At 36.9% G+C, this 56,648-nt stretch carries 60 protein-coding genes, 1 tRNA gene and 9 pseudogenes (1 of these 70 running past the window's edge); 47 read left to right on the top strand and 23 right to left on the bottom strand.

Annotated features, from left to right (window positions below; genetic code table 11):
• Positions 1 to 763, bottom strand: a pseudogene (locus PVV63_RS05600) (RNA methyltransferase); it reaches 75 nt to the left of the window's first position.
• Between the two features lie 278 nt (positions 764 to 1,041).
• Between PVV63_RS05600 and sfsA the strand changes: the two are divergent.
• From sfsA to radC, 3 genes are read left to right on the top strand one after another with little or no spacing between them, the layout of a single operon-like run.
• Positions 1,042 to 1,758 (top strand): DNA/RNA nuclease SfsA, encoded by a 717-nt coding sequence (gene sfsA / locus PVV63_RS05595; protein ID WP_273791037.1) that lies wholly within the window; start codon positions 1,042 to 1,044, stop codon positions 1,756 to 1,758.
• Entirely contained in the window at positions 1,751 to 2,581 is an 831-nt protein-coding gene (gene map / locus PVV63_RS05590) for a type I methionyl aminopeptidase (RefSeq protein WP_273791036.1), read from the top strand. Before sfsA ends, map begins: the two co-directional genes overlap by 8 nt.
• A gap of 17 nt (positions 2,582 to 2,598) precedes the next feature.
• On the top strand, positions 2,599 to 3,393 hold the full coding sequence (gene radC, locus PVV63_RS05585) for a DNA repair protein RadC (RefSeq protein ID WP_273791035.1): 795 nt from the start codon (positions 2,599 to 2,601) through the stop codon (positions 3,391 to 3,393).
• Between the two features lie 44 nt (positions 3,394 to 3,437).
• On the opposite strand, the gene PVV63_RS05580 is transcribed toward radC, so the two are convergent.
• From PVV63_RS05580 to PVV63_RS05565, 4 genes are all read right to left on the bottom strand, one after another.
• The gene (locus PVV63_RS05580; RefSeq protein ID WP_273791034.1) at positions 3,438 to 3,650 is read right to left on the bottom strand and encodes a DUF3126 family protein; all 213 of its coding nucleotides are present in this window, start codon (positions 3,648 to 3,650) and stop codon (positions 3,438 to 3,440) included.
• Positions 3,651 to 4,267: 617 nt separating this feature from the next.
• On the bottom strand, positions 4,268 to 5,041 hold the full coding sequence (locus tag PVV63_RS05575; RefSeq protein WP_273791033.1) for an alpha/beta fold hydrolase: 774 nt from the start codon (positions 5,039 to 5,041) through the stop codon (positions 4,268 to 4,270).
• A complete protein-coding gene (locus PVV63_RS05570) occupies positions 5,038 to 5,550 on the bottom strand; it encodes a DUF192 domain-containing protein (protein WP_273791032.1) in 513 nt (170 codons plus the stop codon). The genes PVV63_RS05575 and PVV63_RS05570 overlap by 4 nt, the downstream gene beginning before the upstream one ends.
• A gap of 251 nt (positions 5,551 to 5,801) precedes the next feature.
• Positions 5,802 to 6,377, bottom strand: a complete 576-nt coding sequence (locus PVV63_RS05565; protein WP_273791031.1) for a cold-shock protein — start codon at positions 6,375 to 6,377, stop codon at positions 5,802 to 5,804.
• A gap of 323 nt (positions 6,378 to 6,700) precedes the next feature.
• On the opposite strand from PVV63_RS05565, the gene PVV63_RS05560 reads away from it, so the two are divergent.
• The 5 genes from PVV63_RS05560 (at position 6,701) to PVV63_RS05540 (ending at position 11,559) form a co-directional block, all read left to right on the top strand.
• Positions 6,701 to 7,834 carry an ABC transporter substrate-binding protein gene (locus PVV63_RS05560; RefSeq protein WP_273791030.1) on the top strand — a complete coding sequence of 378 codons (1,134 nt, stop codon included), beginning with the start codon at positions 6,701 to 6,703 and terminating at the stop codon, positions 7,832 to 7,834.
• Positions 7,835 to 7,948: 114 nt separating this feature from the next.
• Positions 7,949 to 9,025, top strand: coding sequence for a branched-chain amino acid ABC transporter permease (locus tag PVV63_RS05555; protein WP_273791029.1), 1,077 nt, complete (start codon positions 7,949 to 7,951; stop codon positions 9,023 to 9,025).
• Positions 9,025 to 10,083, top strand: a complete 1,059-nt coding sequence (locus tag PVV63_RS05550) for a branched-chain amino acid ABC transporter permease (RefSeq protein ID WP_273791028.1) — start codon at positions 9,025 to 9,027, stop codon at positions 10,081 to 10,083. Before PVV63_RS05555 ends, PVV63_RS05550 begins: the two co-directional genes overlap by 1 nt.
• A complete protein-coding gene (locus PVV63_RS05545; RefSeq protein ID WP_273791027.1) occupies positions 10,080 to 10,862 on the top strand; it encodes an ABC transporter ATP-binding protein in 783 nt (260 codons plus the stop codon). The genes PVV63_RS05550 and PVV63_RS05545 overlap by 4 nt, the downstream gene beginning before the upstream one ends.
• Entirely contained in the window at positions 10,849 to 11,559 is a 711-nt protein-coding gene (locus tag PVV63_RS05540; RefSeq protein ID WP_273791026.1) for an ABC transporter ATP-binding protein, read from the top strand. Before PVV63_RS05545 ends, PVV63_RS05540 begins: the two co-directional genes overlap by 14 nt.
• 95 nt (positions 11,560 to 11,654) lie before the next feature.
• On the opposite strand, the gene gatA is transcribed toward PVV63_RS05540, so the two are convergent.
• The gene (gatA, locus tag PVV63_RS05535) at positions 11,655 to 13,139 is read right to left on the bottom strand and encodes an Asp-tRNA(Asn)/Glu-tRNA(Gln) amidotransferase subunit GatA (RefSeq protein ID WP_273791025.1); all 1,485 of its coding nucleotides are present in this window, start codon (positions 13,137 to 13,139) and stop codon (positions 11,655 to 11,657) included.
• 31 nt (positions 13,140 to 13,170) lie between these two features.
• The gene (gene gatC, locus PVV63_RS05530; protein WP_273791024.1) at positions 13,171 to 13,458 is read right to left on the bottom strand and encodes an Asp-tRNA(Asn)/Glu-tRNA(Gln) amidotransferase subunit GatC; all 288 of its coding nucleotides are present in this window, start codon (positions 13,456 to 13,458) and stop codon (positions 13,171 to 13,173) included.
• Positions 13,459 to 13,605: 147 nt separating this feature from the next.
• On the opposite strand from gatC, the gene ruvX reads away from it, so the two are divergent.
• Positions 13,606 to 14,085: a Holliday junction resolvase RuvX gene (gene ruvX / locus PVV63_RS05525; RefSeq protein ID WP_273791023.1), complete on the top strand. Its 480-nt coding sequence runs from the start codon at positions 13,606 to 13,608 to the stop codon at positions 14,083 to 14,085.
• Here ruvX and PVV63_RS05520 read toward each other — a convergent pair.
• Positions 14,070 to 15,689, bottom strand: coding sequence for an acyl-CoA dehydrogenase family protein (locus PVV63_RS05520; protein WP_273791022.1), 1,620 nt, complete (start codon positions 15,687 to 15,689; stop codon positions 14,070 to 14,072). The genes ruvX and PVV63_RS05520 overlap by 16 nt on opposite strands.
• Positions 15,690 to 15,814: 125 nt before the next feature.
• Here PVV63_RS05520 and PVV63_RS05515 point away from each other — a divergent pair, with 125 nt between their 5' ends.
• From PVV63_RS05515 to dprA, 4 genes are read left to right on the top strand one after another with little or no spacing between them, the layout of a single operon-like run.
• A complete protein-coding gene (locus PVV63_RS05515) occupies positions 15,815 to 16,780 on the top strand; it encodes an aspartate carbamoyltransferase catalytic subunit (protein ID WP_273791021.1) in 966 nt (321 codons plus the stop codon).
• Positions 16,777 to 18,078, top strand: coding sequence for a dihydroorotase (locus PVV63_RS05510; RefSeq protein WP_273791020.1), 1,302 nt, complete (start codon positions 16,777 to 16,779; stop codon positions 18,076 to 18,078). Before PVV63_RS05515 ends, PVV63_RS05510 begins: the two co-directional genes overlap by 4 nt.
• 11 nt (positions 18,079 to 18,089) lie before the next feature.
• Positions 18,090 to 18,722 (top strand): glycerol-3-phosphate 1-O-acyltransferase PlsY, encoded by a 633-nt coding sequence (gene plsY, locus PVV63_RS05505; RefSeq protein WP_273791019.1) that lies wholly within the window; start codon positions 18,090 to 18,092, stop codon positions 18,720 to 18,722.
• Positions 18,679 to 19,911, top strand: a complete 1,233-nt coding sequence (gene dprA / locus PVV63_RS05500; RefSeq protein WP_375637615.1) for a DNA-processing protein DprA — start codon at positions 18,679 to 18,681, stop codon at positions 19,909 to 19,911. The genes plsY and dprA overlap by 44 nt, the downstream gene beginning before the upstream one ends.
• On the opposite strand, the gene PVV63_RS05495 is transcribed toward dprA, so the two are convergent.
• Entirely contained in the window at positions 19,841 to 20,047 is a 207-nt protein-coding gene (locus tag PVV63_RS05495; protein ID WP_005773510.1) for a hypothetical protein, read from the bottom strand. The two genes, dprA and PVV63_RS05495, sit on opposite strands and share 71 nt — an antisense overlap.
• A gap of 261 nt (positions 20,048 to 20,308) precedes the next feature.
• Here PVV63_RS05495 and topA point away from each other — a divergent pair, with 261 nt between their 5' ends.
• The 7 genes from topA (at position 20,309) to PVV63_RS05460 (ending at position 28,967) form a co-directional block, all read left to right on the top strand.
• The gene (topA, locus tag PVV63_RS05490; protein ID WP_273791017.1) at positions 20,309 to 22,882 is read left to right on the top strand and encodes a type I DNA topoisomerase; all 2,574 of its coding nucleotides are present in this window, start codon (positions 20,309 to 20,311) and stop codon (positions 22,880 to 22,882) included.
• Positions 22,883 to 22,885: 3 nt separating this feature from the next.
• Entirely contained in the window at positions 22,886 to 25,162 is a 2,277-nt protein-coding gene (gene rnr, locus PVV63_RS05485) for a ribonuclease R (protein WP_273791016.1), read from the top strand.
• Between the two features lie 296 nt (positions 25,163 to 25,458).
• Positions 25,459 to 26,631 carry an MFS transporter gene (locus PVV63_RS05480; protein ID WP_273791015.1) on the top strand — a complete coding sequence of 391 codons (1,173 nt, stop codon included), beginning with the start codon at positions 25,459 to 25,461 and terminating at the stop codon, positions 26,629 to 26,631.
• A 102-nt stretch (positions 26,632 to 26,733) separates the two neighbouring features.
• Positions 26,734 to 26,901, top strand: coding sequence for a 50S ribosomal protein L33 (gene rpmG / locus PVV63_RS05475; RefSeq protein ID WP_004864083.1), 168 nt, complete (start codon positions 26,734 to 26,736; stop codon positions 26,899 to 26,901).
• 331 nt (positions 26,902 to 27,232) lie between these two features.
• Positions 27,233 to 27,796, top strand: a complete 564-nt coding sequence (locus PVV63_RS05470; RefSeq protein ID WP_273791014.1) for a thermonuclease family protein — start codon at positions 27,233 to 27,235, stop codon at positions 27,794 to 27,796.
• Positions 27,797 to 27,824: 28 nt separating this feature from the next.
• Positions 27,825 to 28,454 (top strand): uracil-DNA glycosylase family protein, encoded by a 630-nt coding sequence (locus PVV63_RS05465; protein WP_273791013.1) that lies wholly within the window; start codon positions 27,825 to 27,827, stop codon positions 28,452 to 28,454.
• Positions 28,455 to 28,475: 21 nt separating this feature from the next.
• The gene (locus tag PVV63_RS05460; RefSeq protein ID WP_015856433.1) at positions 28,476 to 28,967 is read left to right on the top strand and encodes an Lrp/AsnC family transcriptional regulator; all 492 of its coding nucleotides are present in this window, start codon (positions 28,476 to 28,478) and stop codon (positions 28,965 to 28,967) included.
• A gap of 48 nt (positions 28,968 to 29,015) precedes the next feature.
• On the opposite strand, the gene cobT is transcribed toward PVV63_RS05460, so the two are convergent.
• From cobT to glpD, 3 genes are all read right to left on the bottom strand, one after another.
• The gene (gene cobT, locus PVV63_RS05455; RefSeq protein ID WP_273791012.1) at positions 29,016 to 30,002 is read right to left on the bottom strand and encodes a nicotinate-nucleotide--dimethylbenzimidazole phosphoribosyltransferase; all 987 of its coding nucleotides are present in this window, start codon (positions 30,000 to 30,002) and stop codon (positions 29,016 to 29,018) included.
• A 384-nt stretch (positions 30,003 to 30,386) separates the two neighbouring features.
• Positions 30,387 to 31,367 (bottom strand): tRNA dihydrouridine(20/20a) synthase DusA, encoded by a 981-nt coding sequence (dusA, locus tag PVV63_RS05450; RefSeq protein WP_273791011.1) that lies wholly within the window; start codon positions 31,365 to 31,367, stop codon positions 30,387 to 30,389.
• Positions 31,368 to 32,069: 702 nt separating this feature from the next.
• Positions 32,070 to 33,599: a glycerol-3-phosphate dehydrogenase gene (glpD, locus tag PVV63_RS05445; RefSeq protein WP_273791010.1), complete on the bottom strand. Its 1,530-nt coding sequence runs from the start codon at positions 33,597 to 33,599 to the stop codon at positions 32,070 to 32,072.
• 345 nt (positions 33,600 to 33,944) lie between these two features.
• On the opposite strand from glpD, the gene PVV63_RS05440 reads away from it, so the two are divergent.
• From PVV63_RS05440 to PVV63_RS05425, 4 genes are all read left to right on the top strand, one after another.
• Complete coding sequence (locus tag PVV63_RS05440; RefSeq protein ID WP_273791009.1) at positions 33,945 to 34,817, top strand: DsbA family protein; 873 nt, start codon at positions 33,945 to 33,947, stop codon at positions 34,815 to 34,817.
• Positions 34,818 to 35,059: 242 nt separating this feature from the next.
• Entirely contained in the window at positions 35,060 to 35,557 is a 498-nt protein-coding gene (gene accB / locus PVV63_RS05435) for an acetyl-CoA carboxylase biotin carboxyl carrier protein (RefSeq protein WP_273791008.1), read from the top strand.
• A 14-nt stretch (positions 35,558 to 35,571) separates the two neighbouring features.
• A complete protein-coding gene (accC, locus tag PVV63_RS05430; RefSeq protein WP_273791007.1) occupies positions 35,572 to 36,930 on the top strand; it encodes an acetyl-CoA carboxylase biotin carboxylase subunit in 1,359 nt (452 codons plus the stop codon).
• A gap of 203 nt (positions 36,931 to 37,133) precedes the next feature.
• Positions 37,134 to 37,209, top strand: a tRNA-Thr gene (locus PVV63_RS05425).
• A 99-nt stretch (positions 37,210 to 37,308) separates the two neighbouring features.
• Here the strand turns inward: PVV63_RS05425 and PVV63_RS05420 are convergent.
• The 8 genes from PVV63_RS05420 to PVV63_RS05385 all read right to left on the bottom strand — a co-directional run bounded on the left by PVV63_RS05420 (position 37,309) and on the right by PVV63_RS05385 (position 42,022).
• Positions 37,309 to 37,512 carry an AlpA family transcriptional regulator gene (locus tag PVV63_RS05420; protein WP_015856272.1) on the bottom strand — a complete coding sequence of 68 codons (204 nt, stop codon included), beginning with the start codon at positions 37,510 to 37,512 and terminating at the stop codon, positions 37,309 to 37,311.
• A 72-nt stretch (positions 37,513 to 37,584) separates the two neighbouring features.
• Positions 37,585 to 38,208, bottom strand: a complete 624-nt coding sequence (locus PVV63_RS05415) for a lambda exonuclease family protein (protein ID WP_273791006.1) — start codon at positions 38,206 to 38,208, stop codon at positions 37,585 to 37,587.
• A 1-nt stretch (position 38,209) separates the two neighbouring features.
• Positions 38,210 to 38,989 (bottom strand): ERF family protein, encoded by a 780-nt coding sequence (locus PVV63_RS05410; RefSeq protein WP_273791005.1) that lies wholly within the window; start codon positions 38,987 to 38,989, stop codon positions 38,210 to 38,212.
• 406 nt (positions 38,990 to 39,395) lie between these two features.
• Complete coding sequence (locus PVV63_RS10365; protein WP_342753371.1) at positions 39,396 to 39,518, bottom strand: hypothetical protein; 123 nt, start codon at positions 39,516 to 39,518, stop codon at positions 39,396 to 39,398.
• 12 nt (positions 39,519 to 39,530) lie between these two features.
• Positions 39,531 to 40,289: an antA/AntB antirepressor family protein gene (locus tag PVV63_RS05400; RefSeq protein WP_273791058.1), complete on the bottom strand. Its 759-nt coding sequence runs from the start codon at positions 40,287 to 40,289 to the stop codon at positions 39,531 to 39,533.
• 70 nt (positions 40,290 to 40,359) lie between these two features.
• A complete protein-coding gene (locus tag PVV63_RS05395) occupies positions 40,360 to 40,722 on the bottom strand; it encodes an antA/AntB antirepressor family protein (protein WP_273791004.1) in 363 nt (120 codons plus the stop codon).
• Between the two features lie 63 nt (positions 40,723 to 40,785).
• Complete coding sequence (locus tag PVV63_RS05390; protein WP_273791003.1) at positions 40,786 to 41,160, bottom strand: hypothetical protein; 375 nt, start codon at positions 41,158 to 41,160, stop codon at positions 40,786 to 40,788.
• 244 nt (positions 41,161 to 41,404) lie between these two features.
• On the bottom strand, positions 41,405 to 42,022 hold the full coding sequence (locus tag PVV63_RS05385) for a S24 family peptidase (protein ID WP_273791002.1): 618 nt from the start codon (positions 42,020 to 42,022) through the stop codon (positions 41,405 to 41,407).
• Between the two features lie 83 nt (positions 42,023 to 42,105).
• Here PVV63_RS05385 and PVV63_RS05380 point away from each other — a divergent pair, with 83 nt between their 5' ends.
• From PVV63_RS05380 to PVV63_RS05285, 20 genes and pseudogenes are all read left to right on the top strand, one after another.
• On the top strand, positions 42,106 to 42,480 hold the full coding sequence (locus PVV63_RS05380) for a hypothetical protein (RefSeq protein ID WP_273791001.1): 375 nt from the start codon (positions 42,106 to 42,108) through the stop codon (positions 42,478 to 42,480).
• Positions 42,481 to 42,496: 16 nt separating this feature from the next.
• Positions 42,497 to 42,934, top strand: coding sequence for a hypothetical protein (locus PVV63_RS05375; protein ID WP_273791000.1), 438 nt, complete (start codon positions 42,497 to 42,499; stop codon positions 42,932 to 42,934).
• Between the two features lie 81 nt (positions 42,935 to 43,015).
• Positions 43,016 to 43,495 (top strand): crossover junction endodeoxyribonuclease RuvC, encoded by a 480-nt coding sequence (locus tag PVV63_RS05370; RefSeq protein ID WP_273790999.1) that lies wholly within the window; start codon positions 43,016 to 43,018, stop codon positions 43,493 to 43,495.
• On the top strand, positions 43,485 to 44,654 hold the full coding sequence (locus tag PVV63_RS05365; protein WP_273790998.1) for a hypothetical protein: 1,170 nt from the start codon (positions 43,485 to 43,487) through the stop codon (positions 44,652 to 44,654). The genes PVV63_RS05370 and PVV63_RS05365 overlap by 11 nt, the downstream gene beginning before the upstream one ends.
• Positions 44,638 to 45,024, top strand: a complete 387-nt coding sequence (locus PVV63_RS05360) for a hypothetical protein (protein ID WP_273754097.1) — start codon at positions 44,638 to 44,640, stop codon at positions 45,022 to 45,024. The genes PVV63_RS05365 and PVV63_RS05360 overlap by 17 nt, the downstream gene beginning before the upstream one ends.
• Positions 45,025 to 45,205: 181 nt before the next feature.
• Positions 45,206 to 45,553, top strand: coding sequence for a hypothetical protein (locus PVV63_RS05355; protein ID WP_273790997.1), 348 nt, complete (start codon positions 45,206 to 45,208; stop codon positions 45,551 to 45,553).
• A complete protein-coding gene (locus PVV63_RS05350; protein WP_273790996.1) occupies positions 45,540 to 46,055 on the top strand; it encodes a hypothetical protein in 516 nt (171 codons plus the stop codon). Before PVV63_RS05355 ends, PVV63_RS05350 begins: the two co-directional genes overlap by 14 nt.
• A gap of 112 nt (positions 46,056 to 46,167) precedes the next feature.
• The gene (locus tag PVV63_RS05345; protein ID WP_273790995.1) at positions 46,168 to 46,521 is read left to right on the top strand and encodes a DNA adenine methylase; all 354 of its coding nucleotides are present in this window, start codon (positions 46,168 to 46,170) and stop codon (positions 46,519 to 46,521) included.
• Positions 46,449 to 46,997, top strand: coding sequence for a DNA adenine methylase (locus tag PVV63_RS05340; protein WP_273790994.1), 549 nt, complete (start codon positions 46,449 to 46,451; stop codon positions 46,995 to 46,997). Before PVV63_RS05345 ends, PVV63_RS05340 begins: the two co-directional genes overlap by 73 nt.
• A gap of 60 nt (positions 46,998 to 47,057) precedes the next feature.
• Positions 47,058 to 47,438 carry a helix-turn-helix domain-containing protein gene (locus tag PVV63_RS05335; protein WP_273790993.1) on the top strand — a complete coding sequence of 127 codons (381 nt, stop codon included), beginning with the start codon at positions 47,058 to 47,060 and terminating at the stop codon, positions 47,436 to 47,438.
• 136 nt (positions 47,439 to 47,574) lie between these two features.
• Entirely contained in the window at positions 47,575 to 48,027 is a 453-nt protein-coding gene (gene ssb / locus PVV63_RS05330; RefSeq protein WP_273790992.1) for a single-stranded DNA-binding protein, read from the top strand.
• A gap of 12 nt (positions 48,028 to 48,039) precedes the next feature.
• Entirely contained in the window at positions 48,040 to 48,576 is a 537-nt protein-coding gene (locus tag PVV63_RS05325) for a hypothetical protein (protein ID WP_273790991.1), read from the top strand.
• A gap of 67 nt (positions 48,577 to 48,643) precedes the next feature.
• A pseudogene (locus PVV63_RS05320) lies at positions 48,644 to 48,843 on the top strand (type II toxin-antitoxin system HicA family toxin).
• On the top strand, positions 48,840 to 49,235 hold the full coding sequence (locus PVV63_RS05315) for a type II toxin-antitoxin system HicB family antitoxin (RefSeq protein WP_273790990.1): 396 nt from the start codon (positions 48,840 to 48,842) through the stop codon (positions 49,233 to 49,235). Before PVV63_RS05320 ends, PVV63_RS05315 begins: the two are co-directional and overlap by 4 nt.
• 501 nt (positions 49,236 to 49,736) lie before the next feature.
• Positions 49,737 to 50,057, top strand: coding sequence for a hypothetical protein (locus PVV63_RS05310; protein WP_273790989.1), 321 nt, complete (start codon positions 49,737 to 49,739; stop codon positions 50,055 to 50,057).
• Positions 50,058 to 50,060: 3 nt separating this feature from the next.
• A pseudogene (locus PVV63_RS05305) lies at positions 50,061 to 50,642 on the top strand (hypothetical protein).
• 370 nt (positions 50,643 to 51,012) lie between these two features.
• Positions 51,013 to 51,594 (top strand): annotated as a pseudogene (locus PVV63_RS05300) (hypothetical protein).
• Positions 51,587 to 52,026, top strand: a pseudogene (locus tag PVV63_RS05295) (phage terminase large subunit family protein); the annotation flags it as partial. The pseudogenes PVV63_RS05300 and PVV63_RS05295, both read left to right, overlap by 8 nt.
• A pseudogene (locus PVV63_RS05290) lies at positions 52,006 to 52,659 on the top strand (major capsid protein); the annotation flags it as partial. The pseudogenes PVV63_RS05295 and PVV63_RS05290, both read left to right, overlap by 21 nt.
• 138 nt (positions 52,660 to 52,797) lie before the next feature.
• On the top strand, positions 52,798 to 53,154 hold the full coding sequence (locus PVV63_RS05285; RefSeq protein ID WP_273790987.1) for a hypothetical protein: 357 nt from the start codon (positions 52,798 to 52,800) through the stop codon (positions 53,152 to 53,154).
• Positions 53,155 to 53,181: 27 nt separating this feature from the next.
• Here the strand turns inward: PVV63_RS05285 and PVV63_RS05280 are convergent, their stop codons facing one another.
• Positions 53,182 to 54,267 (bottom strand): hypothetical protein, encoded by a 1,086-nt coding sequence (locus PVV63_RS05280; protein ID WP_273790986.1) that lies wholly within the window; start codon positions 54,265 to 54,267, stop codon positions 53,182 to 53,184.
• 381 nt (positions 54,268 to 54,648) lie between these two features.
• On the opposite strand from PVV63_RS05280, the pseudogene PVV63_RS05275 reads away from it, so the two are divergent.
• Positions 54,649 to 55,367: pseudogene (locus PVV63_RS05275) on the top strand (antA/AntB antirepressor family protein).
• A pseudogene (locus tag PVV63_RS05270) lies at positions 55,364 to 55,642 on the top strand (hypothetical protein). Before PVV63_RS05275 ends, PVV63_RS05270 begins: the two co-directional pseudogenes overlap by 4 nt.
• Positions 55,643 to 55,686: 44 nt before the next feature.
• Here the strand turns inward: PVV63_RS05270 and PVV63_RS05265 are convergent.
• Complete coding sequence (locus PVV63_RS05265; protein ID WP_004861504.1) at positions 55,687 to 55,983, bottom strand: HigA family addiction module antitoxin; 297 nt, start codon at positions 55,981 to 55,983, stop codon at positions 55,687 to 55,689.
• Positions 55,984 to 55,999: 16 nt separating this feature from the next.
• A complete protein-coding gene (locus PVV63_RS05260) occupies positions 56,000 to 56,314 on the bottom strand; it encodes a type II toxin-antitoxin system RelE/ParE family toxin (RefSeq protein WP_273790985.1) in 315 nt (104 codons plus the stop codon).
• Between the two features lie 52 nt (positions 56,315 to 56,366).
• Here PVV63_RS05260 and PVV63_RS05255 point away from each other — a divergent pair.
• A pseudogene (locus tag PVV63_RS05255) lies at positions 56,367 to 56,648 on the top strand (hypothetical protein); the annotation flags it as partial.

The following is a 56,648-nucleotide window of genomic DNA, read 5'->3' as shown; positions in this document are numbered from 1 at the left end:
ATTGTGGCGAAAAATGATCCAAAGAAGATATAATGCCTCGCAATAAACGAACCTCAGGTTCACTAAAGTTAGCGCGCGTAAAAACAGAGCGCAAATTTGCAATCATTACTTCTTTGCGTTCTGGGGGTCTAAAATACCCACGGATATTCAAAGCCTCTTCTAACTGAGATAAAAAACCATGAAATATTGTTTTATTTGCAGGTTCCATCTCTGCGGCACGAAATGCCGTATCGCTGACATTCTCTAAACCAGTTTTCATCCATTCGTAAGACATTAAAAGAACCGCTTGCGCAATATTAAGTGACGCAAAAGCAGGATTAACTGGAAAAGTAATAATTTCATCAACAAGGCTGATTTCATCATTTTCTAGTCCCCATCTCTCTCTTCCAAAGACAATACCTGTCTTATGTCCGATACTTTCACGCTGACGTAATACGCTTGCTGCTTCGACAGCACTTTTTACAGTTTTAAATCCACATCTTTCACGTGCTGTTGTGGCAAAAACATAGTGTAAATCTGCAATTGAATCACGCAATGTGTTAAAAATCACAGCATTGTTAATGACATGATCAGCTTTACTTGCAGCAGCTCTAGCTTTTTCATTTGGAAACATTTCTCGAGGATTGACTAATCGAAGCTTAGAAAGCCCAAAATTTGCCATTGCCCTTGCGACCATACCAATGTTTTCAGGAAGCTGCGGTTCAACTAAAATAATAATGGGACCATTTGTTAAATTTTCACGATTCTTATTCGTTCCTGCCATCAATCTTACCTAGTTTCACTTAAACTATCTCCCTCTCCACTATTTTTTACGAAACCTTTTTCACAATACTCTAATGCTGTTTAATAATAAATTATAGACAATGTTATCTTTTCATTCAAAGATAATAGTTTCTAAACCTAATAATAAATTTTAAAAGCCATTAAAGTGAACGATATCGTAGCGTTTTTTACATCAATTTTATCTACTTTTAATAGGAAACAGCCCCTGCAAATCATAATCTCAGTTGAATTATGAAATCATAAATCCTAAAAAGGGATATGCACTTTATTCCCAAACTTTTTCCTGCAAAGCTTATCCGTCGTTATAAACGTTTCCTTGCAGATGTTCAACAAGATGATCAGCATGTCCTCACCGTGTCTGTACCTAATACAGGATCAATGCTTGGATTAACAGCTTTCAACTCCAATATTTGGCTTTCTTATCATAACGACATCAAACGAAAATATGCCTATCAATTAGAAATTATTGAAGCCGATAATACTTTGGTTGGCATTAATACTTCTTTACCCAATAAGCTTGCGTTAGAGGCAATTCAAAACGGATTACTACCAGAATTAAGTGGATATAAAACAATTTTAAAAGAACAACGCTATGGGACACAATCACGAATTGACTTTCTTTTACAAGATGACATTCTTCCTGATTGTTACCTAGAAGTCAAAAATGTTCATTTTATTCGTCAGAAAGGATTAGCAGAATTTCCTGATAGCGAAACAAAACGTGGTGCACGTCACCTTGATGAGCTCATAGGAGTTGTACAACAAGGAAAACGAGCTGCTATGCTTTATATTATTCAACGAGAAGATTGCACAGCTTTTACAATTTGTCATGATCTTGATCCACTCTATGGACGTAAGTTTGATTTAGCATTAAAATCAGGGGTAGAATGTTATGCTGTAAAGTGTCATGTAAGTGTAGAAGGCATTTTTCCGATTCAGAGAGTAAAAATAGAAAATAGAAGAAACAATGACTGAGTATATCGAATATAATAAAATCCCTTTAAAATTTAATGGAAAAATCCGCATTTTCGATGATTATGCTTTTGCTAAAATGCGTGAAGTTGGTCGTATTGCTGCAGAATGCCTTGATGCGCTTACGGATATTATTAAGCCGGGCGTTACTACGCAAGAAATTGATGATTTTGTATTCGTTTTTGGAGCTAAGCGAGGAGCACTTCCTGCTGATCTAAATTATCATGGATACAGCCATTCATGCTGTACATCTATCAATCACGTTGTCTGCCATGGCATTCCCAATAAAAGACCTTTGCAAGAAGGTGATATTGTAAATGTTGATGTAACCTTTATCCTTGATGGTTGGCATGGGGATTCAAGCCGAATGTATCCTGTTGGAAAAATTAGGCGTGCAGCAGAACGCTTGCTAAAAATAACCTATGAAAGTCTTATGAAAGGAATCGCTGTCGTTAAGCCTGGAGCAACGACAGGTGATATCGGGGCAGCCATTCAACAGTATGCAGAATCCGAACGCTGTTCAATTGTGAGAGACTTTTGCGGACATGGTATCGGCCAGCTTTTTCATGATGCTCCCAATATCCTCCATTATGGAAACCCTGGAGAAGGAGTCGAATTAAAACAAGGTATGATGTTTACAATTGAGCCTATGATTAATCTTGGTAAACCACAAGTTAAGATTTTATCTGACGGTTGGACTGCTGTTACCCGTGACCGTTCTCTGACAGCACAATATGAACATACAATTGGTGTGACAAATGAAGGATATGAAATATTTACGCAATCTCCTAAAAATATTTTTTATATTCCAAATTCGCATACCTAACGCAACGTAGAGATGTTATGGCTAAAAAATTAAATCAAAAGGAAGGTACTCAAAGTAATCACTTTGCATTAACATCGAGCTCTCCACTCACCCCAGTATCAGAAAGAAAAAGTGAAGAGCCTCAGAAAAACGCACAGCTTCATAAACATTATCAAGGACATCGTGAACGTCTTCGGAAGCGCTATTTAAAGTCAAAAGGAAATGCAATTGAAGATTATGAGTATCTTGAATTATTGCTTTTTCGCACAATACCCCGTGCAAACACAAAACCCATAGCTAAAAATTTGATAGCGCGTTTTGGTTCATTAGCTGATGTGTTGGGAGCGGATATTCACCGACTTCAAGAAATTCCAGGATGTGGTCCCGCCACTGCAATTGATTTAAAAATTATTTCAGATGTTGCTGGACGTCTTGCTCGTGCGCAATTGTTTAAACGCGATATTTTTTCATCATGGGATAAAGTTTTAGCTTATTGTAAAGCTGTTATGGCTCACGAAACACGTGAACAATTTCGTATTTTGTTTCTTGATAAGAAAAACGGCTTGCTTGCTGATGAGGTGCAACAAACTGGAACCATTGATCATACCCCTGTTTATCCTCGTGAAGTTATTTCTCGAGCTTTAGAGTTATCCGCCTCAGGACTTATCTTAGTCCACAATCACCCTTCTGGCGATTCCACCCCCTCTGATGCAGATATAACAATGACATATAGATTAAAAGATGCAGCAAATGCATTAGGCATTATTATCCATGACCATCTTATTATTGCACGAAATAACCATACGAGCTTTAAAGCGTTAAAACTTATATAAATCTTATGGGATAAAAAAGACTTCATTCAACTATGAATAACGAATCAATTTTCTAAATCAATATCTAATATAGCCATTGAGAAATTATAGGAGAGCTCTTCTTCATCTTCATCTCGATAGATAATGCCTAAAAACTCATCTCCCATATAAACCTCACAAGAATCACTCTTTTTAGGCCGTGCTCTGACTTGCAATGCTGAGTTTTGGAATATATTTTTAAAATAATTATTAAGTTTTTTTATTTCATCAGCATTCACTATGCTCTCCTGTTTTTTGAAACGATTAAAATAATTGCGTGTCGCGCAAATAAGACACTCTTATGATTCTGTAAAGTCAGTAAAAAAGCATAATCTGAATATTTACTTAATGTTACATATATTTACAACGTTCTTTATAAATTTATAAAGAACGTTTACAAAAAGAGTCTATCATTATTAAATATACCCGTATAGATTAAAAAATGGCAAAAAAAACTGTATATTTTTAATAATTTTACTTTATCTCCAATTTTAGCATCTGTATTTAGAATGCATATTCGTAAGAATAAATTGATCAATAATTTATAATTTTGTTCCTTTTATAAAAAATATAAATAACAATATTTTTTTATTTAAAACTACATTTTTTAGCAAAAAATATTTATTACATCATTCAAAAATAATTCTTTTTAATAACTTTTAAAGTATAATTATCTAATCTTAGAAGAGTTACATCTCTGAAAAATATACAAAATAAGCTAATAAGAGTTTATTTTTCTTTTCATTCTTTATAAAAACTTATGTCACAAAAGAAAGATTTTTAAATAAGCTTTTTTAATTTATACGAGATAAAAATATTGGGTATTTCTGTAAATTCTAAAAGCTATGAAGAATTCTTATTTTATAGGATAACGAGAAAGAAAATCGATAACACCTTTTTTATAAACTTTATCGCCTACAGCAAGCATATGATCTCGATCAGGAATTGATATAGCTTCACCACAAGGCAACAAGGCTGCCAATGGCTCTGCAGCACCGCCAATTTCATCTAATGAACCAACAGCAACAAGTGCTGGTTGTTTGATTTTGTAAACTTCAGACGCCGTTAACTCCTGTTTTGATGTAATGATACAAGCAGCAAGAGCACGTCTATCGCTTTTCGTTTGATCTGCAAATTTACGGAACATTAAACCGCGTGCATTGGTAATGGTGGAAATATCTTCTGCTAAAAGGGCCTCAGCAACGGGCTCCCAATTTCCTGCTCCCGTCACCATACCAATACCTAAACCACCAAAAATAACACTGTGTACATATGTTGGATGCAAAAGAGCCATAAAAGCACTAATACGAGCCCCCATAGAATATCCCATAACATGAGCTTTAGATAACTCTAAATGCTGTAGTAACTTTACAGCGTCGCCAGCCATAGCTTGAGGTGTATAAAAGACAGGATCATAACTTTTAACTGAATCTCCGTGACCGCGATTATCAAGAGCAATAACACGATATCCTGCTTCAGTGAGAATACGAAACCAACCCGTTGCATACCAATTCACCCGTGCAGAAGATCCAAAACCATGGATCAACAAAATAGGCGCGCCCTGCCCTTCTTCTCGATAAGCAAATCGCAAACCATTATATTCAAAAAAACGAATATCTTCAGCGGTCATTTTTTATTGCACTTTCCACAAAGTACAGGATGAATAACACGTTGCCCTTTTTGTATCTTTTTTTCAGAAATTTCACCAGCGTTAATCTCAAGTGCAAAAGCTGCAGGAACTTCTGATGAAATGGTCTTTGTTGAAAATGGAGAAGTATTTTCAACAATCGATACAATAATTCCCTCAGAGTTTAAAAAAATCATATCTAAAGGTAAAGGGGTATTTGCCATCCACATAAAAATTTTCTGCTCATCTCCCGATTGAGAACTTTTTAGCTGCTTAAAGAGCATTGCACGATCGCGTGGAAAATCAGTTCGATACATTAAACCAGCTGCTGCTTGAGATGGCGTAAAAGCAATCTCTACCTTATAAAAAACCGGACCTTGCTTTGTATGTATTTCTAAAGGAATCGGATGCACAGGAATCTCTATGGGCTCCTTTGCTACAACAACACGCATATCTAGCATAAAAAGCATCACCAATAAAACAATATGCCCCTTTTTAAAAGGCTTTAACATTCTTGTCTCCACCACAGAAAAATTTTAAATTTTGTTTATAAAATAAAAAGTACCAGAGTTTAAAAGTCAAAAAACAAGAGAATTGCTTCCTTGTTATTTTCTAGTTTCTTTCAACGTAATATGCACAATTTCCTTCATTTGGTTTATAGATTCACGAGAGCTATATTTTCTTTAAAAATCTACTTCTATAGCAATTTATGAAACAATCACCTTTAAAAACACAGGAAACATACTGATTTCACTCGTGAAATTTAATGCGTAGCTAAAGGAATGCCTATATCCGGATAAATCTCTGCTGTCATTAAACCTTTTTCTCCTTTACCAAACCGTACAAGAACAACTTGACCGGAACGAAGCTCTGCTAAACCAAAACGGCGCAATGTTTCCATATGAATAAAAATATCTTCCGTTCCTTGCCCACGGCTAAGAAAACCGTATCCTTTGTCACGATTAAACCATTTAACAATTGCTCGTTCTAGTCCACTTTCTGGAGTAACAACAACATGGGTACGGGCTGGAACTTCTGATGGATGAATCGCTGAAGAACAATCTATGGATTTCACCTGAACGCACTTTAATCCTCGTTCAGTTTTTTCCACAGCACAAATGACTTTAGCTCCCTCCAAAGCTGTTTGAAAACCATCCCTTCGCATTACTGTAACATGCAATAATATATCGGGGAAATGAGGTAAATCAGGTACAATAAATCCATACCCCTTACTACCATCAAACCACTTAATGACACCACTGATTTCGATAATCTCCCCACAAGCACCTATACTATCCTCAGATGGGGAACAATCCTTTAATGCATCCTTACTCGTCATAATAACGTGATCCTGTAGCTTATAAATTGTACGATATTGATTCTCTAGGTTTAAGTAAACATTGCTCTTGTATCAACACGCAAGCCCCAAGATAAGATTTCCCCACATTGTCGTATCTTCTATGTTCATGTCAGAGAATATCAACATGAATATTTATAAAACTATTTGATTGTACACTTTACATACCTTACAAGAAGTGCCCTACAAAAGAGGTCATATAAAAGTTTTTTTACATAATGATATTTTGATTAATGTGTAACTTGCATGATGAAGAAGTTCAATATAAGGTGAAAAAACGACAATTCAATTAAGGAAAATGCGCAATGCAATTGAAGAAAATCCTTACGATAATCGCAGCATTTATGGCATTTACAGCAAATGTTTATGCGAGTGAACCTATTAAGATTGGTGTTTATCTTCCATTAAGTGGTCAAAATGCATTTGGAGGTCAGCTTGAAATTAGAGGTATAGAATTAGCCCATAAAAAAGTTCCAGAAATTTTAGGACGTAAAGTAGAACTTGTTATTATTGATAATAAGTCTGATAAAGTAGAAGCGGCTAATGCTGTTATGCGTTTAACAGCAAGTGAAAAAGTGAGTGGAATCATTGGTAGCTATGGTTCTTCGCTCTCGTTAGCAGGTGGTGAAATATCTGAAAAGGCAAAGACTCCAACCATTGCAACGTCCTCAACAAGTCCCCTTGTTACACAGGGTAAAAAATATTACTTTCGTGCTTGCTTTATTGATTCCTATCAAGGAGTAGGAATCGCAACTTATGTAAGCCAAACTTTACACGCAAAAAAGGCTGCTATCCTTAAAGATATTTCAAGCGATTATGCTATTGGTCTTGCAAGTTATTTTACGCGTGCTTTCAAAAAATTAGGTGGTGAAGTTATCTCAAATTTAAATTATAATTCTGGAGATCAGGACTTTTCAGCTGTTCTCACGCAAATTATCGCCCAGAAACCTGATATCTTATTCATTCCATCTTACTTTTCTGAAGGTGCTATCATCATGAAACAAGCACGAGAATTAGGGGCTAAGTTTCAAATTATGGGTGGAGATGCTATGGATAATCCAGAAACCATTACGATTGCAGGAAAAGCTGCAGAAGGTTTCTTACATACGACACTTCCCTATAGTGAGGATATGCCAAATATGTCAGTAGCTGCGCAAGAATTCACAAAAGAATGGAAAAAAGCTTACCCTGACAAAGAACCAAATATCAATTCTGTTTTGGGATACACGAGTTATATGATGTTCATGAAGGCTATTGAAAATGCTGGTAGCACTGATCGTGAAAAAATTACTATCGCACTTAGCCAATTAAAAGATTTTCCTACCCCCTTTGGGGATATGTCAATGGATGAAAATCATAATCCTAAAATTCCTATTGGTATCATTAAAATACAGGATGGAAAACGTGTTTATTTAGAAGAAGTTAAACCTGCTTTTTAATTAAAAAGTTGTACTTATTAAAATGCAAGAATTGGTTGAGGATCTTTTTCTCAACCAAAAACTTAGAAATTTCTTATTGTCCTATGTAAATTAACAAATGTGGAAGGATGAGAGATGAGCACTGAAATGTTCATCCAGTACTTTTTTAATGCACTGGCATTGGGATCTCTTTATGGGCTTATTGCTATTGGCTACACCATGGTCTACGGTATACTGAGACTCATTAATTTTGCTCACGGTGATATCTTTATGCTGGGAGCATATTTTGTTTTCTTTTCCACAATTGGCTTTATGCCTGCTTGGGCAGCTTTTCTTCTTTTGTTCCTTGCTGCTCTTGTTTATTATTCGGTCTTTATAGGCTTTAAAAGGCGTCCTCCAATTTATTGGATTGCTACTTTTTTAATTCTTGCGCTAGGATTTGTTTATTATTTTAAAATTTCCCCACAAGATTTTACACCGATTTGGGTTTTAGCTCTTTGTTTTTCCATTTTTATTACAAGTGCTGTGGGTGTTGCTGTTGATCAATTTGCTTATAAACCTCTACGCCATGCTCCGCGCATTTCGGCACTTATCGGTGCAATCGGTGTTTCTTTTTTTATTGAAAATCTTGCTACTGTACTCTTTAGTGGTGTTCCGAAAGGTGTACAACAGCCAGATTTTCTTGTAACACCATTTTTATGGCATCTAGGATCAGGAGCAGATGGTATCATCAGAATTGCTCCCATGTCTTTGATCGTTCCCTTTGTGTCATTAATTCTTATTTTATTACTATTATGGATTATCCATAAAACAAAACCGGGTCTTGCTATGCGCGCAATCTCCCATGATATTGAAACAACACGTTTGATGGGTGTGTCTGTCAATAAAGTTATTGCGTTTACATTTGGAATAGGCTCAGCTCTTGCCGCCATAGCAGGCATTATGTGGTCTTTACGTTATCCTCAAATTCAGCCTTATATGGGTGTTCTTCCTGGTCTCAAAGCATTTATCGCTGCTGTTATCGGAGGTATTGGTTCGATACCAGGTGCAATGTTGGGAGGATTGTTATTAGGGTTTATTGAAATTATGATTATCGCATTTTTTCCCGCGCTATCTGGATATCGAGATGCCTTCGCTTTCATTTTATTGATTCTGATTTTATTGATATTGCCTACAGGATTAATGGGTAAAAGAAGTCAGGAGAAAATCTAATGGCGAAGTCAGCGACAACTGTTTTATCGTGTATAAGTATTTTCGTTTTTATAGGTTTTTTATTTTATGCTGATAGCCATTTTAATGACTATACGCTTCGTATCATAAATCTGATTGCTATTAATGCGATATTGGCAATTTCGCTTAATTTGATTTACGGTTTCACAGGTATGTTTTCTCTTGGACATGCTGGATTTATGGCTATTGGTGCTTATGTTTGCGCAATTTTACTTCTTTCCCCTGAACAAAAAGAAATGATGTGGATTCTTGATCCTATTGCTGAACCATTATACCATTTACAGTTACCTTTTTTTATCGCTGTTGTTGTAAGTGGTTTGTGTGCTGCAGTTGTAGGTTTATTGATTGCTTTACCAATATTGCGTCTTGGTGGTGATTATCTTGGAATTGCAACATTAGGTTTTGCAGAAATTATTCGCATTGTCATTACGAACGCAACATCGCTCACAAATGGCTCTTTGGGAATCAAAGGAATACCTCAAAATGCAACATTATGGTGGAACTACGGTTGGCTAGCATTTACTGTTCTCTTTATTGTCCTCTTACTGCAAAGCAATACTGGTAACGTATTACGTGCTATCCGTGATGATGAAATAGCTGCGAAAACTATGGGAATTAACGCTTTTTTCTACCGTAGTTTTTCTTTTACTGTTGGAGCGTTTTTTGCAGGTATAGGTGGCGCATTAATGGCGGCTCTTATTTCAACCATTGATCCAAAAATGTTTAATTTTCTTTTGACTTTTAATATTTTGATGATTGTTGTTGCTGGTGGTCTCGGTTCAATTACAGGGAGCATTATTGGCAGCATTATTATTACAGTAATGCTTGAATGGCTTCGTATTATTGAAAGTCCATTTGACTTAGGTTTTATACATATTCCAGAAACCCCAGGACTTCGTATGGTTGTTTTTTCTCTTTTATTGCTGGTAATTATTTTGTTTTGGAGAAAAGGGTTAATGGGACAACGAGAATTCTCATGGAATGGAATTTATAGCTTTTTGACACGCAAAAAGCTTTCTAATACTGAGGGAAAGCTATGAACGACAACATCCTTTCACTCAATAATATTGTAATGCGTTTTGGCGGATTAGTTGCTGTAAATAATGTTAATATGGCAATTAAACGAGGAAGTATTACTGGGTTAATTGGTCCCAATGGTGCTGGAAAAACAACAGTTTTCAATATGATTTCTGGATTTTATGCTCCTACAAGCGGCATCATTCTTTTTGATGAGAAAAAAATTTCTGGAGCGTCTCCTTATATTATCTGTAGAAGCCATATTGCCAGAACATTTCAAAATATTCGTCTTTTTTCAGGGTTAACGGTTTTGCAGAATGTTATGGTAGGAGCGCATGTTCGACAAAAATATCCTTGGTTTTCTTCAGCTCTATTTTTTTCAAAAGCAATGAAAGAAAAGAAGGAAGTTTATAAAAATTCCTTGGAGCTCCTTGAACAGCTACAACTTGATCACCTTGCCAATCAATCGGCAACAGCTTTACCTTATGGTGTGCAACGACGTCTAGAAATTGCACGCGCGTTAGCCACAAAGCCCAAATTGCTTCTTCTTGATGAACCTGTTGCTGGCATGAACCCACAAGAAAGTGAAGATCTTAGAAAATTCATCGCAAAAGTGCAAAAAGACTTTGATCTTACAATTCTTCTTATTGAGCACGATATGAAAGTGGTTATGGGGCTTTGCCAACATATTTTGGTTATGGAATATGGCTGTTGCATTGCCAATGGTACACCAGATGAAATTCGTAATAACCCTAAAGTTATTGAAGCTTATCTTGGCGGAGATGTTTATGGATATTCTTAAAATAAAAAATCTTTACGTTCATTATGGCGCCATTAAAGCTGTCCAAAATCTTTCTATGTCCATAAAGCGGGGCAGTATTGTCACTTTAATTGGAGCCAATGGTGCAGGAAAAAGCAGTATTGTACGTTCTATTACAGGACTTAATCGCTCTGTTTATGGAGAAATTACCTATAATGGCAAATCTATTATTAAAAAATCACCAGAAGAGATTTTGCGATTAGGGATTGCTCTAAGTCCTGAAGGACGACGTATCATGCCCCATCTCACTGTTTTAGAGAATCTTCATCTAGGTGCTTATATTCGTCACGATAAGCAGGGAATTTCCCGTGATATTGAATGGATATTTGACCTTTTTCCGCGCCTACGTGAAAGAGCAAAACAGTTGGGAGGAACAATGTCAGGTGGTGAACAACAGATGGTTGCTGTGGGCCGTGCACTCATGAGCAATCCTGATATGGTCATATTAGATGAACCCTCGTTGGGGTTAGCGCCACTTCTCGTTCGAGAAATTTTTTCTATTATTCGAAAAATTAATGATATGGGAAAAACTGTTCTTCTTATTGAACAAAATGCATTTGCTGCACTTTCCATAGCTGACTATGCTTATATTTTAGAGGTAGGACATATTTTATTTCACGGTGAAGGAAAAACTATGCTCTCTGATTCGCGTGTTAAAGAAGCCTATCTTGGTGGATAAAAACTACGAATTAAGGAAATAGAGCTCATTCCCTCCACCTTTAAAAAAGCATTTCTCATTAAGGATGAGAAATGCTCCTTTGTGAATTTTGACTATTACATCCACCATTTTTCTGCACTGAATATTCCTGCTTCTTGTTCAATAATATGCGCTATCTGAAAAATGACTTCTTCAGAAAAAGGTTTACCAATCAATTGCAATCCTAGAGGTAAACCATTTGATGACAGACCAGCAGGAACAGAAATTCCTGGTAAACCAGCCATATTGACTGGTACCGTAAAAATATCATTAAGATACATTGCTACAGCATCAGTTTTTATTTTTTCATCAGCAATACCAAAAGCAGGTGTTGGTGTTGCTGGTGTCAAAATAGCATCAATGCCTGAAGCAAAACATTGATCAAAATCACGTTTTACGAGTGTTCTTACTTTTTGAGCTCTTAGATAACAGGCATCATAATAACCAGATGAAAGGACATAAGTCCCCACCAAAATACGCCGCTTAACTTCATTACCAAAACCAACAGAACGTGTATTTTCATACATCTCAATGATGTCTTTTCCAGGCATGCGCAAACCAAAACGCACACCATCATAACGCGCTAAATTAGAAGAGGCTTCTGCAGGAGCTATAATGTAATAAGAAGGTAGAGCATATTTTGTATGAGGCAAAGAAATATCCTTAATCTCAGCACCTGCTTCTTTTAACCAATTTATTCCTTTTTGCCAAAGCTCAATAATTTCTGGAGACATTCCATCCACATGATATTCTTTTGGAATACCTATTTTCATTCCTTTGATTGATTGACCAAGATAACTCTCATAATCAGGAACTGGTAAATTGACGGAAGTAGAATCTTTTTCATCAAAAGAGGCCATTGATCTGAGTAAGATAGCACAATCACGAACATCTCTGGCAACAGGTCCAGCTTGATCAAGAGATGAAGCAAACGCGACAACGCCCCATCGCGAACAACGTCCATAAGTTGGTTTTATTCCTACAGTTCCAGTAAACGCTGCTGGTTGACGTATTGAGCCACCTGTATCTGTTGCTGTTGCCCCAGCACAAATTTGTGCAGCAACAGCGGCAGCAGATCCTCCCGATGAACCACCGGGTACGAGTTTTTCATTCGAGCCTTTTTTTCTCCATGGACTAATAACGGGGCCATAATATGATGTTTCGTTGGATGAGCCCATAGCAAACTCATCCATATTAAGTTTTCCTAACATCACAGCACCGTCTTGCCATAAATTAGCTGTGACAGTTGATTCATAGTGCGGTTTAAAACCATCAAGGATATATGAACAGGCTTGAGTATGAACACCATAGGTTGCAAAAAGATCTTTAATCCCCAAGGGGATTCCTTCTAAAAGCCCTCCCTGCCCTTTCGCTAAGCGACTGTCTGATTCAGCAGCCATTTTCATTGCCTGTTCTGCTGTTATTGTTACATAAGCATTCAAAATTGGATTAGCTAATTCTATTGCTTGTAAATAAGCTTCCGTTAATTCTGTTGCTTTGAGATTCTTCTTTGTTAAAACATCACGAGCTTGCGCAATTGTGAGGGTTGTTAAATCAGTCATATTGGTTCTCAAATTTCAAAAATATAAAAAATTACTCAACAATTTTTGAGACAAGAAAAAAATTTTCTTCTGTAACAGGAGCATTGGCTACAATATCTGCTGCTTTATCACCATCTGTAACACTATCTTCACGCATTCGTAGAGTCATTGGCATCACAGATGTTAATGGCTCAATTCCACTGACATCAACTTCATTCAATTGTTCTACAAAACCTAAAATAGCATTGAATTTTTTTGTCACAGGTTCTATCTCATCATCGTGGAGGGCAATCCTTGCTAAATGTGCTATCCGCTTGACTGTCTCTTGATCAACAGACATACTCTTTACGCCTTTCTGCTTTTTTGTTTATTTATTGATCTTTATTCTGGCTATACAAGGCTGCACTTGTAAGTGCAAGAATATTAGATAACATGAATAAAGAATATAACTATAGATCTGAAACATTAAAAAACGTATTATCCCCTTATGACTGTTATTAATATAGATGAAGTTATAACACATCTTTTGCCTAGACAAACAATAGCAGGCTTAGATTTAGGGACAAAAACTATCGGAATTGCCATTTCTGATATGGGGCTGACTGTCTCAAATCCGCGTCCTGTACTACAGCGAAAAAAATTTACAGAAGATGCTTACACACTTATTAAAATTTTTGACCGTGAAAATGTAGGCGTTATTATCATTGGCTTACCTCTTAACATGAATGGAAGTAGTGGCTCTCGTGTTCAAGCAACCAGAGCTTTTGTGAGCAATATGAAAGCTTATACAAAAATTCCATTTGTTTTTTGGGACGAACGTTTATCAACAATTGCTGCGGAACGGTCTCTTTTAGAAATGAATGTATCGCGCGCTAAAAGAGCAAGCCGTATTGATTCGGCAGCCGCCGCTTTTATATTGCAAGGTGCTCTCAATAGAATTCAACACTTTCATCATATGGAAGGATAGAGGACATTGAGCAAATGCCCTGCATTATATCGTGCGATGAGCATCCCGTAAGAAGATCTCCATTGTCCCCCAAGGCGGCTTTCCATATAGGCATTTGCAACATGTTCTATGTCTGTAGAACGTAATGCTGCTGCTGCTGCTGCATAAGCTACCTGTTCAACAAAAAACCTTCCTGCACCTTCATTTGCTGATGCCATATCACCTGCTGACTTAATGATTTCAATTGCTCTGGGTCCCGCTGGTCCAATATCAAGAGCAATTTTTTCCAACAATTTCTGAAACAATCCCGGTGCTTTTTCAGCAATAAGAATGGCATCCTTTACCAATTGATTAGCAGAACTATTTCTCACAATTCGCGCAGGCCCATTATGCAACATTTGTGATAATGGATTATTCTCTATAAAACTTTCAATACCAAGTTGTGCAATAATTTCACCAATAATAGGCACAACCAATTGACTTACATGATAAGCAATAATAGGTGTCATAATACGGGCAAAAGCTGCTTCAGAACGGTCATTTGCTGCATTGTCAAATGCTCTCGCTAAACGCAAAACCAATGCTTGTGAGGCAGCTATATCTAATGCAATATCTGCAAAAATACGTTCTGTCAGTGGAGGTAACGGCTGATTGGGCATTTTTTTCCGGAAAAAATCTATACCAAATTGAAGAGCCGCTCGTAAAACACCTGCCGATATGACAGATTGATCGAAACGCATCATCGTCTCGATATCTTTAATAACTTTAAGCCCTTCTCCAGCATTTCCCAAAAGCCAGCCATAACTGCCTTGGAAATCGACAACCCCCTCTGGTGTTAAAAGTTCTCCAGAACGCTGAATTAAATGACGAATCGATATAGATCCATTTAATGCGCCATTTTCTTGTATGCGTGGAATAAAAAAACAACTTAAATGACCATTTAAATCTGCACTAACAAGATATCCGTCAGCGGTAGGATTAATAACATTGGTTTTTACAACATTTAAACGATATAGATCACGTTCCATACTTTCATCGAAAGAAATTTTCTTAACACTTGGAAAATTGAAAGCGTATTTTTCAATATCGTCAAATGCACAAGTTAGAGAAGCAGCCTTTTTATGATGAATAGGCTTTGATGAAGAATCATATTGGCGTGATAAAAGTACATTTTGCCATTTTTTGAAGAGCTCAATATCACTAATTAAAACAGCAATAGCTGCACTCGTTATGATAACTTCATTTAAATGTCCTGTTTCTAAACCAGCAGATAAAGCTAAACGAATCGCACGCGCTTGATAGCGTACTCCATTTTCTGAACTCGCATTTTCCCAAAGTGAGGTAACCAAACCTGCTTGTCTAGAATATTGTTGAAGAGCTTGATAGGAAGAATGGATCTCTAATTTTTCTGTTGGTTGCCCCCATTCATCATTATAGCATAGTAAAGGCTTATAATGATTCGCTAAGCAAGAAAGTTTCCATGCTTCTCGACTCGCGGCAAAATCCCCTATTTCTTCAAAACTTGCTAACAAAAACTTAGGCAAAGTAGAAGCAATACGAAACATAAGCGTATCGCTAAGAAATGTATTTTTTCGACGAGTATTTTGCGCAGATACAGCACTCATAGGTATATTCCTACATTCAAATCATTCATATCATAGACTATTTGTCTTTTTAGAGTTAAGAAACATTTATCATATTCAAACAAATGCTTGTTTAACCTGTTTAGAGAGAGATAAAGAAGAATGCTATGATGCAAGATAATTTTTTTCCACTTTTCCCTCATCAACATCTTTTAGCTATTAAAGATCTAAGTGTACAAGACCTTAATACATTGCTTGATCGTGCAGAAGCAAATGTTATCCTTTCTAACAAAATTGATAAAATAAAATCTACTTTGCATGGACGGACTCAAATTAATCTCTTTTTTGAAGCCTCTACGCGAACACAATCTTCTTTTGAATTAGCGGGTAAAAGGCTAGGTGCACATGTGATGAGTCTTGCGATCGGCAACTCATCTGTAAAAAAGGGAGAAACATTACTTGATACAGCTACAACTCTCAATGCGATGAAGCCAGATATACTGGTTTTTCGCCATAACAGTGCAGGAGCGGCAGCTTTATTAGCGCAAAAAGTTGATTGTTGTGTTATTAATGCAGGTGATGGTGCTCATGAACATCCAACCCAAGCTTTATTAGATGCTCTAACCATTAAAAGGGCAAAAGGTCGTATTGAAGGATTAACTGTTGCGATTTGCGGAGATATCTTACACTCACGTGTTGCCCGTTCCAATATCTTGTGTCTTAATGCTTTGGGTGCTCGTGTTCGTGCTGTTGCTCCCTCAACACTCTTACCCGCAGAAATCGCTCATATGAGTGTTGAGGTTTTTAACACGATGAAAGAAGGTCTTAAAAATGCTGACGTTATCATGATGTTGCGCTTACAGCATGAACGGATGACAGGCTCTTTTATTCCCTCTACGCGTGAATATTTCCATTATTTTGGCTTACATAAAGAAAATTTAGCCTATGCCAAAAATGATTCTATTATTCTGCATCCTGGCCCATTAAACCGTGGTGTAGAGATTGCATCCGACATAGCAGATGGACCACAAAGTATGATTCATACACAAGTAGAAATGGGAATTGCAGTGCGTATGGCTGTCATGGAGGCTTTATTAGATTCACGCGCAAAGATCAGTGGAGAAAAAAAATGATAAAACCAATTGTTTTTCAAAATGCTCGTATTATTGATCCTTCGCGCACAATCGATGAAATTGGTACAGTTATTGTTGAAAATGGACGAATTATAGCCGCTGGAAAAGAAGCTCTGAATCAGGGATTCCCTGAAGAAGCAGAAGTTATTAACGCACAAAACAAAGCAATTCTCCCTGGACTCGTTGATGCGCGCGTTTTTGTTGGAGAATTAGGGAATGAGCATTGTGAAACAATTGCATCAGCAAGTCAAGCGGCCGCTGCAGGTGGTATTACTTCCTTTCTTATGATGCCAAACACGCATCCAGTTATTGATAATATTGCTCTGATTAAATTTATTACGCATACAGCACAGGAAATCTCATTGGTCAATATTTATCCCGTTGCTTCAATCACACAAGGTTTCAACGGACAAGAAATAACCGAATTTGGTTTGCTCAAAGATGCAGGAGCCGTTGCTTTTAGTGAAGGCAAAAAAACACTTCAAAATTCATCTGTTATGCGGCGTGCAATGACTTATGCACGCGATTTTGATGTTCCATTGATGCATGAAACGCAAGATAAAGATCTTACAGGGCAAGGTGTGATGAATGAAGGACTGCTTGCCAGTTGGCTTGGTCTTTCTGGCATCCCTCGCGAAGCAGAAGTTATTCCACTTGAAAGAGATCTGCGATTAGCAGTATTAACGCAAACACGCTATCATGCCGCTCAAATATCGACAGCACTCTCTGCTGATGCATTTCGTTTAGGTAAAAAACGCAGTGAGAAAATTTCAGCGGGTGTATCTATTAATCATTTATCTTTCAATGAAAATGACATTGGTGAATATCGCACCTCTTTTCGCTTAATGCCCCCATTGCGTACAGAAGAAGACCGTATAGCAATGATTGAAGCAATAAAGGATGGGACTGTAGATGTTATTGTCTCTTCTCATGATCCTCAGAGTATCGACAAAAAACATTTACCATTTAATGACGCGGCAGTTGGCGCTATTGGTATGGAGACCTTATTGAGCGCAGCCTTACGCCTTTATCATGATGAGAGCCTATCTCTTCTACGGATAACGGAACTTTTGTCAACGGCGCCTGCAAAGCTCTTTGGACTCAATGCAGGAACACTCAAAAAAGGTGCTCATGCAGACTTTATTGTGGTTGATCTTGAAGAACCATGGGTTGTTTCGAAAGAGAAGCTCTATTCACGTTCAAAAAATACCCCTTTTGATAATGCACGTTTTCAAGGACGTGTGCTCCAGACCTTTGTGAAAGGGAAATCCGTTTTTAAACTTGATCAACAAACTTAATGAGATTCTTAATGAATGAAGCAGAAATATTTTTTCAGTCCACTCCATGGTTTATTTTCCTCATATCTTATCTCATTGGCTCGATTCCATTTGGTCTTCTTTTTACGAGATTGTTCAAAATTGGTGATATAAGAACAATCGGTTCCGGCAATATTGGAGCAACAAATGTTTTACGAACAGGAAATAAAAAGCTTGCTGCTCTAACACTTCTTTGTGATATGTTAAAAGGAACTATCGTTGTTTTGATTATAAAGTTTTTTAGTAATCCGCTAGACAATAGTATACTTGTTTCTCTAGCGGGTTTTTTTACTTTCTTAGGACATCTTTTCCCCGTATGGCTTAAATTTAAAGGTGGCAAAGGTGTTGCTACCTATCTAGGGGTCTGTTTAGGAATCTATTGGCCCGCAGCAATTATTTTTATTATTGTATGGAGTGCGATTTTTCTTCTCATGCGTTATTCTTCATTATCTGCGCTTATTGCTGTTACGATCACACCGATATTTGTTTTTTATTTTTCCGCTTCTTATTTCTATTGTATGCTGATTGTGATGAGCGTATTTGTGTTTATAAAACATTCTGCAAATATCAGTAGATTATTAATTGGGGAAGAAAGTAAGATTGGTACGCAACACGGAGATAAATAAAGGAATCCTGCTTACTGATCGTCAACGTCTAAGCTGGTTACGGTTATTGCGCAGTGAAAATATTGGAGCTGTTAGTTTTCGTAATCTCATTGATCATTATAAAACAGCAGAAAATGCTCTGGCAGCGCTGCCAGAGCTTAGTAGAAAAGGTGGTGGTTCTGTATCTATAAAAATAGCAAGCTTAGAAGATGCAGAAAAAGAAATGCAAGAAGCTGAAAGATTAGATATTCGGTTCATCGGTATGGGCGAACCAGATTATCCAGCTTTTCTTAAGGTTACAGAAGCCCCTCCGCCGCTTATTGCTATCAAAGGTAATATTTCAATTTTTCAAAAAACTTCTATTGGAATTATAGGTTCTCGAAATGCTTCAGCTGCTGGGAAAAAGCTTACGGCTCAATTTGCGCGTTTTCTCGGAGAAGCAGACTTTGTAACAATTTCTGGTCTCGCTCGTGGAATTGATAGCGTTGCGCATCAAGCAAGTTTAAAAACAGGAACTGTTGCAGTCATGGCTGGAGGAATTGATCATATCTATCCTCCTGAAAATAAAAAGTTGCACGAAGATATTATAGCCAACGGTGGGGCCATCATCAGCGAAATGCCCATTTCTTGGAAGCCGCGTGCTATCGATTTTCCAAGAAGAAACCGTATTATTGCAGCTCTATCACTTGGTCTCTTGGTTGTAGAGGCAGCCCTGCGCTCAGGGTCCTTAATTACCGCACGTCAAGCAGCTGAAATGGGACGGTTAATTTTTGCCATTCCCGGTTCTCCACTTGATCCAAGATCTGTTGGTACAAACAATCTTATCAAAGACGGTGCTCTACTCACCACACATCCTTCTGACATTATAGAAACACTTACGCCATTAATTTCACCGCTTCCAAATTCGCAACTCAATTTTTTTGAGGAACCATCCTCTTTACAACTTGAAAAGGAGAATTTTAATTTAGCAGATGAAAAAAACAGCGGTCTCTCTTCAGCAGATGACAATGCAGCACGTGCAGCAGTTCTCTCCGCTCTTTCAACAACGCCAATCGATTTAGACACACTTAGTATCCACTCAGGTGTTTCACTCCCAGCTCTCTACCTCTTGTTGGTAGAACTCGACCTTGCTGGAAAGCTTATTCGACACTCTGGTGGTTGTGTGTCATTGTCGAATCTTGATCTTCCCCAAGAGCCTCAGCACTATTAATAATGCTTTGCCCTTCTTTGGCAACCATATCCAAAAGCAATGCTAAAAGCGGACTATGCGCCTGACGCGCCATCTGATTCATTTGCTTTGACATGTCTGTAATATATTGGATAACTTTTAAATGATTTATAAACATAATCCTCTATCCTTGAGCATTTCCCCTCCTACCTCTCAATAGACGTCTTAGTATTTCGCCGTATGTTTTTGTAATAACAGTGGAAAATAAATCGTGTAATTCTATATAGGGTGTATTCTAATAATGACAATCATAAGTTGTACAATATTCATGTTTTTTATATGGCTAATATTTTTTTATGTGCTCTTAAGCAATTGGCATTAGCTATTCGCGTAAAAGGCGTTTATAAAAAAATTTTTATTTCAATATTTGGGTAAAATTATGAATATCGTTATCGTTGAATCTCCAGCAAAAGCAAAAACAATTAATAAATATCTTGGATCTCAATACAAAGTTGTCGCATCATTTGGACATGTTCGTGATTTGCCTGCAAAAGATGGTTCTGTTTTACCGGATCAAGATTTTTCTATGAAATGGGATATAGATTCTGCTGCCGCTAAACGTTTAAATGAAATAGCAAAAGCCGTTAAAGAAGCCGATAGCCTTATATTAGCAACAGACCCTGATCGTGAAGGGGAAGCTATTTCATGGCATATTCTGGATGTTCTCCGTCAAAAAAAAGTTTTAAAAGATAAACCTATTAAAAGAGTTGTCTTCAATGCCATCACCAAAAAGTCTGTGCTTGATGCTATGAACAATCCACGTGATATTGATACATCACTTGTAGATGCTTATCTTGCACGTCGCGCTCTTGATTATCTCGTTGGTTTTACACTTTCACCTGTTTTATGGCGGAAACTTCCTGGTGCCCGTTCAGCAGGACGCGTTCAATCGGTTGCTTTGCGTATTATTTGTGATCGTGAATCAGAAATAGAACATTTTATCAAAGAAGATTATTGGTCCATTACAACACAGTTAAAAACCATCCGAAATGATAGTTTCCAAGCAAGATTGACAATGTTTAATCAAAGAAAAATAGGCAAGCTTGATATTCAATCTCAAGAACAAGCAGACCAAATTCGCCTTATGTTGGAGCAAGCCCAATATCATACACTCAGTGTTGAAGCAAAACCTACAAAGAGAAATCCTTTTCCTCCATTTACAACCTCCACACTACAACAAGCAGCTTCTTCAAAATTAGGATTTTCAGCTTCTCGCACTATGCAAATTGCCCAAAAGCTTTATGAAGGCATTGAAATTAATGGTGAAACGGCAGGGCTGATTACTTATATGCGTACCGATGGTGTGCAAATAGCACCAGAAGCTATTGATTCAGCACGAAAAGTTATTCATGAAACTTTCGGTAAAGACTATATTCCTGAAAAACCACGTTTTTATTCAACAAAGGCAAAAAATGCACAGGAAGCACACGAAGCGATCCGTCCAACAGATTTTCAACGCAATCCTAGTCAAGTCCGTAATTTTCTCGATAGCGATCAAGCAAAGCTCTATGAGCTGATATGGAAGCGTGCTATTGCCAGCCAAATGCGTTCTGCTGACATTGAACGTACAACCGTTGAAATTGAAGCACAGCAAGGAGAAAACCGTGCAAATCTACGAGCAACAGGATCTGTTATTCGCTTTGATGGCTTTATTTCCGTCTACACGGATCAACGAGACGAAGAAAATAATGAAGAAAATGAAACAACACGTTTACCACAAATAAACACTGGTGAAGCACTTACAAAAGAAAAAGTTGAATCCGTACAACATACCACAGAGCCCCCTTCTCGTTATTCTGAAGCTTCATTAATTAAAAAGCTTGAGGAGTTAGGAATTGGTCGTCCTTCGACTTATGCCTCCACATTGGCGACATTGTGTGACCGTGGATATATTGTCATTGATAAACGAAAGCTTATTCCCGATGCTAAGGGACGTATTGTTACGGCCTTTCTTGAAAATTTCTTTAATCGCTATGTAGAATATGGTTTCACAGCAGATCTTGAAGAAAAGCTGGATCTTATATCTGACGGCAAACTTTCTTGGAAAGACGTCTTAAGGGATTTTTGGGATGGATTTAATGCATCTATTAGCAATATCCAAGAACTCCGTATAACCAATGTCCTTGATGTTTTAAATGTAACATTAGCACCTCTCGCCTTTCCTGAACGCGAAGATGGAAGTGATGTGCGTTCCTGTCCTCTTTGTAAAAATGGTCAATTATCATTAAAACTCGGTCGTTATGGTGCTTTTGTTGGCTGTTCCAATTATCCCGAATGTAAATACACACGCCAACTTGGTACAGATACTGGAGAAGATAATGAAGCTGTACGCAATGATGAACCTGTTATACTTGGTATTGACCCTGAAACAGGAAAAGATATCTCTCTTCGCAATGGCCGGTTTGGACCCTATATTCAACTTGGTGAAAGCAAAGAAGTTAAGCGTGCAGGACTACCAAAAGAGTGGCAGGCAGAAAATGTAACCCTTGATAAAGCCTTGGCTTTACTATCCCTTCCCCGTGAAATTGGCATTCATCCTGAAACTGGAAAAATAATCACGGCTACGATTGGACGATATGGTCCCTATCTTAGCCATAACGGAAAATCTGCGCGCCTTCTTCATGCAGATGAAGTTTTTGATATTGGTATCAATCGCGCTGTTACAGTATTGGCAGAACAACAAGAAAACAAAACCAAGCAAAGCAGAACAACACCTGAAGCATTGGCAACATTAGGAGAGCATCCAGAAGGAGGAACCATTACCGTGCGCAACGGGCGTTATGGTCCTTATGTCAATTGGGGTAAAATTAATGCAACATTGCCAAAAGATAAAGATCCCATTAGTGTAACACTTCCAGAGGCACTAGAACTTATATCGGCTAAAGCATCGAGTAAAAAAACAACTTCAAAAAGAGCTTCTTCTAAAACAAAAGCAAAAATAAAAGAGACATAAATTTTGGCTAAAGGTGAAAAAAACATAAAATATCTCTCTTCATTCAAGGGGAAAACTTTTCCCAATAAGGAAGCAATCCTTTCCTTTATAATTGAGAATCCTAACTACTCAAGTAAACGAGAAATCGCTAAAGCTTTTAACTTAAAAGGCGATTCTCGTATCTGGCTTAGAGATATGTTACGTGAGTTAAAGGATCAAAATCTCATATCTAAACACCACAAAAGAGCAATAAACAAAGGAAAATTACCCCCTGTTTCTTTAGTAAAAATTAGCGGACGTGATAAAGATGGAAGTTTTATTGCACAACCTCTTGAATGGGAAGATTCTCCAAAGCCCAATATTGAAATACACTCTTTTCATCACATAACAGGAAGTAATATTGGTGTTGGAGATCATATTCTTGTAAAAGTTTTTCGAAATAAAAATTCTGAAAGCTCAAGCCATCCTTATACGGGACGAATTATTCGTAAAATTGATGTATCTCCCAAAAGCGCATTTGCTATTGTACAAAAATTTGAAAATAATCAATGGCGCCTTGATCCTATAGACCGCAAAACCAATGAACTCATTGTTGAAATGTCTCCAGAAATGAAGATTCAAATTGGTGATCTCGTTGAAGTCGAAATAAAAAAAAATACTGGTTACGGATTAAAAAGCGCAAAAATAAAGAATGTTTTAGGGCACATTAAGAGTGAGAAAACACTCTCAATGATAGCGCTTCTTTCGAAAGGAATGCCTTATATTTTTCCTGAAAGTGTTCTTGAGCAAGCCAAACATATCAAAGCTGCCAATATGGATAATCGTGAAGATTGGCGACAATTACCCTTTATTACAATTGATCCACCAGATGCAAAAGACCATGATGATGCAGTTTATGCAACCAAGGATAAGGATCCAGCAAATAATGATGGTTGGATTATTATTGTAGCCATTGCAGATGTTTCTTATTATATCAAAACAGGAAGCGCTTTAGATAAAGAAGCATTGAAACGTGGAAATTCTGTTTATTTTCCCGATACCGTTGTGCCAATGTTACCTGAACGCCTTTCTCATGATTTATGTTCTCTTCGTGAAGGAAAAGAAAGACCAGCTTTAGCCGTTCGTATGATTTTTGATGCAAACGGTAATAAACGAAAACATAGTTTTCATCGTACTATGATTCGTGTAAGAGCCAAACTTTCTTATCAAGAAGTACAATTGGCAATTGAAGGTAATATAAATGAAAAAATAACCCCTCTTTTTGAGAGCATTTTGCACCCCTTATGGGAAGCCTATGCATGCCTTAAAGCTGCGAGAAATCGTCGCCAACCACTAGAATTAGAAATTGCAGAAAAAAAGATTATTCTTGATCAAAATGGATGCATAAAAGATGTTGTGAGTGAAACACAATTAGAAGCGCATCGTTTAATTGAAGAGTTTATGATACAAGCTAATATTGCAGCTTCTGAAACATTAAAACAACATCACCAGCCGCTCATTTATCGTATTCATGAAAAACCTTCTCTTGCTAAGCAAGAAATACTTCGGAGCTTTCTTCAAAGTTTGGGGATACCACTCTCCCGCGGAAGCGAACTTACCTCAGCGCGCCTTAATAGAATTTTAGAAAAGGTCGCTCATACTCAACAACAAGAACTAGTCAATCAAGTTATTTTGCGTTCACAATCACAAGCAGAGTACAACCCTAAAAATAGTGGCCATTTTGGTTTGAATTTGCAGAACTATACACATTTTACATCACCAATCCGTCGTTATGCTGATCTCATTATTCATCGAGCACTCATTAAAGCTCTCAAATTAGGAAATGATCAATTAACAGATACACAAGAACAAAATCTTGCAGAAATTGCTACGCAAGTTTCTTTATACGAACGCCGTGCAATGATGGCTGAAAGAGAAACGATTGATCGGCTTGTTGCTCACTATTTAACGAATAAAATCGGTCGTATTTTTACAGGCCGCATTTCCGGAGTTACAAAAGCAGGTCTTTTTATCTCACTTGATAAACTCAATACAGATGGTTTTGTCCATATTTCTACACTTAAAAATGATTATTATCATTTTGATGAAGCACAACATGCTCTTGTAGGACAGCGTAGCCATAAAGGCTATCAGCTCAGTGATGTTGTAGAAGTAAAACTTATAACGGTACAACCTTTTGCTGGCGCTTTATGCTTTGAACTGTTAACAAAACCTCGTCCAATAAAATTTTCACCGACATCCTACCATAAAAACAAATTAAAAAAACAAAAGTATACTTTTTATGGGAAAAGAAAAAATTAAGCTTCTTGCCCTCCATTGAATATAATATGAATAATAAATTCAATTTAAGAAATGACTTATATTATATAATATTTATATGTACAATCTTCTTTCTTTAGTATACAAGAGGATAAATTTTATTGTTAAGTCTATAATAACCATATAAAAATCTTGCAGTTTTTTATACTTAGAAAATGAGAGAAACTGCAAAGGATATTTTTGGCTCCCTTTCATTTCAGCTCATCTTTTCATTGTTTAAATAAACAAGAGTACCTTCAGCCATGTTTAAATAAACAAGAGTACCTTAAGCCATTCTCATGAAAAAAAAACCTTTTGACTCTCAAAATAATTCTTTGCGTGCAATTATTGCCGCTATTGCAACCATTGGCACTGTTGGAACAGCATTGGCAATGGGAACACAACTTGTCTCTCTTCTTATGGCAGAGAAAGGACTTTCCAACAGTACAATCGGCTATAGTGGAACAGTTGGTGGAATCGCCACAATTATTGCAGCTATTTTTACGTCTCGAATTGCCTTATGCTTAGGAATCGCTCAAACAATATTGCTTATGATGGCGATAGGATCTTTAAGTTTTTTAGGATTCTATTTTTTTGATCCCATATGGATTTGGTTTATTTTAAAGTTTATATTACATTTCAGCATGACAGTTATGTTTATCCTATCAGAGTTTTGGATCAACAGTTATGCTCCCCCAAAAAAACGCGGTTTGATCCTTTCTATTTATGCTATTGTCTTAGGATTAGGGTTTATAATAGGTCTAACGCTGCTAGCAAAAGTGGGAACACAAGGATTTATTCCTTTTGCTGTTGGATATAGCCTTATTATACTTGCTACTATACCAATTCTTACCGCTTGGAAATTAAGTCCAGAATTTCAAAAAAATCAATATATGCCATTTTTTCGTTATCTTTTTCACGTTCCAAGTGCAATGATGGCGGTCCTTGTTTACGGGGCCATTCAAATGGGCGTATTAACTCTTATAATACCCTTTAGTTTATCCATTGGTTATAATGAGAATGAAGCAGCACATTTTATGGCAACCCTTGCACTTGGGAATATTTTCCTCTTAATTCCTATCAGCATTATAAGCGACTACGCCAAAGATCGACGCTACCCGCTGATGAGTTGCGCTATTTTAGGTTTTATAGGAACTTTTATAGTACCATGGATTCTTCAATATCCATGGATTCTGATGCTTGATTTGTTTTTTCTGGGTGGTGTATCAGCGAGCCTTTATACAATTAGTCTTGCACATTTAGGAGCCCGTCTCAAGGGGCAAGAGCTTGCTGCTGCTAATTCTGCTTTTATTTTTTGTTATGGAATTGGTATGCTCATCGGACCGACCTTTATCGGAAAATCCATGGATATCTTTAAACCCTTTGGTTTTTCAATAGCCATGGCTGTTTTTTTCGGTTTATATGTCATTTTGGTGTTTGTCCAACTTATGAGAAAATTAATCAGCTCTTGACTTTTTTGAGAACATCCGTAGTGTTGCCGGAAAATCTGATGATGTCGGAAATAAGTTTTGACAGAAATAATATTTTTTCAGTATAAATAGGGTATTTACATTATGGCTAAAGCAGCAACCATTAAGATCAAGCTTTTATCAACTGCAGATACTGGTTTTTTCTATGTAACAAAGAAAAACAGCCGTACAATGACAGATAAAATGAGCAAGCGTAAATATGATCCAGTTGTAAAAAAGCACGTTGAATTTAAAGAAACAAAAATTAAATAAATAAAATTATTATTAAATTGATAGATTTTATACTCCAAAAGAAATGTTGGAGTATTGCTCTTCAAAGTTATTTTTTGAGGGGTGTTTTTTTATTTCCTTAAGTTTAAAAAGTTTACTTTAAACTTTGTATGTTTTGTACGGATTTGGATAAGTTGATTTATTATTTAAGTTGCTTACATATATTCTGTATGAGCATTTGATTATTGTGATATCTAATGAAAATTTTGTCATTAAAACGAAACACTGTTTCGTCATATGAATAAAGTTTCTCGGGTCAATTATAAACAATACTAAAATAGAGTTATAATAATGTTAGCAGTTTCTTTATTTCATGAAAAAATCTTTTTCTCATTTTAATCTAAGAAGCTTTAATCTAAAAGTTATCGGTTTCAGTATTTTTGTCGCTGCTAGCATTCTTATCATTATGTCAACTTATTTTAAGCAGACTCAACGGTTGCTTCAAAAAGAAAAATTTTCTTCTCAAAACTCTGTTAAAGGGAATGCATTAATCATTGATGGCGATACCATTATGATTTCTTCAATTAAGATTCGACTAGCTGGAATTGATGCTCCTGAACTCCACCAATTTTGTGGAAAAAAGGAAGCGCGCTACCCTTGTGGGCTTGAGGCAAAAAAATATTTAGAACAACTATTAAAAAATCAAACTGTTACATGTCACTGGCAAAAAACAGATAAATATCGCCGTATTCTTGCAACATGTAAAACAAAACAAATTAGCAATATCAATGCAACACTTGTACATAATGGTTGGGCTGTAAATTATTATGAATACCCCAGAGAAGAGCAAGAAGCTAGAAAGAAAAAGAAAGGAATATGGGCATCAAGTTTTCAACGACCAAAAGAATGGCGCAAAGCAAATCCTCGCACAGAATAAGAAAAATATTTTTTAATTTCATTGAGTAATGAAACGATGTAGCCAAATTATCAAACTTGAAAAAGAGATCTATTCCTGTCGTGTTTGTATCCAACAACCCCATTATTTTCCTCCTCTTCCTCACGAACCAAATCCTGTCGTTTATTTATCCGATACGGCTTCGATTGCAATTGCAGGACAAGCACCGGGATTGCGTGTCCATGAAACTTCTATCCCTTTTAATGATCGCTCTGGCAAAAGGCTGCGTGATTGGCTAGGGGTAACGAAAGAAGAATTTTATAACAGATCTCTTTTTGCTATTGTTCCTATGGGATTTTGTTTTCCAGGTTATGACAACAATAAAGCTGATTTACCACCAAGGCGTGAATGTCGAGAAATATGGCATGAAAAGATATTTCAAGCGATGCCTCAAATAAAGCTTGTTCTTGCTATTGGCAGTTATGCGCAAAAATGGCACATTACAGAATTAAAACATAAAACCGTTTCTGCAACTGTTGGTGATTGGAGAAATATCCTTTCCATTCCCCAACCTCGAGGCTATAATGTTATGCCTTTACCTCATCCATCATGGCGAAATACTTCTTGGTTACAGAAAAATCCATGGTTTAATGATGAGCTTATTGTATATCTGCGTTGTTTAGTGCGTAAATTTTTATAAATTAAAATATTGAGAAAAAATATGGATCGTCTTGACCGAAAAATTTTACATCTTTTGCAAGAAAATGCGACACTTTCTGTTGCTGATATTGCTAAAAAAGTGGGACTTTCGACCACTCCTTGCTGGCGTAGAATTCAAAAACTTGAAGAAGATGGCGTTATTCAGCGTCGTGTTGCCGTTCTTTCCCCAGAAAAAGTAAATGCGCACGTCACTGTTTTTGTGTCTATTCGCACGAACACACACAGTCATGAATGGTTTAAGCGTTTTTCAAAAATTGTACAAGAATTCCGTGAAGTCATTGAATTTTATCGAATGAGTGGAGATATTGACTATTTATTGCGTGTTGTTGTGCCCAACATTGAAGCTTATGATCTTTTTTATAAAAAATTAATTTCTAAAATTGACATCCGTGATGTCTCATCTTCTTTCGCAATGGAACAAATTAAATATACAACGGAACTTCCACTTAACTATATTAAATTACACGACAAGACGCACGAACAAAACTCTTAAGAGTTTTTTATATCGTCTTATTATCTTTTAGGCATTCAAACTTTCTTGTTAAAAAACTACCATTTGTGCATGTGTTAAAACAGCAGCTTTGACAATACCAGCTGCCATAGCTGCTCCTGTCCCTTCACCAAGACGCATCCCCAAATCCAGAAGTGGTTCTTTGCCAATTTTGTTTAAAAGTTTACGATGAGCTTTCTCAGAAGAAACATGTCCAACAAGGGTATGATCAAGAGCTTTTGGATGCATTTTATAAAGGACCGCTGCAGCTGCTGTTGCCACAAAACCATCTAAAATAACGGGTATTTTTTCTATTCTTGCTGCTAAAATAGCACCAACCATAGCAGCAATTTCACGTCCTCCTAAGCGACGCATTATCTCAAAAGGATCATTAAAATAATCCTTATGTAAAGAAATGGCTGTTTTAACCGCTGCAATTTTACGCTGATAAAAATCACCGTCTGATTCCATGCCATTTCCTGTCCATTCTTCCACTTCTCCTCCAAACAATGCTAAGCATAAAGCTGAAGCTATTGTTGTGTTTCCAATGCCCATTTCTCCAATACATAAAAGATCTGTCCCTCCCGCAATGGATTCCATTCCAAATGCCATTGTAGCAGCTGCACTCCGCTCATCCATTGCGGCATCCTTCGTAATATTCATTGTTGGATATTCCAATGCTAAATCAAAAATTTTTAATCCAAGATCATAAGCAATACAAATTTGATTGATAGCAGCTCCACCCGATGCAAAATTTTTCACCATCTTTTGTGTCATAGATTGTGGAAATGGTGTAACATTTTCTTCTACTATACCATGATTTCCAGAAAAAATAGCGACTAAAGGTCGCGTTACGATAGGTTTTTCTGTCCCCCTCCATCCCGCATACCAAACAGCAATATCTCCCAGTTTTCCCAATGTTCCTTGCTCTTTTGTTAAGTTTTTTTGCCGTTTTTTTGCCAAAATTATAGAAAACTCATCAGCAACAGGTAAATTTGTAAGCAAAGCACGAAAATCATCAAATGGACTAGCGGTCATAAGGATACCTTTTAAAATTTACAATGTTTATGAAAATCACGTCATATAGATAGGATATGAATAATTTATTGTTTTTTTAACAGTGCTTTAAAAAAGTTAAATATTATGAAAGCAATGATTTCTATATTCTAATCAAATAACGAACATGCAAGATTTAAAATATTATCAATATGTTATTACTATTTTTACATCATGCTCTTAACCTATTTCTCTATTCAATAGGAGCAATCAGAATGTTGTTTAATACATAAATTCTAACACTCCTCCTATAACAAAAGTTATAAACTTTCAAAAACTTATAAAATTGAAGAGATCAAAATTATCGCAAAGACATCCAAACGCAAAGGATCTCAACTTTAATATATGTTAATTATTAGGCTATTATTAAATGAGAGCATAAAAAGCTTCTTTTAAAATACATATATCTGCATGTGGTTTTGCCGCATCATTTGATAATATTTGCCTCCATCGACGTGCCCCACCCCGCCCATGAAATAAACCAATCATGTGACGTGTCACATGAGAAAGCCGCCCCCCCGATGCAATATGTCGAGCTGCATAATCACACATAACCTCAATAAGATCACTCTCACTCAGATTATTTTGCGTCTCACCATAGAGTTCAAAATCAATATGTTTTAACAAAGCTGGATTATGATAAACTTGGCGACCAACCATGACAGAATCACAGAAAGTTAAGTGTTCTTTGATCTCATCAATCGATTTAATTCCACCATTTATCCCAATGAATTTATGGGGATATTTACGTTTTAATTTGTAAACTCTTTCATAATTAAGGGGCGGAATATTACGGTTTTCTTTCGGACTCAATCCTTGCAGCCATGCCTTGCGTGCATGTATCCAGAGCGCATCACATCCAGCATTCCAAACCTGATTAGCCAAAAGATCTAACGCTAACTCTTCATCTTGTTCGTCCACTCCAATCCGACATTTGACAGTTACAGGTATAGTAACCTCTCGTTTCATCGCTTCCACGGCATTTGCCACAATGTCTGGATGTAACATCAAACAAGCCCCAAAGACACCTGCTTGAACACGATTTGATGGGCACCCGACATTAAGATTTATTTCGTTGTAGCCAAAATCCTCAGCAATTCGTGCAGCTTCTGCTAACTTTTTCGGATCAGCCCCCCCTAGTTGTAATGCAACTGGACATTCTTTATCGCTAAAAGCCAACAATTGTTCGCGAACACCATGAATGACAGCATCTGCTACCATCATTTCCGTATAAAGGAGAGCTTTTTTCGTTAAAAGACGATAAAAAAACCTGCAATGTCGGTCTGTCCAGTCCAACATTGGTGCTACTGCAAATTTTATAGTCGATGGAAGGTTGTAAAATATCATGAGGGTATTACTCTCATGTCCCTATAGCTCTCTCTTTATACATAGAAAAATACTTACTTTTAGTTTACGGAAAATTTTATTCTCTTATACTATCATGAGTATAATAACAGTTCATTATTTTCAATTGATATCAAGGTTTACTACAATCAATCATGATAAAACACAATTTTGCATTTCTCATAGATTAGTGTTCAGGTATATAAACATGAAAAAAGAAGATTTTCACCATAATATAAAAAACTCATTTACAAGTTCTTCTTACGCTCATCAAGCCTCCATCCTTACATGATTTAGCACAGCATTTAAGATAATAAATGCTAAACTAACACATTATACAATTTTTTTATAATAGATTTAATTTTCTTTAGATTTTTTTTAACTTATTGTGCAAATAAATGCTACAGAAAGTATCTTTATCTTCTCCTAAAGAAAGAATAAAAATCCTTATTTCACATGAATCTAATTATAAATCATTTTTTTTCAATGAGTTATTCTTGGTAACATTCTTGAATTTCACTTTATAAGATAGACAAATTTCATCCTAAATATTCTATCTAATTTTGCCATTTTATGATTCTTGCAAAAAAAACTAAAATCAGGGTATAGACAGCCATTGCCTTTTTAATATCTATGACTGATATCAGTACCTCTTTAAGAAAAATATTTTACAATATTGCAGATAAAATCTGTAAAATGAAATGATCATAAAAGTTGTTCAATCTCTTGTTGGCTTTGCATATAGGAAGAAAGAGTATCAACCTCTTGTTCATTAAATAGGAGACCCAGTTTTGAACGACGCCATAACACATCTTCACATACTTTAGCCCATTCTTTTTCCATCAACCATTTTACTTCTACTTCATAAAGCCCATGTCCAAAATTTTTTCCTTTATTTGCCTTACCATGTGCAAAGATCACCAATGCTTCCGTACCGTAGGAGCGTGCAAGCCTGCGATGTGTAAAAGCATCTAAATCTGGCATCAAAAGAGCAATCCTATTTTCGATTGTATCTAATTTGTTATAGGGAAAATCACCCCCTGGAAGTACTGCCTTAGCCGTCCATGATGCTCCCTTTTTACCAAGCTCTTTTTCAACAAATTTCATCGCATCTTCAGCCAACTTACGATAAGTTGTAATCTTTCCACCATAAAGATTAAGAATCTTTGGTGTTGTTCCTGTTCCCATTTCTTTTAAAACATAATCGCGCGTAATTTCTTGTGCTTTTGAAGCTCCATCATCATAGAGTGGACGAACTCCAGAGTAAGACCAGACAATCGTTTCAGGCAACACTGGTTGTATGAAATATTCACTGGCTGCTGCACAAATATAATCAATTTCTGTATCAGTAATATGAACGTCAGCCGGATCTCCTTGATAATTACAATCTGTTGTTCCAAGCAAGGTAAACTCTTCTTGATACGGAATAGCAAATATAATACGCCCATCACCATTTTGAAAAATATAAGCACGATCATGAGTATAAAGCTTGGGAACCAAAATATGAGAACCTCTAACAAGCCGTACTGGTGGATGTTCTTTACAATCTAATATGCTTGCCAAAACATGATCAATCCAAGGTCCTGTCATATTCGCGACATAAGAAGCTGTGACACTATATTCTTTGCTACTTAACTTGTCTTGAAGAAAGATGCGCCATTTATTGTCTTCTTTTTTTAAAGAGAGAACTTCTGTTCGTACTTTTATATCAGCGCCCCTCTTTTCTGCATCACGAGCATTGCCAATAACTAAACGCGCATCATCTACTCTTGCATCAGAATATTCAAAACCTCTCTGATATTCTTTCTTCAGTGTAGAGCAAAATTTTTGTGAAAAATTAATCGTTTTACTGCGCCACAATTTCTGATTCCAATTCCCTAAATAATCATAAATAAAAAGTCCAAAACGCAACATCCAAGCAGGGCGCAATTCTTTATGATAAGGAAGGAGAAAACGCAAAGGACGCACAATATGTGGAGCCATGCGTAAAATGATCTCGCGTTCTTTCAATGCTTCACGAACAAGTTTGAACTCATAGTGTTCAAGATAACGAAGCCCACCATGAATAAGCTTTGTTGACGCACTTGAGGTCCCAGATGCAAGATCGTTCATTTCAGCCAATCCCACTTTAAAACCGCGTCCTGCTGCATCTCTTGCCAATCCACACCCGTTTATCCCTCCCCCAATGATAAACAGCTCATAATGTGTTGTGGTTTTCATAATTTCACTTTTCATTATTTAATTTTTTTCTCAGTACTCAATAAAGCAACAGGAAAAAAATAATACAAGTGTTCTTCATTGTATTATCAACGTACTTTTTCCTAAAATAAACACGCACAAAAAGCTTTTGATATCCTTATACATCAAAACAACATTTGACAAATTAAAGAGATTTTTTTTATCTTTTACAAAACATAATCCTTGCCAAACCAAGGTTCATCATATGAAATCTTTTTAGAGAAAAATTGATGTTTTTTCTCATTCTTAAAGACACACTATAGCTAAATGCTTTATTGCACATAGAGAGCGCTTTTCCTATAGTTCACTCAATGACACCCTAGAAAATGTGAAGGTATACAGATGAATTATCACTCTCAAAACTCGAAAATAACACTTCTTTCAAAAATTTTAGTCCCAGTTATGTCGAGTATTTTAATCTTTTTACCTTCTTTATCAAACGCAACATCACACTCAAAAACAGCAAATAATTTAAGCTTAGAAAAGCTTAAAACACAACTTTTGGAAGATTCTAGCTTTTTATCTAAGCTTAAAGAAAAAATGATACCACATACTGATTCTCATCATATTCAACAAATTGTCAGAGAGTACCTTCTTACTCATCCAGAAATTATGATTGAAATGCAGCTTATTCTTCAAGATAAGCTGGAAAAACAGAATGAATACGAAAACCAAAAACAAACTTCTGTCATTCATTTATTAGAAAAAGAAATTTTTCATTCTCCTCATGACGCTGTTTTGGGAAACCCAAATGGTAAAAGAGTGCTTGTCAATTTTTTTGATTACAACTGTGGATATTGTAAAATTTCCTATTCAAATATAGAAGACTTGATAAAAGAATATCCAGATTTAAAGGTTATTATCAAGGATTTACCAATTTTAAGCTCTGATTCTATGGCAGCCCATACTGTTGCCTACGCATTTCGAAAACAATTTCCAGAGAAATATCCTCAGTTTCACAAAACGCTTTTAATGTATCAGGGTCGTGCAAATGAAGCTAAAGCTATTAAAGTAGCTGTTTCATTAGGAGCAGATGAAAAAAAACTACGTAATGCAATAAAAGATCCCACTCTGCAAAACGCTTTTAAAGAAAATATTCAAATTGCCTCTACACTTCATATTACGGGAACACCTTCTTACATCATTGGTAATAAAATATTCATTGGCGCAGCCAAACAAGATATTCTAAAACAAGCGATAGACAATACACAGTGAATTCCTGATCCGTTTTAGAAAGAATACTGTAAATGAGGTAATTTTATGCTTTCTCTTTTTTGACAACAGGCTTATAAGTGCAATTTTGCGTAAAGCAGATACGAGTTTTAAATTGCAAAGTATAATAATTTAAAGGAAATAAAAATCTTTAAAGCCTCAAAAGATGTCATCCCTAATCTAGAGATATTCGGTCATAAAATGAGATAATGACGATCTTCATTGATCAAGGAGTTAGAAATAAAATGACAACAAAAAAAATGGATTCGGCAAAAACCGCAATTGATACGAAAATTATTCGTGATCTTGCTGAAATTTTGAATGATACAAATTTAACGAACATTGAAGTTGAACAAGGGGAGCTTCGTATTTGTGTCTCACGCCAAAATACCTTAATTTCTTCTGAGCAAGCAATCTATGCTCCTGTTTCTACTCCTACTTTTTCTGTAACATCTTCTCCAGTTCCAACAGCTGAAGCTCCTATACAATCTATCCAAGAAGATAAATCAAAAAACACAATAACCTCTCCCATGGTTGGAACAGCTTATCTTGCACCTTCACCAGGCGCGCAACCTTTTGTAGAAGTAGGACAAAATGTTTCTGAAGGGGAGACATTACTTATTATTGAAGCCATGAAAACAATGAATCAAATTTCATCACCACGCTCAGGCACAGTAACCTCTGTTCTTGTCAAAGATGGTCAACCTGTTGAATTTGGTGAACCACTTATTATTGTTGAATAAAGCGAGGGGCAACCATGATTCGAAAAATCCTCATTGCTAATCGGGGAGAAATTGCTCTTCGCGTTTTACGTGCATGTAAAGAACTTGGCATAAAAACCGTGGCTGTTCACTCTACCGCTGATGCAGATGCAATGCATGTTCGTCTTGCTGACGAAAGTGTTTGTATTGGACCTCCTCCCGCTCGCGATTCTTATTTGAGTATTCAGCAAATTATTGCTGCTTGTGAAATTACAGGAGCTGATGCTGTTCATCCAGGTTATGGCTTTCTTTCTGAAAATGCAAAATTTGCGGATGTTCTAGAAGCCCATGATATTACATTCATCGGTCCAACAGCTACTCATATCCGAATCATGGGAGATAAAATCGAAGCAAAGAAAACCGCCCAAAAACTTGGTATTCCTGTAGTTCCCGGTTCAGATGGGGCCGTCACTGAAGAATCAGATGCTTTACGCACGGCTCGTGAAATTGGTTATCCAGTTATTATCAAAGCTTCTGCCGGTGGTGGTGGACGTGGTATGAAGGTTGTTCATTCTGAACAAGAATTTTCTATAGCTCTCAAAACAACACGTTCAGAAGCGAAAGCTGCTTTTGGTGATGACGCTGTTTACATAGAAAAATATTTAGAAAAACCCCGTCATATTGAAATTCAAGTCATAGGTGATGGTGCGGGAAATGCTATTCATTTAGGAGAACGCGATTGTTCACTTCAACGACGGCATCAAAAAGTATGGGAAGAAGCTACATCACCTGCACTTAATGAAACAGAACGGAAAAAAATTGGAAGTATTGTTGCAAATGCCTGTGCCAAACTTGGATATCGTGGAGCTGGTACTATTGAATTTCTTTATGAAAATGGCGAATTTTATTTTATTGAAATGAATACACGTTTACAAGTAGAACATCCTGTAACTGAAGCAATTACAGGTATAGATTTAGTCCATGAACAAATCCATATTGCATCAGGCTGTAAGCTTTCAGTGACACAAGATGAAGTCTGTTTTTCTGGTCATGCCATTGAATGCCGTATTAATGCAGAAGATCCTATTAACTTTACGCCATCACCTGGAACCATTACACATTTTCATACACCTGGAGGTTTAGGGATTCGTGTTGATTCAGGCGCTTATTCAGGTTATCGTATCCCTCCTTACTATGATAGCATGATTGGAAAGCTGATTGTTCATGGACGTACCCGTTTAGAATGTATGATGCGTTTACGGCGTGCTTTAGATGAATTTGTCGTCGATGGGATAAAAACTACACTACCTCTTTTTCGCGATCTTATTAATAATCAAGATGTTGCTGATGGTAATTATAATATTCACTGGCTTGAAAAATACCTTTCTCATCAATCAAAGTCTTCAGATTCGTAATTTGATAGCAAAATAGTGCATTCTTATAAAAGATTCTATAAGATATCAACATAAGGATAGTGCCAACCTTGCTGTAAAAAGTGGTAAAAGAGGAAATAAGTTAGTTATTTTTATTTATTATATAGTTTTCACTTAATATGCACAAAATTTGATAATTTTCTGTTTTCCTTTTTGTGAGTTTGTGCTAATCCCTACATGGTTACGCCCTTATAGCTCAGTTGGTAGAGCACCTGATTTGTAATCAGGGGGTCGGGAGTTCGAGTCTCTCTGGGGGCACCATTTTATATCTTTAATATATTGAAATATATAGATTTTTTCTTTAAATAGACATTTTCAGACCACCTTTTAGACCACCTTCTACAGTTTATATAATTTTACCTAATTTGTTCTTATTTGCTCCTTATTTTTCTTTGGAGTGAAGGCTAAGATCTCTTTTTTTCTCCACCTCACTGCTCTCCCTAGCTTATATGGCTCCGGAAACACCCCTTGGAGCACCCAATTGCGAATCGTTGTTGTGGATACACTAAAAAGTTGTGCACACTCACGTGTCGTTACATATCTATCTCCATCATCAAATATCATCTCATTACCTTTCTCTTTTTTATGTTAATTAAATGGGCGGGGGTGCTGGGAGGAGAGAGCACCCCCATAGGTTTAAGCAGCTTTTGTCAAAATCTTTTGCATCTCTTGTTCTATTTCCCCTAAAAAGATTTCGACCGCTTTATTAATCTCTTCAATGTGTTTCTCATCGCGGAGGATGCGTTTGATTTTCATTCTCAAACCAGTAGATTTGCCTACAAAGTTTGAATTATAGCTCATGAAATCACACCACTTTCGTCCAGTGCATGCCATTTGGAATTGCATTTGTGCGTGATATTCTGGTTTGATTTCGTCATACATAAAAAAACGCAAATGCGTGGTTGATTGTGGACATTTGACTTCGATTAAACCGTCCTCTCCAATCAACCCATCAGGACTAGCCCCCGCCATTTCCATTTTTGGGTGGGGGATAAACCCACATCTTGTGACATTGGTGTCATAAATGAATTCATATTCTCTCAAGGCATTCTCTTCATGTTCAATGCCCCATTGCATAGCAGGTGTTGTATAAGATTGGCTTATTTCCCCTATTAAGCGTTCTGTCATGAGTTTCGTTTTGTAATCTTCATATTTGCTTGTAGGCAAACCTTTAGCTGTCTTACTGAGTACGTTGTAAACATTAGATGCGGTGACTTTTCCTAAGCGCGCTTGAAACCATTCTGCTGTTCTTTGTTCCATCTCACACCGCCGTTTGTTGCTCTTGTGGTGGTAAGGATTGTTGTGCTTTATTCATTTGTGAACGTTGCTTTTTTTTCAAAGAAAACAAAGCGATTTGTGCGTGTTTATAAGACATATCTGTTAGATTTTTTGCTCCTACGAAAGAGATAAGCTTACTTTCTTCAGATTGTATTTTTTTAATTAATTCTTTGATTTCATTCATTTGTTCAGGAGATATACCTGCAAGAAGCGTGTTGCCATCTGTATCGTCTTCTTTTCTTGCAACATTAAGAAGCATGCCTAAGAGATATCTACGTGCGTAGGTGAGAGTAGAACCAACCGCTTGTATGTTATTTTTGCTCCCTGTAGCATCAAAAGGAAATGTTCCTTCTGTTGATATTTCATTGCCCGATATATGCTTTAAAGTCATTTCTACAGTTATGTCATTTGAACTCTGGTCTTTGATACGAGAAAACAAGGCAAAGTGATGTGTTGCAAGAGGTCCTTTGATAGCATCAATATATTTATCAAGCGTGGTACAGAGGCTTTTAGTATGTGTATTAATGGCGTTTTGTTCGATATTTTTGTATTCCATTTGCGTAGCCGAAAGATCACGGACAAAGTTTTGGCGCTCTTGTCGTTTTATCTCTTGTTCTCGCAATTCAAGAAGACGCTTGAGACGATCCATATCGACATCATTTTCTAAAGCTCTTTCTAAAAGAAGCTCCATAGCTGTAGGTTTGATTTCACAATCGTTCGTTGTTTCCACTAATTCCGTTTGTGTGGTACTTAGTTCACTCATCTTGATTTCCTCCTATTTGAGCGCAATTCTCCCGTGGCGTGAATCACGCATGTTTTAAAAAGTTGTTTGTGTGGTTAGAAACGGCTTATAGAGACACTATAAGATTAGTAGTCGGTATTTTTTCATCTGGTTTGTTCTCTAGTTGAGGTGAGGTCAATATTATCAACATACCCATAAGCACCTGCATCATTGGCAATGTATATAGCATCGCAGTTACCAAAAACACGTACATCGCCGTAAACTTCTATATATCCATAAAAATGTATACCCTCGTAAACTTCTGCATTACCAAAAACTTGAACATTATCAGAAATTTGTGCATCATCATAAACACGGGCACCTTCATAAACCCATGCATTATCACCAACCCAGCAATCCCCTTCGTGACTTAAATTGCCCTCATGCTCTATACCCCCCCTAAATCGCCTTTCTCGACGTTTCCAAAGTCTCGTAAGGCGCGAATGCGGTGGAGAGTTCTGCCATTAACTTCGATTGTTGCGTCTGTCAGTTCGTATTTCTTTTTTATCATAATAACCTCCTCTTAATGCATGCTTTGTCTTTTAAGCTCTTGAGACAGCACACCAATTCCTTTTGCTGTGATTTTTGCGCAAGGAATGACTTTTTCTATTCCATTTGCGGTTTTAAGTGTAATGGTTGGGCAATCCATAAGTTTCTTTTGGATTTTGTCTTGATAAGGAAGCAAATTTCCACCTGCTGCACGTCTATAAATCCACCCTTTTTGCTGTAAGAAGAGAATGAACTGTTTTGGTTGCATCTCGAGTATTTTAGCGGCTTCTGTAAGACCGAAGAGTCCGTTGTGACGTTGCAAACTTTCAAGAGCAGCTGCTTTTGGTTTAAGGATACTCACTTCACTTTTTAAGGTCTCTAATTGTGTGACGCTTTCTAAAAGAAGTTTCTTAACAAAGAGAGGATCTTCTAAAGCATTTGCAAGGTCTAAAGGTTTCTTTGCACGCCGTTCACATTCAATAAAATATTGACGGGCTTGTTTACCTTTTTCATTACGCTCTACCATGGCGAGCTCTTTTGCCATGTCTAATGTGAGGTGATAGTCTATAGCTGTAACAGCTCTAGATTTTGCGCTCCCCAATTTTGGGGACCGCAAATCTTGTGTTTTTACAAAGTCTTGTCCTTCTATAAAATTGTATCTGGTAATACGGTCCTTAATCCAATTGGAAAAGTCACGTTTTGCCTCTAAGAATGCATGCAGATCACGTGCATTTACTGTCTGAACAGTTTCCTTATCAATGGTTTTTTCTTTAATCTCTATGAGAGTATTTATGATGAACTCCTTTCAAAAAGTTCATATTTTTCAGATGTTATAATAAGGCTTTTCATCATCACCCCCTTAATTAATGAAAACACAAGTTTTGGTATAATATTCTGCCATAGTTTCTATGGCGCTCTGCTTTAGCGATTTTACTTGCTGCGTGAATTTTGAAGTAATGATTATCGGTTTTATCTGTTTCTATTTCAGATTTTGGACAAATCTTCTGTCTGTTCCATTCTTGTTTTGTAAAAACCAAATCCACGCCTTCTTTTAGATCAAGCTTTTCAACACAATCATTAAACCAAGTGGAAAAATCTTGTTTCAAGTGTAAGTGCCTATGCATTACATGGGCATTGACCATTTGGACATAATCGATTTTGTCTTCTACCTCGTTTTCAGGTATGAGATATCCTTCACTATCTTTATTAGTGTCATGTGTGTTCATGAGTTTACTCTAATTAATTATTGATGGATTAAAGGGGGCGCTTTTAAATGCGCCCTTCAGAATTTAAAGCACATCACAAGGACGCAAACGGTGTTGTTGTTCGTAAGTACCGTAAATCTCATCATTATATTTTTCGTCTGCGATCTCGTCTAAAAGTCTATTGTAAACATCACTTTCACGTATAAAGTAATGAACCTCACTATCTTCATCGAGACGTTCAATATTTTCTTTTACATATGCCTCTGCGATCTCTTCAGAAATATCTTCACAGTTCTTTTCAGAAGGATTGATGCGAAAGATTTGGATTGCATCATCTGCCTCATCAACAATGCTTAGAATTTGGCTTTTATCCAGTGGTCCCGATCGACCAATGTTTTGATCATCATCATAGACAACTAATAAAATTTCATCAGAATTTATAAGAATTGGCTTATCCATAATTTCTCCTCCCTAACGCCTCTTGGCGATTGTTTGTGCGTGGTTTATGGATATATTAGTACACTATGCACGAAATACAGTCAAGTACATAATGTACTATTTTTTTTAAAAATAAAAAAATGACGAATCACGGCATAATTTAGAGAATCAAAAGTTTGCTGTTTACTGATAAAAATCAATCAAACTTGCTTCAATCTGTTTATGGCAATCTAATTGATAACGTGAACAGAGAACCGTATTATGTTTACATATCAAGAATAGTGCGCCGTACACGACCTATTATAGAGATAGCGCCTTCAAGTTTTGGAGCCTTTATTGTTTTGTCGTATGAAGCAGGCTGAAAAGGAGGATCATCATTAGGTCTATATCGTTTATATGTCGCTTGTCCAGATTCATCTGCAATTACATAGCAGGCATTAGGTACAAGTTTTTTGTCTCGCATATTTACAAATATTATAGAATCTGGAGGGCTAATTTTATTCATAGATGCGCCATCTACACGTAAAGCAATCCATTCACCGGCAGGAAGATTAACAGCCTCTGTCATAGGATAATCTGAAAAATCCATTATCCCATCTTGCTCACTTAGTTCTCCAGCGCTAATCCATGAAACGAGAGGAATACTTATATTGAGGTTAGGATTTTCTTGAGGAGACTCGCCATACAAAATCCACCCCGGATCTACATTAAATACTTGTCCATAGAGTTCGGCTATTTGGCGCGAAATACCACGATTTCCATTTTCGTGACTAATTAGGGTATTTTGATTAAGAGCTGGTATAGCGCGCGCAGCTTCGCTTGGTGTCGCATATCCAGCATTCTTACGCGCTATTTTAAGTCTATCTTTTGGCAAATAAGTCATTTGTACATTATCCACTATTTTTTTAATTCATTGTGTACGATTTTATCTTGATTTAAAATTGTACGTAATGTACTGCATGTGTCATGGTTAATGATTTTTATGTCAAAAGTTTGATTGAGTCTTTGGGATCTATACGCCAATTTGCAAAGGAAATTGGTTGTAGCTATGAGGCTGCGCGTAAAATGCGTGATCGCAATAGTATTTCTCCAAAATACTGGAATATAATTATTCAGTTGTCTAAAGTCAAAGGTCTATCTTGGGTTACGCTAGATTGGTTCCTACATAATTATGGGAGTAAATCCCATAGAGTTATTCGTCCAATGACAAAACGAAGAAAAGATACGCTTCATCTGGTGGAGAAAGTTAGTACACCAAATACATCACAAACAGTAATATCTTCTCAGAGTGCCGCCTCTACAGATAATAATGAACAGCAACAGCAGCATACACACTCTTAAAGAAGAAAGATTAGAGATGATAGATGTCCCACAGATCACTATAAGCAAAGTCCAGTTGATTGACCTTGTTAATAAGATTGGACAGAAAAACATATATTATGGTGTCGTTTCGACTCAAGATGCATATTTTGAAATAAGCATAGACCCCTCATCAACAGGTTGTCTTGTCTATATGCTGCATAGTATCTTTGCGCGTGATGATAGAAAATATTTTCCGTTATTGCCGTACGATGATTTTAATCAATGGTTTTTATCTGTGTTTACGCAAGCTTTTACAACTTGGTTTGATAATTATTTTTCTCAAGAGTTGTCTTCTTTTTATCGCTTAAATGAGCTGATCTTGTTTATAGCCTTAGTCAAAAATAGGCTTGATTTCTTAAGGGATAAACTCATCGAAAAAAGAAAAGAAGAAATCGAATTAATAAATGATGTGTGCAGTGTGTGTCTGAATTGAGTTAATCCAATTTTTTAAAACTTATAACTACGCGCTCTGTCATAGCGCACATATAAATACGTAGAGCCTTAAGGGGGGATTATGATCACTAACGCACAAACCATTTTATGTCTTGATCTAGGGACCAAGACAGGCTGGGCGATACGTGGTGCGGATGGTTTTATCACAAGCGATACAGAAGATTTTCAACCACGCCGTTTTGAAGGCGGTAGTATGCGTTATTTACGCTTTAAACGGTGGCTTACTGAACTAAAAAGGTCTGTTGATGAAATTGACGCAGTGTATTTTGAAGAGGTGCGCCGGCATGTGGATACAGACGCTTCTCATATTTACGGAGGCTTTCTAGCAACCTTAACAGCGTGGTGTGAACATCATCAGATACCATATGAAGGCATTCCTGTTGGCACAATTAAGAAGGCAACAACAGGAAAAGGCAATGCCTCAAAAGAAGAAATGATTAAGGCGGTATGTGCAAAAGGACATACGCCTAAAGACGACAACGAAGCAGATGCTTTAGCAATTTTATATTTAATGAAAGAAGGGAGGACACATGTCCAGTAAATTACCGTGGACGAGGCTGTTTGCAGATAGGTGGATTCTTGATCTTGCTTGTTTATCTCCCATTGAATGCAATGTTTATATAAAGTTGCGTTTGCAAATGCTTTATACTGGAGAACCGCTTTTAAATAACACGAAGGTCTGGGCTAATTACACTGGCTGTTCAGTAAAAATGTTTATTAAAGCGTTAGAAGTTTTAATAAGCATAGGTCATATCGAAAGTTTAGACGATGGATGTTTATGGAGTTTAAAAGTTGAAGAAGAACTCAATAACTCTAATGAAAGCTTAGATAAGGTATCGAAGACATCTCGGTCAAAGAAGTTCTCAGAGAGAGCAAAGAAAGCAGCGCAGGCAAGATGGGATAAACATACAAATGATGCTTGTGATGATGCTAAAGCCATGCTTAATGATGCTAAGCATGATGCTTACGACATGCTTAATGATGCCTATATATATAACATAAACAATAACATTAACAGTTATAATAAAAAAACTAAAACTATCGTTTTAGCAAAAAAAGAAATTGGTTCTGAAGATTTAGAAACAATCGATTTGGTTGACGAGCCAACAGAGGATGCTGCTGTTGAGACCACATCAGAGCAAATCGAAACCTCATCAGACAATCAACCTCCCTTTCACGAGCAAGAGAACGTTTCCCAAAAAGCAAAACGAGCGCAAGCTAATCGCGGCTGTCGATTGCCTACGGATTTTGAACCCGATTACGATTTTGCCATTGCAAAGGGCTTGCCTCCAGAGCGCGTCAAAGTCGAAATCGCAAAGTTTAGAGATTATTGGCGTTCAAAAGCCGGAGCAAATGCAACCAAAACCGATTGGCAAGCAACATGGCGTAACTGGGTGCGAAAGGCTATCGAGGATTTAGAAAAAACGAAAAACACGAATAACAATGGTGGAAACAATGGAAACTTTTCAAAAGATCAAAGAACTCGTGGTGGTACCGGAGAGACAATCCGTAATCTTATCGGTGCAACACAGCTTAGTGACACCTCTACAAGATACCGTGCAACAGATAGAGCAATGTGTAACTCTGGAGTTCCCATGGACCTTGAGAAATGGCATTCAATTGACAGCAACCCTAGAGAAACAAGCTTTAGAAGCTTATCAGACTGTTCAAAACTTACTTACCGTGAAAGCGTCTGTTGAAGACATAGCAGAGGCTCTTGATGTGCTTGAAGGTGGTTTGACAATGCAAAAAGTTTCGAATGTAGAAGCGCGTGCAAAGGCTTATATCGCAGCTCTTAACGGCATTTCACTCTGGTCTTTGTTGCAAGCTGTTAAAAATCTTATACGTGGTGAAGCAAAAGGCATGTCAACAACCTTTGTCCCCTCTTGTGCTGATCTTGCGCAGTATTGTCGTGATTTAGAAAGCAGGCTTTATGGTGTTGCTGAGAGAGTTTTTACAGCAGTTGAAAATACGCGTAACCTAGCCTTAGGAGGCAAGCGCATTTCATTCATGAGAATAGGCAAGCCTAGTGAAGAGTGTCATGACAGTAGCAATTCTAAAGCGGCTTAAAACAGCAAACTAGTGAAAAGTGCTGATCATTTTATGATTAGACATGCATTTAAATCGACAAAAATGCACCGTACAAAGCGATTTAAAGATTTTACGATGAAAAACATACTGTAATATAAAACGCTCTGTACGGTCAAATTTTAGGTAAATAGACCAATTGGTAAAATTATGGACTAAAAACATGAAAATATTAAAAGACCTGTTCTTAAAAAAGCGTAAACAACCCATGCAAAAAGAGTTTGTTGCAACAGCTGTTGGTTATGTTCCTTGGGGGGACGGAGCAGAGGAGTATTTTTACAACCTCTACGAATATGAAGATGGCACAAGAGAGTGTGAAAAGTTTGATGGCGGACAGTATTATACCACACCAGAAAATGCGGATTTTAGTACCAAAGCGCAAGTAAAAGCATGGGTTTACGGTGGGAATATTCCGAAAAGCGTTCTCAATTACGAACCTCTTATAGATGAGATCAATAAAGAGATCAAAAAATTATCGAAAACCGCAGGAAATAAATATGTTTACAGATAAACAGCTAAGAGCCTTGTTTGGCATTATAACTTTTATATTTTTATGTTTTTTAGGAATAAAAAAAAATCCCTACTTTATTCAAAGTATTTTGACATTCGCATCTGTTTCTTTGGTAATAGTCACAGCGGTTTTTGCAATTTTATGCAATTCTCATATTCCTTTTGAGTTGCAGAACAATCCAAAATACAAACGCGGCAATACAACAGGTTGGAAGACATTAACACGTGATTTACAACAGTATATGCACAGACTTTTAAAGCTAATAAGTTTAGCGCTTGTCGTTTTAATTTTTCCAAATAGTTATAAAGAAACTGTTTCTTTACCTTTCATTTCTAAGTACGTGGAGTACAAGCTTTCTTTTCCATTGGATACTGTACTTTGGTACTCAGATATTGCTCTTTGGTATTCCTTTTTAGTCTGTGTATTGTTTCTTATGTTACGTACACGCAGTTTAATAAACATATCTATTTACACACTACAGTGCTCAGTTAAAAAGCTATAGTAAAATTTCCGATTTTATAAAACTGTTTAGATTAAATGGCGTTGTCTCTTCTCAACGTTCATAGATGAAATCAACAAGAGCATAAAAAAATCATTGAAAAAGGCGCGTAACAATGACTCATGTCTGCTCACCATTGAGATATCCAGGCGGTAAGGCTGCACTGTATGGAAAAGTCAAAGAAATATTTGAGAAAAATGCATTAAATGGCTGTTCCTATAGAGAGCCATTTGCTGGCGGGTGCGGACTTGCTTTAAAGCTTCTTTTTAATGGTGATGTTAAAGATATTCACATTAACGATATTGATCTGTTCATTTGGAGCTTTTGGTATTGCGTTTTGCACAAGACAAAAGAATTAATAGAAAAAATCAATATAACGACCATTAACTTAGAAGAATGGTACATACAAAAGAAATTTCTCCTGCAAGTGCAGATGTGCTTAGCGCAGGATTCGCAGCACTCTTTTTGAATCGCACAAATAGATCTGGAATTATTAAAAATGCTGGACCAATTGGAGAAAAAGGACAAAGCGGTACCTATAAAATAGATTGCCGATTTAACAAAGAGAATATAATTGAACGCATTCTTCGCATAAGTGAACAAAAAGATAGAATACATTTAACTCGTTTAAATGCACGGGAATTTTTGCTGCGTTATGGAACTGATGAAAACACCTTTTTTTATATGGACCCTCCTTATTTTAAAAAAGGAAAAGGTCTTTATACTTGGTTTTACAAAGCTAATGATCACCACAATTTAGAGAATGTCATCTCCCGACATGTGACGGCACCTTGGCTAATTACTTATGACAACGTTGAAGAAATTAAATTATTGTATAGGCAATATCTCTCAATAGAATTTAGCTTACAATATTCTCTACAAGAGAAAAGGAAAGCTACTGAACTGATGATTTTTTACCAAAAATCAAAATGCCTCAATTCTTAGAAAAAAACACAATATCACGTCTTAAAGCAGCTTGATTGCATGAATAGGAGCTTTAATCACATGCTTACACCATTTGGCAAAACTTTACGCAAAATTCGCCTTGATCGCTTTGAAAGGCTCTTAGATATGGCGGATAAACTAGGCATCTCTGTAGCATTTTTATCTTCTATTGAGATTGGCAAAAAATCTGTTCCAGTAGGAATGGAAGAAAAGATCATAAAGCTGTACGCTTTAGATCAAAACATGGCTTCTCTTTTAAGAAAAGAGGCTGATATTTGCCGAAAGAATTTTATAATGAATTCTTCTGATCCACTTAACCGTGAAATTATTAGCACGTTTGTTAGAAATTTTAAGTGTCTTTCACAACAAGATCTAACAGTGTTCAAGGAATTCATGGTGAGAACGGAAAAGAAACGCTGCTTGCAAAATAAAATACCTTGATCTCCTTATTTTATACACCGTAAACATAATTTTATATGTTAAAAAACAATAATATACTTTTGAAATAATTGAAAAAATAAGCAAATTATGCTAAGATTTTGTATATATAAATTGCTAATCTAATGGGGCTACAAATATGCTAAATAAAGTGACTTTAATCGGGCGCCTTGGTGCTAATCCCGAAAGCAAAACAATGAATTCTGGAGCAGAAGTGGTTAATTTTCGTATGGTAACTTCTGAAAGCTATACAGATAAAAATACACATCAAAAAGTAGAGAAAACAGAATGGCATTCTGTTATGATTTTTAATCCACATTTGGCAAAAATTGCACTTCAATATCTAAACAAAGGTTCAAAGGTTTACGTAGAAGGCAAATTACAGACACGCAAATGGCAAGATAAAAATAGGCATGACCGTTACACAACAGAGATTGTCTTACCGCAATTCAAAGGCGAATTGTATTTGCTTGATGCAAAGAAAGATCAATCAGCATCCCCTACCCCTTCACCCATTACTTCTCAACATTATGCCATCGCTTCAGGTGCTGCTGATCATAGCACATCTCTTAATAATGCTATCCCATTCTGATTGAAAAAAAATATGACAAAAAGAAAAAAACGTGCAAAACGTGGTCGTCCTCGGATTAAGGGGGGTGTGAGAGAACCAAACGGACGCATCTCACGAGCAAAAACACCGCATGAACCCATGGATAAATTGGCAATTGAAATGCGTGCCAAACGCTTTGGCTTGACCATAGAAGAGGCTAAAAATCCGCTTTCCGGTACCTATATCGGGCGGCTTTATTTGCAAGGCGAAATCAATCAAGACCAATATGATGATGCGCAAAAATATCTTGAAGTGAAAAACAATTACCTATGTGCAAAAGGATTGCCTAATGCAATTTATGATAACTTTACTCCTTCATCAAATGAGGAGGCACAAAAACGGTGGATTGAAAGAGCAACTCATTGTTATGAAGAGACGAAAGAGGTTATCAAAGAAACACAACACCTCTATAGACAGTATAATCTTTATGCTGCATTACAATATCTTGTTATAGAAGATCAATCGCTAACACATCTTGTTAATTCTTTGCGTATTGTTCTTAATGCGCTTCATAAGCATTTTAGCCGTTAAAAAAGAATTGACATCAGATGAAAAATCATTAAAATGTGTATATATTTACACATTATAAGTTTAGGTAATGGAACAAGATAGCCGAAAAATCATTGCAAAATTAAAGCGTGATGGCTTTGAACTTATCAAAGTAAAAGGTTCTCATCATAAATTTAAAAAAGATGATAAGGTTGTTATCGTTCCACATCCTAAAAAAATCTTCCGATTGGTACAGCACGTTCTATCGCACAACAAGCAGGCTGGTTAAAAGAAGGAGAAGAAGAATGAAAAGATTTTTTGCTCTTGTTCATAAAGATGAAGACTCTGCTTTTGGTGTTCAGTTTCCTGATTTTGAGGAACTTTTTTCTGCTGCTGATGAGGAAGAAAATTTAATCGCAAATGCAACAGAAGCACTCCAACTTTATTGTGAAGATATAGATAGAGTGCCTATTCCTTCAAAATTTGAAGACGTCATACAACGGGAATCTGTCAAAACAGCTTTGTCAGAAGGAGCTTTTTTAATACAAGTCCCCTTTATTGAAAATGATGCAGAAGTGGTACGCACAAATATATCAATTGAACGAGGGCTTTTACGTGCAATTGATAATTGTGCACAAGAGAGAGGTTTAACAAGATCTGCTTTTTTGGCAACAGCAGCCCGTCACGAGCTTAATATTTAGCTCATCAATCTGGAAAAATTTCTCACTCTCGATTTTTTTTGCAAAAGCGTGTAATTGCATATGATCCGAAAACTATTAATGAAAATCAAAAGGCGGCAGGCAAACAAAACGCTATAGTTAAGAGGGATATAACTATCATTGATATTATATACATGGCATCTAATATTTCTGGACCTGTCATTGTCTTTCCCTCCTATAATAATTTCACAATAATTTATAAAATCTAAAATGTTTTAGAAAAATCTATATATTCTATTTTAAAATAAAAAATATAGATTTTTTTGTTGACATGGTGTAAAAAATAGTATTGAATGACAGCACGGCACTAGTTGAATTGCGTCTAAAATTCAAAAATATCCCTTAAAAATTCAGTAAAATGTGAACTTGAAATGTAGCTAGAAAGCCCTGTTTTCTTGCTAGTTCTGGCTAATCTATTTTTCAAATAACAAAAATTAATATTTGACTAATGATGTCATTAATTATGACGCAAAAGGAGCAATGATGAAAGCTGTCATCACTAAGCCAATGTGTGTTATTGGAGACAATAAAAGCACTGTTCGATTTGAACCATCAACACCCAATAATCCATTTGTTGAAGTTTCCAATCAAGTCTACGCACGTCTCAAGCGCGCTAATGCTGTAAAACCTTTTGTTGGAGTCAAGACAACAGCAAAACCTGACAAGGCGGTTGAACAAATTAAGAAAATAGAACAAGAAGCTGTACAAACATCATCTGAACCAGTGACAGAGGAAACCTCACTCGAAAAACCAAAGGAATCTAAAACTTCCAAGTCATCAACACCTACCCCTAAAAAGGCTTAGACGTTGAAATTAATCATCCACCAAAAATGGTATCTTCAACAGGCAAAAGATACCTTCACCAGTCTTCAAGCACCACGCCTTAACTGGGTTCTGCGTAATGCTCTAAACACCGCAGCAAAACAAGTTGAACGCTTTACTGAAAAGCAAGTTGCGACATCTCATCTGCCCAATCAAAGCGTGTCAAAAAAGGGGGGGTATATTAAAGAAAAAGCGACAGCAAGGTTTCTCGAGACAGATATCATTGGTTCTGGAACACCGATACCTCTTAAATTTTTTCAAGCAAGAGAAACAAAATACAGCGTAACATACAAAATGTTTGGAAAGAAAGAAATCTTACCCCATGCTTTTATCAAAGGTGGGAATTTTCCAAAGCGTGTTGAATTGAAAATGGGAGGGAATGTGTTTCAAAGAGATGACGGAGATCAATTCCCCATTGCAAAACAAGAAGGACCTTCAATTGCTAAAGTGATGTCCAAGCCAGAAATTGCAAGTGCTATTGTAAACGAAGCCAATGAAAGACTAATCAAAAACATACAGTACCAACTTGCTCGTCAAGAATATGCCGCCAATAAGAAAGCTAAATAATGTTCTTAAGCTATGTCAACACATTACTCACTTTAATTGTAATTTTTAAAGCAGATTATCACTTTCGTTTTGGTTTTTTTCAGAAAAAATACAATAAAATCAATGTAAAATCTACTTCCCAGCGGGTTGGATCTGTTGCGGGGCAGGCGAGCGCGAACTATCGCTAGCGACAGAATTTTCAATTTGACTGTACATTGTACACTTAACACATTGATAAATAACGAATTTAGTGTGTACAGTATGATATGTAAAATGTCTCCTTATCGCATTGAAGCCCGTTTTTCAGTTCGTGACGTAAAGCTTTCTTTATCCTGATACGCCGAAAACCCCATTCCTCAAGATGGGAAAAATATCAAGGCAAAGAGCAACTATGGATAAGAAGTATCGTGAGGGGATATCGGTTCGTGCGTTTACGAAGAGATGGGTGTTTCACATAATGCGGTGGTTTCTCGGATAAAGACAGGTAAATTTGATACGGCTCTTTTTGAAGATGGTTCTGTCAATGAAGCCCTTGCCACAGCCATCTGGAATGAGAATCCAACAAAGCGCCCTGCTTCACTTTTAGCGCCTGATGGACAACCGCGGACAAAGATCAAACAAGCTTCCACAGATGGAGCCAATGAATACAAGATAAAACTGGAGCGAATGCAAGTTGCGTTTGAAAGCGAAAAAATTGCCCTTGAACGACTACGCGAAACCACTGTTGATCGAGAAGAAATGAAAAGGCAGCTCGTGAGTTTGGAAGAGCGCACCGTAATGTCATATGTTGAATTTTCCTCATCGTTTTGGTGCAAGCATTGCTGCACAAGTTGGATGTGATACAGCCAGCCTTATTGGTGCTATTGATTACACTATGAGAACAGCTTTGCTTGAAGCGGTTAATATTCCAGTGCCTTGTCATGATCCACATTCTCCAGAGTTAGAGAACTTGCAAGAAACGAATAATGGATGACAATGCAGTCGAAGAATTTTTCGCCAATGCCAATGACGCATGACAACCAGACCCACCGTACAAGGTTTCGCAATGGGCGGGAATAGATACCTTAGCACCGTAGCAAGTGCTGAGCCTGGGCTTTGGAGAACAAAGCGTACCCCTTATTTGCGCGAAATCATGGATAACCTTTCCTCTTACGTGCCAATTGAAATAACAATTGTCATGAAAGGGACGCAGATCGGCATGTCAGAAGCAGAATTGAACTTTTGCGGTTATGCCATTCATTATAGTCCGGGACCTGCCCTTTATGTGACGCCAACGGTTGAGACAGCGAAGAAATTGTCCAAAACCCGTCTTGACCAAATGATTATGGCAAGCCCTGCTTTAAGCGAACGCATTGCCAAAAGTGATACGGTGAAATCAGAAGAAATCCAGAACCGTCGTGAATTTGGTATAGAAGATCAGTTAGAGACAGCAATGAAATATATTGCCAGAAAACAAAAGAAACTGATTTCTGGAATCGAATTGACATGGGAAAATATGCAGCTTGGCGCTGTTCAAGGTGTTGTCCTTGATGCTGACGGCTCGGTGATTGTCGATTGGTACAAAGAATGGGAAATCACACCACCAAAGCCCATTGACTTTAAACTAAATACAGAGACAACCAATGTTGCTGACCATGTTGATCAAGTCATTATGAGGATGATTGAGGCTTCAAAAGGAGCGTTTTCTGATCGTTCACGCATTATTGGGCTTTGTGGAAATGAATTCTTTTCCAAATTGAAAAACCATAAAACAATTCGTGAGACCTATTTAAACACAGCCTTAGCACAGACACTCAATAGCGCCGGAGGTGTTGCAACACCAAGTTCGATTGGCTCTGGGAGCTTTGGTAGTTTTGACTTTGCGGGTGTGACTTTCATTAATTACCGGAGTATTCACAACTATAATGTGAGTGCGAAGGCTGGAACAAAGCGCGCCATAGGCATTAAGCCTGATGAATGTCAATTCTTTCCTGTTGATGCGCCTGGTGTCTTCCAAAAAACCTTTGCTCCTGGTGAAAGCTTGGATTTTGCCAACACGGTTGGAAGACCTCTCTACACGATGCTTATCGTCGACCACGACCGTAATGCATGGGTAAAACGGAGGTCTATAGCTATCCGCTTTACATCTGTACACGCCCTGAAATGCTGTTTAAAGCAGTTATTGGAGCGAAATAACATGCGATGGCACGGGCTGCTAAACCAAATGGTTAAAGATGTAAGCAACACTTTTGGGCAGCCCATCATCTACACGCGAAAGGACAACCAGCAATCTTTTCGGATTACAGCGATTTACGGCATTAAGCATTCAGAATCGGACGCCGGTGGCAGAATCTCTACCACAATTGCAAGAAAGGAACTTGATCTTTGTATCAATGATATCGGGGGAATACCACCAAAACCGGAAGATAGTGTTATTGTGATGGTTCCTGAAAACAGCAAATCTTCCTCTTCTCAAGAGCACTTCACTGTCACAGATGCTCAAGCTTCAGAATCCGGTATGTATAAGCTTATCTTGCGAGAGAAAAAACAATGAGGAACCTTTGTCTTGTGTGTTTCAAAATCAATAAGGCTGCCCAAGAACCCGGATTACTGCTGCAAACCTTGGATTTGGAATAGCACTAAATCGGTAATTCCATGGTGCGCCGGTACGGTGACTGATGTGACATCCTTGGTATGTTATAGTTACTGATGCAATTCTTGCCCAAGTAGTCCTTTCATTATCTTCAGGGCTTTCAAATACAATAGCTTGATTTGTTACTAAAAGACGTCCTAAAATTGGATTCTTTTCGCCAATATCAAAGGTAACGCGTTCTTGAACTCCCAACAGTTTTTCATTTTGTACTAAACGATAATCATATTCACTTGCGTCAAGTTCTTGAAACATTTCACATGCTTCCTTAAAATTAGAGGGAGGAATATCTGATTGCCACAGAGCAACTTCTTGCTCAAAGCTTTTTTCCTTTTTTGTCTCACGATAGGCAATAATAACAAAAATTAAAACAATAAAAATGGGTACTAATAACCACGGCGTAATAGTTACTGTTACCACAATGCCTCCAATCAGTAGAGCACAAAGGAGAACGATCTGTACCCTCTTTTCTAACCGTTTTTTTTCAAGTTCCGGCGACATTTTATTAACAACTGATAAATCAGAAGAAAGATGGATATGGGGGGGAGGCATTAAAACCTGCTCTGAAACTTTTTCTTTAAAACGTTTGTTGCGTTTATCTTGCCAATGAACAAAAATAGACAATGCAATAAATGCAAAGAAAATTAACCTGAACCATCCCCAAAAACCTAGACCATCATTTTCGTCTGACTTTTTATCTTGAACATGGATACTTTGCTTATCAGTATTCTTAGGTAGTGCCTTTGTCACGCTTTCATTTTGAGTAGCAACATCTATTAATAAAGTCGAGGAGGAGGAAAAAATTTCATTATTGTACGCAACTTGATCTGGTTTGATTTTGTGAAAAAAAAACGCACCTAATATTGCAGAGCCGAGAAATAATAAGACTCCAATACCAAGGGTTTTCAATCCATTTTTACGCCATTTTTTTATACACACTAAAACAAGTCCGACAACCATCACCGGTAACGACAACAAACATACGATCATCGCAATTGTATCAAGTATGTCGAGCATTATTGTCCCCTCCACTATAAATAAAAAACTAAGCTGGAAAATCTAAAGTGAGTCGACAAATAAAGTAAATATGTGCTTATGATTTTTAGAAAAAAGTGATATTATTACAGGAGTATGAATAATCGAAACAGTAACCTAACGAACACCTTAAATACTAAGCGGATAAGCTACCGAGATAGTTTATTTTCGCACATTAAAGGCTTTGACTCATTGTATGTTACTCGCATATAGTGATCTTGTGGGGTGTGGTTATGCTATAAAACACCTTCATAGGAAAGCATAACGATGGACTTACTACCGTGTTTTTCAGTGCTCGGCACTTTCTAATTAAAGAGTCAATGAAAAACATCTAAGTAGTAAGGAGTTCATTATGAATACTCTATAGAAATTAAAGAACAAACTATTGGCCAAGAAACAATTCAAACTGTTAACGCGCGTGATTTGCATGCGTTTTTGGAAATAAAGTCTGAATTTAGAAATTGGATTAAAAATCGCATTAAAGAATGTAAATTTCAGGAAAATATAAACTTTATAACGCTTACTAAAAATTTAGTAAGCGGTGGAAAGGTAAAATAATACCACATTACGTTAGACATAGCTAAACATCTTTCGATGATAGAGCGTAATGATAAAGGGCATGAAGCACGTCAATACTTTAACAAATGTGAACGGCTTTTGAAACAAGTAGTGACACCACAAGTTGACTACTCCAAACCTGAAGCATTACTTGGTGTCTTGAATCACCTACAAAATCAAATAGAGCAGAAAGATCATGTTATTGCTGAATTAGCACCAAAAGCAGAAGCACTTGATGGTTTAAAACGCTCTGATGGTTTGTTTGGTCTTATTGAAGCAGAAAAGATGTTAGAGGTACGACCTAAGGACTTAACTGATTACTTGCGTAAACATGATTGGGTGTATCGACGGGCTCCAGGGGCGCCTCTGTTACCTTATCAGGCAAGATCAAGAAAGGATTTATGGATTGTCCTGCTATCACCATTCAAAGACCGGATGGTACAGTAAAGGTGCTGCCTTCAACGAAAATCACATCCAGAGGATTAGCATGTTTAAGAGAGCAAATCTTTTGGGGGGGGCAATGAATACCAGTATCGATTTTTTGTGCGATTTATGGATGGCATTGTTTTAATTTTCTGATCGTGATGATGTCGAAGATAAAGCTTTTAATGCTCTCATTGAGACCATGGATGCAATAGAAAAAGCTTTGATTTTAAAACTTCAAGATGAGGTGCCGAATATTACAAAGATTCTTGCAGTTCTTACAGGTTTTGGAACTTCAGAACTACCGCATAGCATGAATCCGTTATTGCAAGCTTATGCTCCTACTTTGGAAAGTCCTGTTGTAAAAGCTGCTTAACTTAAAAACACAACTCCCCTCCCTGTTCTTAAAATGGGGAGTGGTTAAACCCTACATTCAAATTTATTGATTTTGGCAAATTCGTCTGCTTTTTCAGTTTGTAATATACTAACGTCATAAGCAGCTTGCATGTTAAGCCAAAATTCAGCAGTAGTATCAAAAAAATAGGCTAATCTTAGTGCTGTATCGGGAGTCACTGGACTATTTTCAGCAACAATACGTTCTATTCTCGTACGTGGAACATTTAATGCTTTTGCAAGAGCATAAGCAGAGAGAGCATATTCTTTTAAATATTCCTCTCGTAAAATTTCTCCGGGATGAATCGCTATATAATTTTTCATCTCGACCTCCTACAGATCAATGATAATCTACGATTTCAACTTCATAGGCGCCATTAGAGCGCCATTCAAAACAAATACGAAACTGGTCATTAATACGGATAGAATATTGACCTTTACGCTCTCCTTTCAATGCTTCTAGACGATTTCCCGGAGGACTACGCAAATCTTTAAGATCAACTGCTTTATCGAGCATAAACAATTTTCTTTGGGCTATACGCACTAGAGTGGTGGGAAAGCCTCTGGGCGGATTGCCTTCTAAAAGATCTTTACACCGCTTATCAGCAAAAGATTCAATCACCAAATCACCTTTATTCGTTCTTTTACGTATCATAACACGATACCAACATAAAGAAAAGGATAAATGTTAAATAACAGGAGCCCCCATGCATCCGAGAGAAACGATAAGGGAAAGCTTTGTTGCTTTGATAAAGGCAGCAAAAACAGCAGCTGGTGACAATGTTTTCAATATGCGTGATTTCAACTTCTCCCCTGAAAACACGCCTGCAATTAACATTTTCACACAAAGTGAAACGATTAAAGATGGGCAAGATTATGGAATAAGGCGGCGTATTTTAACGCTAGATGTTGAATGTTATGCGACATGTGAAGATGGTGCACGCTTTGTTGACCAATTAGCATGGGAAGTTGAGGAGGTTTTCTACGCT

The organism is Bartonella sp. CM31XJBT (assembly GCF_028618555.1).
Classification (GTDB): domain Bacteria; phylum Pseudomonadota; class Alphaproteobacteria; order Rhizobiales; family Rhizobiaceae; genus Bartonella.
This window is presented reverse-complemented; position numbering and strand designations above follow the sequence as displayed.

What these genes read in the sequence shown, in the direction of transcription:
- sfsA (WP_273791037.1), top strand. Translation starts at nt 1,042, where the DNA reads ATGCACTTTATTCCCAAACTTTTTCCTGCAAAGCTTATCCGTCGTTAT.
- map (WP_273791036.1), top strand. Translation starts at nt 1,751, where the DNA reads ATGACTGAGTATATCGAATATAATAAAATCCCTTTAAAATTTAATGGA.
- radC (WP_273791035.1), top strand. Translation starts at nt 2,599, where the DNA reads ATGGCTAAAAAATTAAATCAAAAGGAAGGTACTCAAAGTAATCACTTT.
- PVV63_RS05575 (WP_273791033.1), bottom strand. Translation starts at nt 5,041, where the DNA reads ATGACCGCTGAAGATATTCGTTTTTTTGAATATAATGGTTTGCGATTT.
- PVV63_RS05570 (WP_273791032.1), bottom strand. Translation starts at nt 5,550, where the DNA reads ATGTTAAAGCCTTTTAAAAAGGGGCATATTGTTTTATTGGTGATGCTT.
- PVV63_RS05565 (WP_273791031.1), bottom strand. Translation starts at nt 6,377, where the DNA reads ATGACGAGTAAGGATGCATTAAAGGATTGTTCCCCATCTGAGGATAGT.
- PVV63_RS05560 (WP_273791030.1), top strand. Translation starts at nt 6,701, where the DNA reads ATGCAATTGAAGAAAATCCTTACGATAATCGCAGCATTTATGGCATTT.
- PVV63_RS05555 (WP_273791029.1), top strand. Translation starts at nt 7,949, where the DNA reads ATGAGCACTGAAATGTTCATCCAGTACTTTTTTAATGCACTGGCATTG.
- PVV63_RS05550 (WP_273791028.1), top strand. Translation starts at nt 9,025, where the DNA reads ATGGCGAAGTCAGCGACAACTGTTTTATCGTGTATAAGTATTTTCGTT.
- PVV63_RS05545 (WP_273791027.1), top strand. Translation starts at nt 10,080, where the DNA reads ATGAACGACAACATCCTTTCACTCAATAATATTGTAATGCGTTTTGGC.
- PVV63_RS05540 (WP_273791026.1), top strand. Translation starts at nt 10,849, where the DNA reads ATGGATATTCTTAAAATAAAAAATCTTTACGTTCATTATGGCGCCATT.
- gatA (WP_273791025.1), bottom strand. Translation starts at nt 13,139, where the DNA reads ATGACTGATTTAACAACCCTCACAATTGCGCAAGCTCGTGATGTTTTA.
- gatC (WP_273791024.1), bottom strand. Translation starts at nt 13,458, where the DNA reads ATGTCTGTTGATCAAGAGACAGTCAAGCGGATAGCACATTTAGCAAGG.
- ruvX (WP_273791023.1), top strand. Translation starts at nt 13,606, where the DNA reads ATGACTGTTATTAATATAGATGAAGTTATAACACATCTTTTGCCTAGA.
- PVV63_RS05520 (WP_273791022.1), bottom strand. Translation starts at nt 15,689, where the DNA reads ATGAGTGCTGTATCTGCGCAAAATACTCGTCGAAAAAATACATTTCTT.
- PVV63_RS05515 (WP_273791021.1), top strand. Translation starts at nt 15,815, where the DNA reads ATGATGCAAGATAATTTTTTTCCACTTTTCCCTCATCAACATCTTTTA.
- PVV63_RS05510 (WP_273791020.1), top strand. Translation starts at nt 16,777, where the DNA reads ATGATAAAACCAATTGTTTTTCAAAATGCTCGTATTATTGATCCTTCG.
- plsY (WP_273791019.1), top strand. Translation starts at nt 18,090, where the DNA reads ATGAATGAAGCAGAAATATTTTTTCAGTCCACTCCATGGTTTATTTTC.
- PVV63_RS05495 (WP_005773510.1), bottom strand. Translation starts at nt 20,047, where the DNA reads ATGTTTATAAATCATTTAAAAGTTATCCAATATATTACAGACATGTCA.
- topA (WP_273791017.1), top strand. Translation starts at nt 20,309, where the DNA reads ATGAATATCGTTATCGTTGAATCTCCAGCAAAAGCAAAAACAATTAAT.
- PVV63_RS05480 (WP_273791015.1), top strand. Translation starts at nt 25,459, where the DNA reads ATGAAAAAAAAACCTTTTGACTCTCAAAATAATTCTTTGCGTGCAATT.
- rpmG (WP_004864083.1), top strand. Translation starts at nt 26,734, where the DNA reads ATGGCTAAAGCAGCAACCATTAAGATCAAGCTTTTATCAACTGCAGAT.
- PVV63_RS05470 (WP_273791014.1), top strand. Translation starts at nt 27,233, where the DNA reads ATGAAAAAATCTTTTTCTCATTTTAATCTAAGAAGCTTTAATCTAAAA.
- PVV63_RS05465 (WP_273791013.1), top strand. Translation starts at nt 27,825, where the DNA reads ATGAAACGATGTAGCCAAATTATCAAACTTGAAAAAGAGATCTATTCC.
- PVV63_RS05460 (WP_015856433.1), top strand. Translation starts at nt 28,476, where the DNA reads ATGGATCGTCTTGACCGAAAAATTTTACATCTTTTGCAAGAAAATGCG.
- cobT (WP_273791012.1), bottom strand. Translation starts at nt 30,002, where the DNA reads ATGACCGCTAGTCCATTTGATGATTTTCGTGCTTTGCTTACAAATTTA.
- dusA (WP_273791011.1), bottom strand. Translation starts at nt 31,367, where the DNA reads ATGATATTTTACAACCTTCCATCGACTATAAAATTTGCAGTAGCACCA.
- glpD (WP_273791010.1), bottom strand. Translation starts at nt 33,599, where the DNA reads ATGAAAAGTGAAATTATGAAAACCACAACACATTATGAGCTGTTTATC.
- PVV63_RS05440 (WP_273791009.1), top strand. Translation starts at nt 33,945, where the DNA reads ATGAATTATCACTCTCAAAACTCGAAAATAACACTTCTTTCAAAAATT.
- accB (WP_273791008.1), top strand. Translation starts at nt 35,060, where the DNA reads ATGACAACAAAAAAAATGGATTCGGCAAAAACCGCAATTGATACGAAA.
- accC (WP_273791007.1), top strand. Translation starts at nt 35,572, where the DNA reads ATGATTCGAAAAATCCTCATTGCTAATCGGGGAGAAATTGCTCTTCGC.
- PVV63_RS05420 (WP_015856272.1), bottom strand. Translation starts at nt 37,512, where the DNA reads ATGATATTTGATGATGGAGATAGATATGTAACGACACGTGAGTGTGCA.
- PVV63_RS05415 (WP_273791006.1), bottom strand. Translation starts at nt 38,208, where the DNA reads ATGGAACAAAGAACAGCAGAATGGTTTCAAGCGCGCTTAGGAAAAGTC.
- PVV63_RS05410 (WP_273791005.1), bottom strand. Translation starts at nt 38,989, where the DNA reads ATGAGTGAACTAAGTACCACACAAACGGAATTAGTGGAAACAACGAAC.
- PVV63_RS10365 (WP_342753371.1), bottom strand. Translation starts at nt 39,518, where the DNA reads ATGATAAAAAAGAAATACGAACTGACAGACGCAACAATCGAAGTTAAT.
- PVV63_RS05395 (WP_273791004.1), bottom strand. Translation starts at nt 40,722, where the DNA reads ATGAACACACATGACACTAATAAAGATAGTGAAGGATATCTCATACCT.
- PVV63_RS05390 (WP_273791003.1), bottom strand. Translation starts at nt 41,160, where the DNA reads ATGGATAAGCCAATTCTTATAAATTCTGATGAAATTTTATTAGTTGTC.
- PVV63_RS05385 (WP_273791002.1), bottom strand. Translation starts at nt 42,022, where the DNA reads ATGACTTATTTGCCAAAAGATAGACTTAAAATAGCGCGTAAGAATGCT.
- PVV63_RS05380 (WP_273791001.1), top strand. Translation starts at nt 42,106, where the DNA reads ATGGTTAATGATTTTTATGTCAAAAGTTTGATTGAGTCTTTGGGATCT.
- PVV63_RS05375 (WP_273791000.1), top strand. Translation starts at nt 42,497, where the DNA reads ATGATAGATGTCCCACAGATCACTATAAGCAAAGTCCAGTTGATTGAC.
- PVV63_RS05370 (WP_273790999.1), top strand. Translation starts at nt 43,016, where the DNA reads ATGATCACTAACGCACAAACCATTTTATGTCTTGATCTAGGGACCAAG.
- PVV63_RS05365 (WP_273790998.1), top strand. Translation starts at nt 43,485, where the DNA reads ATGTCCAGTAAATTACCGTGGACGAGGCTGTTTGCAGATAGGTGGATT.
- PVV63_RS05355 (WP_273790997.1), top strand. Translation starts at nt 45,206, where the DNA reads ATGAAAATATTAAAAGACCTGTTCTTAAAAAAGCGTAAACAACCCATG.
- PVV63_RS05350 (WP_273790996.1), top strand. Translation starts at nt 45,540, where the DNA reads ATGTTTACAGATAAACAGCTAAGAGCCTTGTTTGGCATTATAACTTTT.
- PVV63_RS05345 (WP_273790995.1), top strand. Translation starts at nt 46,168, where the DNA reads ATGACTCATGTCTGCTCACCATTGAGATATCCAGGCGGTAAGGCTGCA.
- PVV63_RS05340 (WP_273790994.1), top strand. Translation starts at nt 46,449, where the DNA reads ATGGTACATACAAAAGAAATTTCTCCTGCAAGTGCAGATGTGCTTAGC.
- PVV63_RS05335 (WP_273790993.1), top strand. Translation starts at nt 47,058, where the DNA reads ATGCTTACACCATTTGGCAAAACTTTACGCAAAATTCGCCTTGATCGC.
- ssb (WP_273790992.1), top strand. Translation starts at nt 47,575, where the DNA reads ATGCTAAATAAAGTGACTTTAATCGGGCGCCTTGGTGCTAATCCCGAA.
- PVV63_RS05325 (WP_273790991.1), top strand. Translation starts at nt 48,040, where the DNA reads ATGACAAAAAGAAAAAAACGTGCAAAACGTGGTCGTCCTCGGATTAAG.
- PVV63_RS05315 (WP_273790990.1), top strand. Translation starts at nt 48,840, where the DNA reads ATGAAAAGATTTTTTGCTCTTGTTCATAAAGATGAAGACTCTGCTTTT.
- PVV63_RS05310 (WP_273790989.1), top strand. Translation starts at nt 49,737, where the DNA reads ATGAAAGCTGTCATCACTAAGCCAATGTGTGTTATTGGAGACAATAAA.
- PVV63_RS05285 (WP_273790987.1), top strand. Translation starts at nt 52,798, where the DNA reads ATGCGATGGCACGGGCTGCTAAACCAAATGGTTAAAGATGTAAGCAAC.
- PVV63_RS05280 (WP_273790986.1), bottom strand. Translation starts at nt 54,267, where the DNA reads ATGCTCGACATACTTGATACAATTGCGATGATCGTATGTTTGTTGTCG.
- PVV63_RS05265 (WP_004861504.1), bottom strand. Translation starts at nt 55,983, where the DNA reads ATGAAAAATTATATAGCGATTCATCCCGGAGAAATTTTACGAGAGGAA.
- PVV63_RS05260 (WP_273790985.1), bottom strand. Translation starts at nt 56,314, where the DNA reads ATGATACGTAAAAGAACGAATAAAGGTGATTTGGTGATTGAATCTTTT.